Source organism: Leucobacter sp. NPDC058333 (genome assembly GCF_042726155.1).
Lineage (GTDB): Bacteria > Actinomycetota > Actinomycetes > Actinomycetales > Microbacteriaceae > Leucobacter.
Map to the genome: position 1 here is coordinate 172,638 of NZ_JBHXHV010000002.1, position 57,529 is coordinate 230,166.

Here is a 57,529-nt window from a genome sequence, read left to right on the forward strand (position 1 = left end):
GCGCGAACCGCCACCCAGTGGTGCTCAATCAGCCCCTCGCGGCGGTCCACGAGCGGAGCGAGGCTTTCAGGGATCTCAGCGGCGAGCGCTCCGAGACGCCTACGGTACAGAGCGCCGACGACTCCGAGCTCGGAGACGTTGGATCCTGGGATCCAGGTTGTGACCCGAATCCGAAACTCTCGGCCGTCGAGCGAGGTGAATGGAGCCTCAACGCCCTCGTCGACCCCGCGTTGTAACACCGGCGTCGCAACGGACAGCGGACTACGCTCCAGCTGTTCGAGCACCGCGTTCTGCCACGACAGCGACGCCTCGTCGAACGGCGCGGGCGACAGCCGCACGAAACGCACAGAGCGCGCGTCGCCAGCGCCAGTCACGGTTCCGCCCGTATGGCACCTAGCATCTCCGCCCGCCAGTATCGCTCGATAGTTGATGTCGAGCTCTCCGCCGAGGCGCCGCCACTGCACAACGTCTACGCCGAAGTGCACGCGAAGCGCCTCGGTGAGTCGCCGCTCATCTTCGTCGGTGAGGGGTTCGAGCACGTGCACGACTGAACTCCTACTCCAGAACGCCCGAGAGTTCGAGCCAGCGCAGTTCGAGCGCCACGATCTCATCTTCGATCGCGGTGATCTTCGTCATCTCCGCGTTCAGCTTCGTGTAGTCGTTCTGGTCCATCTCGGCGAGCCCGGCGCGTGAACGGACGATGTCCTTCTGCAACCGCTCCATCTTGCGCTCAACCGCTGACAACTCCTTCTCGGCGGTGCGTCGCTCAGACCCACTGAGCGACGGCGTCTTGGCGGCACGCTGTGCCGCAGACCCGTTAGAGGGTGACGCAGACGAACTCGACGCCGCCCCGCCCGACTCTTCAGCCGCGCGCAGCTCAAGATACTGGTCGACGCCGCCGGGCAAATGCCTCAGGTGTCGATCAAGGATCGCGTACTGCTGGTCGGTGACCCGCTCCAAGAAGTACCGGTCGTGCGACACGACGATGAGCGTGCCGGGCCAGGAATCGAGCAGATCTTCCATCGCGGCAAGCATGTCGGTGTCGAGGTCGTTTGTCGGCTCGTCGAGAATCAACACGTTCGGCTGGTTCAGCAGAATGAGGAGGAGCTGCAGCCGGCGTTTCTGGCCACCCGAGAGATCTTTCACTGGCGTTGAGAGTTGCGCGCTCGTGAACCCCATGCGCTCGAGCAGTTGCCCGGGCGTCAGATCCTGAGCCTTTGATCCGCTACCGACCGTGAAACTCGTGCGCAAGCCGGCGATCACCGTTCGCACCGGATCCTTCAGGTGCTCCTCAAGCTCGTCGAGACGCTGAGTGAGGGTCGCGACCTTCACGGTTTTGCCGCGCTTCACACGCCCGGCAGTGGGCTCTACGGTGCCCGAGATGAGTCCGAGCAGTGTCGATTTGCCGGCACCGTTCACGCCGAGAATGCCGGTGCGCTCCCCCGGTGCGAGCAGCCAGTCGACGTCCTCAATGATCACACGGCCGTCGTACGAGACACCGGCCTCCACGAGATTCACGACCTCTTTACCGAGGCGAGCAACGGCCATCGACTGAAGCGACACGCGATCCCGGATCTCGGGAACGTCTGCGATCAGCTCGTTTGCGGCGTCGATACGGAACTTCGGCTTCGCGGTGCGAGCGGGCGCGCCGCGCCGCAACCACGCGAGTTCTTTGCGCGCGAGGTTCTGTCGCTTCTGCTCGATCGTTGCTGCCTGACGGTCGCGTTCAACGCGCTGCAGAATGTACGCGGCGTACCCGCCTTCGAAGGGCTCGACGATGCGGTCGTGCACCTCCCAGGTCATGTTGCACACCTCGTCGAGGAACCACCGATCGTGGGTGACGACGAGCAGGGCGCCCTGGCCGCGCGGCCAGCGCCGCTTGAGGTGGTTCGCGAGCCAGGCGATACCCTCAACGTCGAGGTGGTTTGTCGGCTCGTCGAGGAAGACGATGTCGTACTCCTGCACGAGCAGGCGGGCGAGTGCCACGCGGCGGCGCTGGCCGCCCGAAAGTGAGTCGAGGGGGGCCTCCCAGTCAAGGTCGGAGACGAGGCCCGCGATCACGTCGCGCGCCTGGGGGTCGCCCGCCCACTCGTACTCGGGGCGGTCTCCGACGATCGTGTGACCAACGGTCGCACCGTCGTCGAACACGTCAGCCTGGTCGAGCACGCCCATGGTTGTGCCGCCCCGCATGGTGACCTTGCCACCGTCGGGCTGGCGGCGGCCCGCGAGCATCATCATCAGGCTGGATTTGCCGTCGCCGTTGCGGCCGACGATGCCGATCCGGTCCCCCTCGGCGACGCCGAGCGTCACTGAATCGAACACGGTCTTGGTCGGTACGTCGAGGTGCAGGGCCTCGGCCCCTAATAGATGCGCCATAAGGTCTTCAGTCTAGGTGGGGCGGCTGCGCGCCCACACCGGAACCCCCTGGCGGCGACAAAAACTCCGTCTCTCAGCTCGTTTTAGGCGGAGTTTCTGTCGCCTCCAGGTTCGCGCAGGCGAGCCAGAGCCAGAGCCAGAGCCAGAGCCAGGCCCGTCAGCGGGCGCTCTCCCGGAACAGCAGCCAGACGAGGTACGCGCCGCCCAGGCAGACGGTCACGGCACCGACCGGCAGCGTGGCGTGCGGCAGCGCGTGCTGAGCAATGAGGTCAGACACCGACAGCAGCAGCGCTCCAACAAGCGCCGCGCCAACGAACTCCGACGACCCGGTTCGCCCAGTGAGGCGTGTCGCAATCGGGGTCGCGGCGAGCGACACGAACGCGATCGGGCCGGCGACGGTCGTAGCGAGGGCCGTCAGCGCGACACCGACCGCGACGACGAAGACCTTGCTCGATTCAACGGGAACCCCGAGCGAGGCTGCCGTGTCGTCGCCGAGTTCGAGTTGCCGCAGACGCCAACTCGCGAGCGGGAGGAGCAACAACATCGGCACGAAGACGACGACGGCCGCGAGCATCACCGGCCACTCGATACCGCCGAGGCTTCCCGCACCCCACACCGCTGCCCGCGCGGCCGCATCCAGATCCGACTTCACGGAGAACCACGTGTTCACCGATGTCAGCATCGCCGACACCGCAATCCCGACGATGATGAGGCGAAACCCGCTCAGCCCCTTCCGAAATGCCAGCAGATAGATGATGGCGGTCGCGATGAGCCCGCCCAGCAACGCACCGGTCGCCTGCAGCGCGAAGCCCGTGCCGCCGAGCATCATCACCACGACGACGCCGGTGTACGCGCCCGTGTTGAGACCGACGATGTCGGGGCTGCCGAGCGGATTACGCGTGAGCGTCTGGAAAATCGCACCGCTCACACCCAAGCACGCCCCGAACAGCACGGCGGCGAGCGCCCGAGGTGCGCGCCACTCGACGACCACCATGCGATCGAGTTCGTCGGCGCCAGGCCCGAACGCGGCGAACACGCGTCCGATATCGAGTTCCCGAGAACCGAGCGCGAGTGCGGCGATCACGCACGCAATGGTGAGGACGGCCAGCACGATGCGCACGGTGAGCGCACGCGGCGACGGCCCCCGACGCAGCTGCGCCGGCCTCGCTGGCCTCGCTAGCCCCGCGGCGCGCGCGACGCCCACCCGGTTCACAGCGACCTCACCCGAGCGCGGCGCACCAACCAGATCAGCACGGGAGCCCCGATAAACACGGTCACGATGCCGACCTGCAGCTCCGCGGGCCACACGATCAGGCGACCGATGATGTCGGCGGACAGCACGAGTACCGGGCCGAGTATCAGAGCAAACGGCAGAATCCAACGCTGGTCCGGGCCGGTGACGAAGCGCACGGCGTGCGGGATCATCAGCCCGACGAATCCAATGGGACCCGCCGCCGCGGTCGCAGCCCCGCAGAGCAGGGTGACCGCGAGCAACCCCACGGTGCGTGTGACGCCGACGCGGGCACCCACCGCACGGGCGAGATCGTCGCCGAGCGCCAGGGCATTCATGCTCGGCGCGGTGGTGAACGCGAGCAAGAGGCCGATGACAATCGCTGGCAGGATCGCGACCACCGTGCCCTCGGGGCGGTCTGCGATCGTCCCGGCACCCCAAAAGCGCATCCGGTCGAATGTCGTGGCGCTCAGGAGCGCGAGGGTCTGTGACACGCCCATGAACACAGCCCCGAGCGCAATTCCGACGAGCGTGAGACGCACGGGCGAGGCGCCGTCCGGCCCTCGCGCGGCAATGCCGTATACGAGCGCAGTGCCTAGCAGGGCGCCGATGAACCCGAGCGGCAAATACTGGTCGATGCGGGTGATGCCGAACGCGGCAACTCCGATGGAGATCGCGAACGCCGCTCCGGCGTTGACCCCCAGGATCCCCGGATCGGCGAGCGGATTGCGCGTGAGTCCCTGAATGAGCGTTCCCGCTACCGCGAGCGCCGCGCCGACCAGCACGCCGAGCACGGTTCTCGGTACGCGCAGCGACACCACGGTCACCGTATCAATGCTGGTGGGGCCATTGACACCGTCGAGTGCGCCCGCGCCCCGTGTCGTGAGCGCCTCCCACACCGCTGCCGGTGGAAGCTGCGCGGAGCCGACGGCGAGGCTCGCGACGCAGACGACACCGAGCAGCAACACCGAAATCGCGAGCCACACAATGCGTAGCGTGCGGCGATGCTGGGTCGCTTGCGGCTGGTGTTGCTGCCGACGGTGGATCACGGCGTCTGCGGAGCGGGCGCCAGTTCTACGCTTTCGACTCCCCAACCCAGCCGGTGGCGCGCCCGCACCACCCACCCGGCCTGCGCTGCGAGTTCGAAAACGGACTCCGGCGAACGATGTGCGGTGCCAATGGTGGCATGGCTCACGAGCGCATCTGCGGCCGAGCGCGATTCGCCGAGCCCGTCGGGGGTGAACTGGTCGATCACCACCGCCCGCGATGCTGACGCCCGCATGGCGGCAAAGAGCTCGCGCACCTCCGTATCGGTGCGGTGTTCCAGATCACAGGCAGCGACGGCGAGATCGTGGCGACTCCACTCCGATGCGAATTCACACCGCGCTGCAGCATCGCTTGCTTCTCGCAGCACCGCGAGCGGCACTGGCTGCGCGACGATGGTGAGTGCCAGCGGTGTCGCGGCGAGTGCATCGCTCACGACGACGGCCCCGGGCCCGGTGATCGCCGCTGTGACGCCCTCGCTCCAAATTGATTGGCTCCGCAGCCCCGTGAGTACGTGCGCGGCCTGAGCGGTATCGTCGACGAGTTCCGCGTATTCGTCGCTATTGCTCACCAGATACTCAAGCAGCGTGCTGCGATGCGTCACCTCCCAGGCCGTTGGGAACCGTGACGCTGGGCGCGACGCTTGGCGCTGCCCGGCGCCGATGCGAAGGGCCGCCGGGAGCGCCGCGAGCGCGAGCATCTGCTCCGCAGCGAGGCCCGTGTATTGCTCTCGCACATGGTCATCGTCCACGAGCAACTCGCCGAGACTGCCGAGCCTGAGCGCATGAGCGCCTTCCTGAGTGTCTTCACCCGCGAACTCCCCCACCGCCGGCGCAATATTCACGAGCACATCGCTCTCAATCAGTACGCGCACGAGCGCGCTGAGCGCTTCAGGGTCGATATCACAGGCGGCCGCAAGCTCGCCTGGACTGATCGTCGCATGGCGCGACCGCGCCGTCGTTTCAGCCACGGAATCGAGCACGCCGGTGAGCAGCGCCGCGCGCACGGCGAACCAGTGCACCGGCTGCGCGGGTAGCGCGCGCACGTCACCGTCGGTGTGGCCTGCGGTGCCGTCGGCGCTGGCGTTGGCATGTGAGGGTTCACCGTCGTCGGGTGTGTGTCTACTGTCACCCAGCAGGACGGGGTCACCCACTACGGCGTTGGCCCCCACGCCACTCGCTGACCTACGATCCTGCGGGGCGTGCCAGTAGCCCGTGATGTTCGTGTGCGACTTCGGCACTCCGATTGCGCGCGCGAATCGACGCACCGCGAGCAGTGACCGGCTTTCGGCGGCCGCCCACACGAACGGTGCGCCGTCCGCAGAATCGGCGAACGCGGCACCGCACGCCTCCGCGACGGCCTCGGCGAGGGCGTCCGGATCACCGGGCTCCGCAATCACCCAGGTCACCTCATCGTCCTCGCGCAGCGCGAACCGCTGCTTCGCAGCGGGATCCGGAACTGCAATGACCGCGTGTACCGGCGCGTTGGACGGCCGCTCCTCGAAGAAGCGGGCGATAGCGGGGAGCGCCGTCTCGTCTCCCGCGAGCAACACCCGGCCGAGGTCTGCGGGAATCACCGTCGACGACTTTGGGCCAGCAAACCAGAGTTCGTCCCCCGGCTTCGCATGCTGCGCCCAAGCCGCTGCCGGCCCGTCGCCGTGCAGTACGAAGTCGAGGTCGAGCTCAAGGCGCTCCGAGTCAAACCGGCGGGGCGTGTAGTCCCTCCCCTGCCTCGTCAGCGACGGTCCCCACTCGATTCCGTGCGCAAGCTGCTTCGGCAGCACAGACCGGACGTCGCCGTCGGCGGCGAAAATCAGCTTCACATGATCATCGAACGCGGGTGTCGCGAACGCGGGCTGCTCGTGCCCAGGCTGCTCGTGGCCGGGCTGCTCGTGCCCAGATTGCTCGTGCCCACCGCTGGTGAAGGCCCCAAGTTGCGCACCGGTGAGCGTGATTCGGCGCATTCGCGGCGTGACGTCGACGACGCGCGCGACCCGCACGCAACGAACGACGAGCGGATGGATGACGAGAGCGTGATGTGCCATTCAGCGACTCCTGGTTCCTGGCTCCTGGATTCCGGCGTGTGGCTACGAGAACTGCTGCTCAATGTCGTCGAGCAGTGCGAGGGCCTCGTCGTAGTCACCGCGCACGCTCCAGTACGGCAGGTCGTAGGCCCGGTCGTCGGCGAAGGCTGGCAGCCCCGCCCACAGCGGGCTCTTACCGAGCGTAGCTACGTCGGTGGTGTCGGTGTTGAAGCCCGTGATGAATAGCGTCGGCACGTCCGCGAGCATCTGCCCCGCCTGCTCCGTCGAGAGTTCCGCCATGTCTCCGCCCGGAGCGTAGGGTTCGAGCTCGTACTTCTCGACGAGCTTCGCTGGTTCGAATCCGACCTCGGCGAGAGCGGTCGGCAGACCGCTGTCTTCGAACAGCAGATACGGGGTGTTGTCGGCGGTGATCGTGAGCACGGCGACGGGCGTTTCTGGCACGGTGATCGCGTCTCGGACTTCGGCGACGCGCGCATCGTAGGCATCGACGGCACTGTCGAAGTCGTCCTCGCGGCCGAGAACGTCGTCCGCGATGAACTCGAACTGCTGCTGCCAGGTGGTCAGCTGCTGGTCCACGACGACGGTGGGCGCGATCTTGGAGAGCTGCTCATAACTGTCGACGGCGAGACCATTCGGCAACCCGACGCCACCGGCGATAATTAGGTCGGGCTCGAGTTCAAGAATCCCCTCAAGGTCGAAGCCATCCATCCCCCAGGTCAAGAACTCTGTGCCGTCCTGGCTAGGCGCGTCACCCCAGAGTTCAGAGAAGGCAGCATCGTGGTCGAAGTCTTCGGAGGTGGTCGCCGCGACCGGCACATCCAGATCGTAGAGGTACCCGGCAAGGGCGTAGTTGAGTACGACGACGCGCTGCGGGTCAGCGGGCACGGTCACGTCGCCCTGCGCGGTCTCAACGACTCGGCTGGAGGAGCCGTTCGACTCCTCGGCCTGCGCGGGTGTATCGGCGTTGGCAGCGCAGCCTGCAAGCAGCAGCGTCGCACCAATCAGGGCTGTTCCGACGAGCACGTTGCCGAGCTTGGGGGCAAATCGGCGGGACCGCAGTTGCATGGTCACTCCTTGTTCCGGTGGTGGGGCAGCCGCGCACTGTCCTGCGACGCGAGGAGTGCGCTACCATCTCACTCGAGGCAGTCTTGTTAGGTAGTACTAACTTTAATCAGACTAAGTCGGTTCCGGATCGTGCCAGGCGCACTAGGGCGACATCGGTTCCGCACTCACACGACATTCGATGAACGGAGACGGGCGTGCTGCGATCCGCGATGCTTGAGGCCGTACCCGAGAACGCGGTCCGCTTCCTCGGGCACGACACGCACGAGCACGATGCGCCGCACCTGATCCACGTCGTCAGCGGAACGGCCGAGGTCAGCGTGGATGGGACGCTGGTTCAACTCGGCCCGCGCGAGAATCTGTGGCTCGCCGCCGGTGTGCCACACGCAGCGCGCTACAGCGCGGACGGGGTGGTGCTCGGGCCACTGCTCGACGCGAAGTGCGCTCCCCCCGAAAGGTTTCGATCACTCGGCGTCGTGCCGCGGCTCTCCGAGATCGCGAGCATCATTCTCGGAGCGTCGCCGCGCACCGATGACCAGATAGCGGTGTTTCGCGGGGCGCTCAGTGAGGTACTACGCGCGCTGAACTCCGACTACTTCGCGCTGCGATTCCCCGCACACCCGATCGCACGCCGTGTCGCGCAGGACGCACGCACGAGCGAACGCACGCTCGAGCAGCTGGCCGTCACTTACGACACGAGCGTGCGTCATCTGCAGCGCCTCTTCCGCGACGAGACGGGCCTGCCCTTTACGCGCTGGCGTGCGCGTGCCCGGCTCAACCTCGCCGTGCGCAGTCTGCACGGAGGCGACGGACTCGCCGCAGCCGCGCACCGAGCCGGATACGCCTCGCGCGCGGGCCTCATCAAGGCGCTCAGCCGAGAAACCGGAGCGTCGCCCCGCGCCCTGGCAACAACCCCGCTGCAAGCCCTCCAACAACCTCGCTAACGCTGGCCCGCCCGGCGAGACCAACCCCGCCGCCGCCGGCCAGCCCGGCGAGGCCAAACCCGGCGGCGACAAAAACTCCGCTTCTCAGCCCGTTTTAGGCGGAGTTTCTGTCGCCTCCAGGGGGCGCGCCGGGGGCGCCGGGGGCGCCAGGGGCCAGCGCGCCGCCTGCGTCCGCTAGACCGCGCAGCAGGATCCGCCGCAGCAGGATCCGGCGTCCGCGTCACCCAGGAGGTTCAAGATCTCGCGAGACTCTGCGTCGGCAAACGATGCAGCGCCCTGCAGCCCAGCGTCGGTGCCGTACGCGGAATCATCCGCCGTCGGCGCAGCCGCCGCCACTGTCGTGCTCTTCTGATCATTCATGTGTGCCTCCGAAAGAACGAATACTGCTGGAATCAACAGCTCAATAACTCAATAACTCACTGCGCGGTCACCGGCGCTTCGCCGCGCTGGAACCCGAGCACCTGCTCAAACACGTTCGCAAACGCGTCCGCTGACTGCGCTCCCGAGACACCGTACTTCTCATCGAGCAAGAAGAACGGTACCCCGTTCACGCCGAGCTGTCGCGCACGCGCAATATCTCGCTGCACCGCTTCGCCGTACATTTCATCGTTCAAAGCGGCGCGCACCTCGTCGGGGTCGAGCCCCGCTTCGGCACCGAGTCGGGCGAGCGCGTCGGCGTCCGACATGTCTTCCCCCTCAGCGAAGTACGCGCGGAACAAGCGCTCCTGCACGGGCGCCTGCAGGCCGCGATCCTTCGCGAGGTGCAGCACCCGGTGCGCGCGCTGCGTGTTCGCGTGCTTCACATCGTGGAATCCGAATTCGAGGCCCTCTGACGCGCCGAGCTCCGTCATCTGGCCGAGCATCTGCTCGACCTGCGGCGCTGGCATGCCCTTGTGGCGCACAAGAAAGTCGACCTCGCTACCGGCGAAGTCGATGGGAGTGTCAGGCGCGAGCTCGAAACTGTGGCTCTCAACCTCGACGGCAACGTCGGGGTGCTCCTCCACGAAGGCCGCGACCGCAGCGTCGAACCGGTGCTTTCCGATGTAGCACCACGGGCAGGCAATGTCAGACCAAATGTCGACGCGAATTGTTTCACTCACACAGAGTGCAGCGCCGAGCGGCCCCGCAGTATTCCCGGTCCGGATCAGCGCGTCGCGCGTGCCGCAGCAGCCGTCACACGACCCGAGCGCCTGGCACGGGGCCCGAGACGGTGAGCGCGCGGAAGCCGCGCCGCCCGAGCACGGCGCGCAGCTCAGCAGCCTCCTGCGGTGTGCCGACCAGAAAGGCAATCGTGGGGCCAGATCCAGAAACGATCCCAGCGAGCGCTCCCCGCGACTCCCCCAGCTCCAGAATTTCAGTGAGCTCTGGTGCGAGCTTTAGCGCCGCAACCTGCAGGTCGTTGTGCATCGCGTCAGCGAGCGAGTCGGCGTCGCCCGTGCGCACCGCCTGCAGCACTGCGGTCTCGACCTTGACGAGGTCGGGCTGACGGCCGAGCGCACTGACGTGCGTATCGCGGTGCGCGTCGAGCGTGCGGTAGACGACGGGCGTACTGAGACCCGCGTCCGAGAGCGCAAGCACCCAGTGGAAATCACCGGTTGCGAGCGCCGGGCTCAGCTCGTCCCCGCGGCCGGTACCAACGGCGGTGCCGCCCTCGAGCGCGAACGGCACGTCGGCTCCGAGTTCGGCGGCGAGCGGCAGCAAGCCCGAACGCCCGAGCCCGGTTCCCCACAGTTCATCGCAGGCAACGAGCGTCGCCGCAGCGTCCGCGGAGCCGCCGCCCATACCGCCAGCAATCGGGACGCGCTTCAGCACCGTCAGCGCGACTCCCCCGACATAACCCGTGCGCTTCGCGAGCAGTTTCGCGGCGGCGAGCGCAAGATTCGAGTCATCTCGGGGTAACCCCGCCGAGTCGACGGGGCCGACGAACTGGATGGAAAAATCATCGGCTGCCGTCGCGGTGACCTCTTCGAACAGGGAGACAGCTTGGTAGAGGGAGGCCACGTCATGGTAGCCGTCATCTTGGAGCGCGCCGACGCGAAAGAATACGTTGATCTTGCCCGGTGCACGCACCGTAACCGGGCCCCCTCGGCTCCTACCCATAGTCCTACGCTAGCGCACCGCGCATTCCCCACAGGCAGTCACCGCAACAGGAGTTCGTTAGTTGACATCCATCAACTAAGTGATATGGTTGATCCTCGTCAACAGTTGATCTAGATCAACCGTCGCCGTGCCCCCACGGCGCGACCCGCAGCACACAGAAATAGGAATTCATGTCTCACCCCGCATCCGCGCACACGGAGCCAGCGAAGATGACGCACCGTCAGGTACTCGAGGCGCTCTCGGGCCTCCTCCTCGGTATGTTCGTCTCGATGCTGGCCTCGACCGTTGTGTCGAGCTCGCTCCCCGTCATCATCCACGACCTCGAAGGCGACCAGGCTGCGTACACCTGGGTCGTCACCGCGACGCTGCTCACCACGGCGATCTCGACCCCCATCTGGGGCAAGCTCTCTGACCTCTTCAACCGCAAGGTACTGTTCCAGCTCGCGATCGGCATCTTCGTGCTCGCCACCGCAGCCGCGGGATTCTCGCAGGACCCCGGCACGATGATCGCGTTCCGCGCAGTACAGGGTATCGGGGCCGGCGGTCTCGCGGCCCTCAGTCAGGTCATCATGGCCGACATCATCAGCCCGCGCGAGCGCGGCCGGTACATGGGTCTCTTCGGTGCCGTCATGGCACTGTCGACCGTCGGCGGCCCGCTGCTCGGCGGCGTTATCACCGACTCGATCAACTGGCGCTGGAACTTCTTCATCGCGCTCCCGTTCGCCGTCGTGGCGCTCTTCATTGTGCAGAAGACGCTGCACCTACCGAAGCGGCCCGCGAAGCGCTCGAGCATCGACTACTTCGGGATCGTGCTGCTCTCGGTCGCCGTCTCGCTGCTGCTCATCTGGGTCACCAACGCTGGCCGTGATTACGACTGGTGGAGCCTCACCACGATTCTGATGGTGGGCGGCGCGATTGTCGCGGCGATCCTCTTCGTCATCGTCGAGCTGCGCTCCAAAGAGCCGCTCATTCCACTCACGCTGTTCCGCAGCCGCACCTTCACCCTCGCAGTCGTCGCATCCATCGCGACCGGTATCGCGATGTTTGGCTCCTCCGTATTCTTGAGCCAGTACATGCAGCTCTCGCGGGGCGCAACGCCGACGCAGGCCGGCATCATGACCATTCCGATGATCGCGGGTCTGCTACTCGCGTCGATCGGCGTGGGCGGGCTCATCACGAAGTACGGCAAGTGGAAGCCCTTCCTCATCGTTGGCGGCGTCCTGCTGATCGCCGGCTCGACCCTGCTGTCGACGATTCACTACGACACAAACTTCGCGCTGGTGTCGCTCTACATGTTCCTGCTCGGCGCGGGCGTCGGTATGACGATGCAGAACCTCGTGCTCGTCGTGCAGAACACGGCTGACCCGTCGCAGATCGGCGTCACGAGCTCGGGAGTGACGTTCTTCCGTAGCCTGGGCGGCACGATCGGCGTCTCGGTCATGGGTGCCGCACTCGCCAACAAGGTGAGCGACCTCATGGGATCAGATTCGGTGATCGCTGATATGGGCGCCGCGATTCAGTCCCTCGGCAAAGAGGGCGCAGCGGTTGCCGCGCAGTTGAAGACGGGCGCACTGCCCGAGGTGTCATCGATGCCGGAGGCGATCCGCGTGATCATCGAGGACGTGTACGCCCAGGGCATCTCGCACTCGTTCCTGATCGCCGTTCCGTTCGCGGTGCTCAGCCTCATCGCGATCATCTTCCTGCCGAACACGCCGCTCACCAGCATGACGAACACCGAGCGTGCGCACGCCTCGGAGGCCGACCTGGCGACGGTGTCGACCGCAGAAGGTATGGCCGTGCTGACCGCCACCGGGAGCATCCCGGTGGTGGGCGGCGACGCACCGCGCCGGTCGAGCGAAAAGTAACCGAGATGACATCCCACACGGCGTCGTCCCCCGTTGCCCCCCGCGGCAACGGGGGCGGCGCCCGCTCGCTCGCGTTCGAGGACCTCGAGCACGAGTTCGAAACGCTGTTCAATGAGTTCCGCCGCTCGGCGCTGGCGAATGCCGCGCAGGTCAGCGAGGGCATGCTCCCCGGCGCCTACAAGGTGCTGACCACCATCGCACGGCTGTCGAGCGCGACCCTCTCCGAGCTCACCGAGTTGATGATGATCGACAAGGGTCAGATGAGCCGCACCATTCGCGAGCTGGAGGAGCGCGGCCTCATAGACCGCACGCCAGATCCGCAAGACGGTCGCTCCGTGCGAATCTCCCTGAGCACATTCGGCGCCGAACGACTCGCCGCCACACGTGGCGAAAAAGAGCACGAGCTACGAGACGCAATGGCGAGCTGGTCGGTCAGCGACATCGTGAAGTTCACCGAGCTACTGCACGCCCTCTCTCGGGGACTCACGCCGTAGCTTTACGATGTGCGCGCTACTCCGGGTACTGAACGGACGCGCGCGCAATCGCGAGAAACTCGTCGATCGACAACTGTTCGGCGCGCGCTTCTGGGTGTGCCCCCGCCGCGGTCACGATCGCCACTGTCCGGTCGAATCCGCCGAGCACCGGTTGTAGCGCCTGCCGCAGCATCTTGCGCCGCTGGGCAAACGCGGCGTTCACGAGATCGAACGTGAGCCGCCGCTCATCCTCAGAACCGATAGCTTCTGCGCGCCGCTCGTACCCGACGAGCACCGAGTCCACTCCGGGAACCGGCCAGAAGATCTTGCGGCTCACCGTGCCCGCAATGCGCCAGGGCCCGTACCAGGCAGCCTTGGCGCTGGGCGATCCGTACTCTTTCGATCCGGGCTGCGCGGCAATCCGGTGCCCCACTTCCGACTGCACCATCACGAGTCCGCCTCGCAGTGACGGCAGCAGTTCAAGCAGGTGCATCAGGATCGGCACCGACACGTTGTATGGCAGATTCGCCACGAGCAGGGCGGGGTCGCCGCCGGTGACGAAGTCTGCGGCGCTCACCTCAAGCGCGTCGCTGCGCACGACGCCGAGACGCGGGTGCTCGGCATCGGCGAACACGTCTGGCTGCATAGCTCGGACCGTTGCAGGCAACTCGGCCGCGAGCCGGTGATCGATCTCGACCGCGGTCACGGCGGCACCCGCCTCGGTGAGTCCGAGTGTGAGGGATCCCAGTCCGGGGCCGACCTCGACGACTCGGTCGTCGCGTTGCACGCCAGCGAGGCGCACTATCTTGCGCACGGTGTTCGGGTCGATCACGAAGTTCTGGCCGAGCTTTTTTGTCGGCGAAACGCCCAGGCGCTCGGCGAGCTCCCGGACCTGGGCGGGCCCCAGCAGGGCCGCAGCCTCGCGAATTTCGTCACTCACGCGGCATCCTCGGTGAGTTCTTCATCCCACGAGCCGTACACACGCTCGGTGTTTGCGGCGAGCTGTGCACACACCTCGTCGAGCGGGCGACCAAGCGTCTCGGCCAGCCTGCGCACCGTGTAAGGCATCAGGTAGGGCGCGTTCGGGCGACCGCGGAACGGTTCGGGCGTCAAGAACGGCGCGTCCGTCTCAATGAGCAGCAGCTCTGGCTTCGTGGCGACGATCGCCTCGCGCAGTGTTGGGGCATTCTTGAATGTCGACGGACCGGCAACCGAAACGTACCAGCCGTGCTCGTTGCAGAGGCGAGCAAGGCGCGCGTCTCCCGAGAAGCAGTGGAACACGGTGCGCTCGGGGGCACCGACGCGCAGCAGCGTCGCGACGACTTCATCGTGCGCGTCCCGATCGTGAATCTGCAGGGCGATGCCGTTCGACTTCGCAATCTCGATGTGCGCTTCGAACGACTCGATCTGGGCCTCGCGACCGTCTTCGCCGGTGCGGAAGAAGTCGAGGCCGGTCTCACCGATCGCGCGCACGCGGGGCTCCGCCGCGAGACGGGAAATCTCTGACAGCTGCTCGCAGAGCAGGCCTTGCTCCGCGACGCGCGGCGCCTCGTTCGGGTGCAGCGCGACCGCCGCGAGCACACGCGGGTCACTCGCTGCGAGCTGGGCACTCCAACGACTCGTCTCCAAGTCAGTGCCGACCTGCACCACTCCGCGCACACCGACGCGCTCGGCGCGATCCAGCGATTCGAGCGGATCGAGCTGGTCGACGCCGTCTTCGAACTCGAGGTGCGTGTGATTGTCGTAAACGGGCACCGAGAGCGGCTCGGGCGGTTCTGGGCGGGTCAGATCACGCCCGCCAGCGCTCGTGCGCGTGCGGAGCCCACCGGGCGGAACGGCCGCTGCAGCGTCACTCACTTGCTCGACTCGTCCGTTTCGATCCGCGGGAAGAGCACGGCGAGCGCGTGCTGTTCGGCACCCGGCGCAAGCTTGCCCCACACGGCGGCTTCACGGATCGGCTGATCGTCGAGTGCGCCGATAGTCGCCTCGGCGCCAAGTGCCGCCCACAGCTTCGTCGTGGCGATCGGCACCACCGGCGCAAGCAGCTCTGCAAGTACGCGCAGGCCCTCGGTCGCGGTGTAGAGCACGGTACCGAGGCGCGACCGCTGGTCAGCGCTCTTGGCAAGCACCCACGGTTCCTGCTCCGTGATGTACCCGTTCAGCGCGTCGACGAGTTCCCAAACGGCAGCGATCGCCTCGTGAATCGCGAATGCGTCAATCCGCTCATCCGCACGACTCGCCACAGACTCGGCGAGCTCGCGGATGGCGGCGTCGGCGGGGAGCTCTTCGCCCGCCTCGGGCACGCGTGACTCAAAGTATTTCGCGTTCATTGCGAGCACCCGACTGGCCAGGTTGCCAAAGCCATTCGCGAGCTCCGCCTGGTACCGGGCAGCGAGATCTTCCCAGCTGAACGAGCCATCGTGACCGAACGAGATCGCACGCATGAAGTAGTAGCGGAACGCGTCGGACCCAAACGTGTCCGTGATTTCGTTCGGCGCGATGCCCGTGAGCTTCGACTTCGACATCTTCTCGCCGCCAACGAGCAGCCAGCCGTGAGCGAAGACGTGATTCGGCACCTCAAGTCCGGCCGCCATCAGCATGGCGGGCCAGATCACGGCGTGGAAGCGCAAGATGTCTTTGCCGACGAGGTGATTGGCTGGCCAGCGGCGAGCGAACTCCTCATCGTCTTGCCCGTACCCAATCGCCGTGACGTAGTTCAGCAGCGCGTCAAACCAGACGTAGGTGACGTGTGATGAGTCCCACGGAATCGGGATGCCCCAGTCGAACGAGGTGCGCGAGATCGACAGGTCTTCAAGCCCCTGCTGCACGAACGCGATGACTTCGTTGCGTGCGCTTGCGGGCTGCACGAAGTCGGGGCGCTCCTCGTAAAGTGCGAGCAGGCGATCCTGGAACGCGCTCATCTTGAAGAAGTAGTTCTTCTCCTGAAGCAGCTCGAGCGGCTTTGAGTGGATCGCGCAGACCTTCTGGCCCTCGAACTCACCCGTGCCGTCGACGATCTCGCTCTTCGGCTTGAACTCCTCGCACCCGACGCAGTACAGCGCCTCGAATTCACCGGCGTAGACGTGGCCGTCGTCGTGCAACTTCTGCAGAAACTTCGCTACGCCCTCCTCGTGGCGCGCATCGGTCGTGCGAATGAAGTCATCGTTTGAGATGTCGATGAGGTCGAGCAGCGGCTTCCAGGCCGACTCAACGAGGCGGTCAGCCCACTCCTTGGGGGCGACGCCGTTCGCGGTCGCGGTGCGCAAAATTTTCTGGCCGTGCTCGTCCGTCCCCGTCAAGAACCAGGTGTCGTCACCGGCCTGACGGTGCCAGCGAGCGAGCACATCGGCGGCTACTTCGGTGTAGGCGTGTCCGATATGCGGGGCGTCGTTGACGTAAAAGATGGGAGTCGTCAAGAAAAACGAGGAGGGGTTGGCCATGGACTCCATTCTATTGGGAACCCGGCGTCGAACTGGCCGTGTGACGGCCCCGCTGCTACTCCCCCGATGCGACGACGACCTCCGGCTCGTGGCGCACCGGAAAGTTGACCGAATTCGCGATAAAGCAGGCCTCGTACGCGTCCGCATGCGCGGCACGCGCCGCCTCGACCATCGACTCGTCGGCAACGGTGACCCGCGGCCGCAGCACGACCTCTTCAAAGGCGCCGCCGATCCCGCGCTGCCGCATCACGCCCGTGGCCGCGTCGGTGTAGGCCGTGACGACGACCCCCGCGCGCACAGCCATGTGCAGGTACGACAGCATGTGGCACTGGGCGAGCGCCGAAACGAGCAGCTCCTCGGGGTTCCAGCGGTCCCGATCCCCGTGGAACGTCGGATCTGCCGACCCCTCAAGCGCCGGCTTGCCATCGGCGTGGATCAACAGCTGGCGGCCGTACTCGCGATATCCGCTCGTTCCGGTGCCGCGGTTGCCTGCCCACTCGATGCCGATGCGGTACTCGTGCAGATCCTTCATGCGTCCACCCTAGACCGGGAGGCGACAGTGCGCGGTGCGCATGGCTGGGACGTGCCCCAGGGGCGTGCGGCAGGAGCATCGCGAGGCGAGAGTAGGATCGAGACCATGAGTTCAGCGACCAGCACCGTAGCAGTCAGCACCGAATCTTCCGTTCCGCAGGAGCGACTCGTCCGCACCGCGATTCCCGGCCCGCGCTCGCGCGAGATCCATGCACGACGTCAGGCCGTCGTACCCCCCGGCGTGCACAGTGTGCTGCCCGTGTACATCGAGCGTGCGCACGACTCGATTCTCGTCGATGTCGACGGGAACCAGATCATTGACGTCTGCGGTGGCATCGGCGTCACCACGATCGGCCATACCGACGACCGCGTCGTGGCCGCCGCCACCGCGCAGTTGCAGAGCGTGACCCACACACTGTTCACGATGACGCCGTACGAGCCCTACGTGCAGGTCGCCGAGCACCTCGCGAAGCACGTACCCGGTTCGACAGAGGCGGCGCCCTACAAGACGCTGCTCATGAACTCGGGCGCCGAGGCCGTTGAAAACGGTGTCAAGATCGCGCGCAAGTTCACGGGACGCCCGGGCGTCGCGGTGCTTGAGCACGCCTACCACGGCCGCACCCTGCTCACGAGCAGCATGAACCACAAGGCTGCGCCGTACGCGCTCGGCTACGGTCCGCGTGCTGGCGACATCTACAAGGCGCCAAACTCCTACCCGCTGCACGATGGTTTGACCGGCACCGAAGCCGCGGCCCGCACCATTGCCTACCTTGAGAAGCAGGCAGGGGCGTCAGACCTCGCGTGCCTCGTCGTCGAACCCATCCAGGGCGAGGGCGGCTTCATTGTTCCGGCCGACGGCTTCCTTCCGGCGCTCGCCGAGTGGTGCCGTGACAACGGCGTCGTGTTCATCGCCGATGAGGTGCAGGCGGGCATGGCGCGCACCGGCACCGTGTTCTCGATTGAGCAGTTTGGCGTGATTCCCGACATCGTGCTCTCGGCCAAGGGCATCGCGGGCGGCCTGCCGCTCGCTGGCATTACCGGCCGCGCCGACATCATGGACGTGTCGCAGCCCGGTGGGCTCGGCGGAACCTTCGGCGGCAACCCCGTCTCGTGCGCCGCGGCCGTTGCCGTGTTCGAGCAGATCGAGGCGCTCGATCTGCTCGCCGAAGCGCGCCGCATCGAGTCGACGTTTGGTGGCGGCCTGCGCGAACTGCAGCAGCAGTTCCCGGCGATCGCCGAGGTGCGCGGTGTGGGGGCGATGCTCGCAATCGAGCTGACGCGCCCCGGCACGCTCGAGCCCGACGTTGACCTCGTCGCGCGCGTGATCGCCGAGGCGGCTGAGCGCGGCGTGCTGCTCTTGAGCAGCGGCGTACACAACCAGGCGATCCGCTTCCTGCCGTCACTCAAGATGACCGACGCGATCATCGCCGACGTGTTGACGGTGCTGCAGGAGTCATTCGCCGCCGCCACGGTGTAGCACGGCCGCTCGCGCGGTCGTCGCCCCGCCGCTCGCGAGGCGGCTCGCTCGCTGACCGCCCCTGCCCTCGTCGAACCCCTTCTCCGTCACCGAACCCCTTCGCCGAACACGCAATTGGCGTAGGGGTTCGGCGGCAACGGAGGGACTCGGCGACACCCGAGGGGCTCTGCGACGACAGAGCCCTCGTCGGCACCGGCAAAGCGTGCGCTAGGCCTGCTCTGACTTCGGTGGTGCCCCCGGAAGGATTACCGGCTCGATGTCGGCGTCCTCGTCGCAGGGAACCTGGTCCGAGTCCGGTTGATCCGGCGCCGTGTGTTCGGTCTTGACGCTCTCGGGTGCGTTCGCAGTCGTCGCATCGGCGGAAGCATCAAGCGACTGGGCCGGAGTGTCGCTCGGCGACGCATCACTGGCACCGGTCGGCACCGGAGACGGCGCCGTGTCGGTGATTTCGATGCCGGACCCGGCCAGGCTGCCCGTATCGATCACATCGCCGACCGCGTGCACGTCAATGACGACCACGGTGACGTTATCGCGCCCGGCGTTTTCGAGCGCGTGGCTCACCAGGGCCCGCGCTGCGCCCTCGGCCGTAGGCTCTGTCGCGAGGAAGTGCTGGATACCGATATCGGTCAGCTCTTTGGTCAGTCCGTCCGAGCAGATCAGGATGCGCTGCCCGGGAATCAACGCGAGTGACGTGTAGTCGGGAATAGGCGCCTCGTTGAAACCCACCGCGCGCGTGATGACGTTCGCGTGAGGGTGAACCTCGGCCTCTTCTTCAGTGATTGCGCCGGTGTCAATGAGGTGCTGCACCACTGAGTGATCGACGGTGATCTGGCTCAGTGCACCCTTGAAATACTGGTAGACCCTGGAGTCGCCAATGTTAAACACGCGCCAGGTGGGCTCAGCGTCGGTGCCGAGCACCACACCGGTCACCGTGGTTCCGGCACCCAGCTCCGTATCGCCCGCGTCAAGTTCAATATCGTCGACGGCATCGCCGAGCGTTTCGTCAATGTCTTCTTGGGTGACGAGTGCTTTGCCACCGAGTTCGGCAAGCCGTCGCACGACCGCTGCCGAAGCGATCTCGCCGGCGGAGTGCCCGCCCATGCCATCGGCGATGGCGAACACCGGGGGCGCCGTGACATAGCTGTCCTGGTTTTTTTCACGTCGCCGACCCACATCGGTCAGCGCGTACCACGAGAGTTCAAGCTCGAGATCGCCTCCGGCGCGGTAGTTCAGCCGACGCCGAACACCGTTCTCTCCGCGAGCCGTCACAGCTTCCCTCTCTTCGACACCGTAGCCATATTACCCTGCATCCGTTTGTAGCGAGGACCCCGGGGCCGGCGCACCGTGATCGGTCACGAGCGTAACCACGCGGCGCTCCGGATCCGCCTGCATATCAAGGCCTTCCTGACCGGCCCACGCCAATAGCGCGTCGATCCCGGCGATGTTGGCCTGAGAATTCGCGAGCCGCCGCACGAGGTCGCCCTTGGCGGACTTGTTGAAGTGGTTGAGAGCGCGCACCTCGCCGTCCGGCCCGCGCTGCACCACGTGCAGAAACCAGCCAACGCCCTCGGGCAGCGGAGCGAGCGCGCCGTAGTCTTGGGACCGCAGGTCGAGCACGAATTCAGCGGCTTCAGCCCAGGGAATCTCAGCGTGTGCCGCGCTCCAGATGCGTTTGAGCGGCGTCTTCAGCTCAGGCAGCCGCGCGCTCGCCGAAAGCCGGTAGGCGGGAATCTTGTCGCCAGCGCCAATAATGCCGAAGAGCGCCGACTGCACGGCGACATGGGTGTCGAGCCAGGCACGCGATTCAGGGTCGAGTGAGGCCACGTCGAGGGCGTCATAGAGCACGCCCGTATACCGCTCGATCGCGGGCAGAACACCGCTCTCCCCCAGCCGCAAATTGTGGGCGAGCTCGCCGCGGTTCTTCACCCCGAGTTTGAGCGTTTTCGCCGCGGCTGCTTCGTCTTCGCTGAGCGTTTCGAGCGCTTCACGCACACGACTCCGAAGACCGGTGAGTTCCGCCGCATAGCGCAGCCGAGTCGGATCAAAGGCTCCGGTGCCACCAGAGCGCTTCGTCTCAGACGGGGGCAGGAGGAGAAGCATGCAACGCTTTCTGTGTGGAGTAAGACAAGAGGCCGACCATCGCTCCCACAGGGAGGATGATCGGCCTCTTCGTCGATGCCGGGGACTACGCTACGGTAGCGCGACCCGCGACGATGGTGATGTTGTCGTGGTCAACCGAGAGGAAACCGCCCTCAGCTTCGACCGCGACCTTGTCGCCGCCAGCGGTGGTCACGCGAACCTCGCCCTTCGCCAGCAGCGCGAGCAGCGGCTCGTGACCGCTGAGGATGCCGATCTCGCCCTCGACCGTCTTTGCGATGACCTGGGAGGCTTCGCCCGACCAGACCTGTCGCTCAGCCGAGACGACACTCACGTTCAGTGCCATCGCTTACGCCAGATCCTTCTGCATGCGAGCCCAGTTCTCTTCGACATCGTTGATGCCACCGACGTTGAAGAACGCCTGCTCTGCAACGTGGTCGAACTCGCCCTTGGCGATAGCGTCGAACGACTCGATGGTCTCCTTGAGCGGAACCGTCGAACCCTCGACACCGGTGAACTTCTTCGCCATGTAGGTGTTCTGCGAGAGGAACTGCTGAATGCGGCGCGCACGCGACACGGTGATCTTGTCTTCTTCAGAGAGCTCGTCAACACCGAGGATCGCGATGATCTCCTGAAGTTCCTTGTTCTTCTGCAGAATCGCCTTGACCGTGGTCGCCACGCGGTAGTGATCTTCGCCCAAGTAACGGGGGTCAAGAATACGCGAGGTCGAGGTCAGCGGGTCGATCGCCGGGTACAGACCCTTCGACGCGATTTCGCGCGAAAGCTCGGTGGTGGCGTCGAGGTGCGCGAACGTCGTGGCGGGAGCCGGATCGGTGTAATCGTCGGCGGGCACGTAGATCGCCTGCAGCGAGGTGATCGAGTGGCCACGCGTCGAGGTGATGCGCTCCTGGAGCACACCCATCTCGTCCGCAAGGTTGGGCTGGTAGCCCACTGCCGAGGGCATACGGCCGAGCAGCGTCGAGACCTCGGAACCTGCCTGCGTGAAGCGGAAAATGTTGTCAATGAAGAGCAGCACGTCCTGCTTCTGCACATCGCGGAAGTACTCCGCCATGGTCAGCGCCGACAGAGCGACGCGCAGACGCGTTCCCGGCGGCTCATCCATCTGGCCGAATACGAGGGCGGTCTTGTCGAAGACGCCAGCTTCTTCCATCTCGTGGATGAGGTCGTTGCCCTCACGGGTACGCTCGCCGACGCCGGCGAACACCGAGACGCCGCCGTGATCCTGCGCCACGCGCTGAATCATTTCCTGGATGAGCACGGTCTTGCCCACGCCCGCGCCGCCGAACAGGCCGATCTTGCCGCCCTGCACGTAGGGGGTCAGCAGGTCGATCGACTTGATGCCGGTCTCGAAGAGCTCAGTCTTCGACTCGAGCTGGTCGAAGGCCGGCGGGGTGCGGTGGATGCCCCAGCGCTCGGTGACCTCGATGGTCTCACCGTCGGGCAGGTTGAGCACGTTGCCAGCAACGTCGAACACCTTGCCCTTGGTGATGTCACCGACGGGCACGCTGATGGGGCCGGCGGTGTCGAAGACTTCCTGGCCACGCACGAGGCCGTCAGTCGGCTTCAGAGCGATTGCGCGGACGAGGTTGTCGCCCAGGTGCTGTGCGACCTCGAGCACGAGCTGCGACGACTCGGTGCCATCGCCGAAGTCGACGGTGGTCTCAAGCGCGTTGTAGACGGCGGGAATCGCATCGTGGGGGAACTCGATGTCGACGACGGGCCCGGTAACTCGAGCGATCCGCCCGACAACCTTGGTGGCCTCAGACGCCACTGCGGCGGTTTCGGTCATGATTCTCTCTCTTCGTGCTGGTTTAACCGGACAGCGCGTCAGCGCCGCCCACGATCTCGGAAATCTGCTGGGTGATTTCCGCCTGGCGCGCGTTGTTCGCGAGGCGGGTGTAATCCCGGATCAGCGAGTCGGCGTTATCACTTGCGGACTTCATTGCCTTCTGCGTCGCAGCGTGCTTCGCCGCGGCCGACTCGAGCATCGCGTTGTACACGCGCGACTCGATGTAGGCGGGGAGAAGACGATCGAGCACGGCGTCTGCATCCGGCTCGAATTCGTACAGGGCTCCCGGTTCGTCGGTTGCCTCGGCAACACCCTCAACGATCTGCAGAGGCAGCAGTCGGTGCACCTGCGGCACCTGGCTGACCATGCTGATGAGGCGGTTGTATACGAGGTGAATCTCTTGCGCGCCGCCCTCAGAAGCAGGGCGCCCGAAGACCTGGAGCAGAGCTTCTGCAACCTCGGTGCCGGTCTCAAACGTCGGGTTCTCGGTGTCTCCCGTCCAGACGCGCTCGGAGGCGCGACGGCGGAACGAGAAGTACCCCTGGGCCTTACGACCGATCAGGAAGTACACGACATCTTTGCCCTCGGAGCGAAGCAACTCGCTGAGCTGTTCTGCCTCACGCAGAACCTGCGAGTTGAAAGCGCCCGCGAGGCCGCGATCAGAGGTGAAGATGACGACCGCTGCGCGCTCGACGTGTTCGGCCTCAGTGAGCAGCGGGTGGTCATTGTTCGAGTGCGTGGCGACGGCCGAAACCGCGCGGGTGATCGCAGTCGCGTAGGGCGTCGAAGCTTCGACGCGTGCCTTCGCCTTCTGAATGCGAGATGCCGCGATCAGCTCCATCGCACGGGTGATCTTCTTGGTCGTCTGGGCAGAACGAATTTTCTGCCGGTAGACCCGAAGTTGCGCTCCCATGTCTCTCCTGTAGTCGTTGGGGCTGGCTGGTAGTCAAGGTTCGGGGTGAGGTGGGGGCCGAAGCCCCCGCCTCAGCAGCCCTACTTCTTGTTGACGACCAACTGCTCCTGCTTGATCTCGGCTTCGTCGATCGCATCGAACTGCTCGGCCAGGCTCTGACCGCTCGACGTGCGGAACTCGCTCGTGAACTTACCGATCTGGCTCTCGAGCTCGGCGACTGTGTCGTCATCGAGCACGTTGGTTGCACGGAGCGTGTTCAGCGCCTCCGAGTTGCGGCCCAGGTAGTCGAGGAACTCGCGCTCGAAGCGGAGGATGTCCTCCACCGGCACGTCGTCCAGGAAGCCCTTGGTACCGGCCCAGATCGAGACGGTCTGCTCCTCAACCGGGTACGGCGTGTACTGCGGCTGCTTCAGGAGCTCGGTGAGGCGTGCGCCACGCTCGAGCTGCTTGCGGCTGGTCGGGTCAAGGTCGGATGCGAACATCGCGAAGGCCTCGAGTGCGCGGTACTGCGCGAGCTCCAGCTTCAACGTGCCCGAAACCTTCTTGATCGACTTCACCTGAGCGTCGCCACCCACGCGCGACACCGAGATGCCCACGTCGACCGCCGGGCGCTGGTTCGCGTTGAACAGGTCCGACTGGAGGAAGATCTGGCCGTCGGTGATCGAGATCACGTTCGTCGGGATGTATGCCGAGACGTCGTTCGCCTTGGTCTCGATGATCGGGAGACCGGTCATCGAACCAGCACCGAGCTCGTCAGAGAGCTTTGCACACCGCTCCAGCAGACGCGAGTGCAGGTAGAAGACGTCACCCGGGTAAGCCTCGCGCCCCGGCGGGCGACGCAGCAGCAGCGATACGGCGCGGTACGCCTCTGCCTGCTTCGACAGATCGTCAAAGATCACTAGTACGTGCTTGCCCGCGTACATCCAGTGCTGACCAATGGCCGAACCGGTGTAGGGAGCGAGGTACTTGAAGCCTGCGGGATCAGAAGCCGGCGAAGCGACGATGGTGGTGTACTCCATCGCGCCAGCGTCCTCGAGCGCGCCCTTCACCGAAGCGATGGTCGAGCCCTTCTGGCCGATTGCGACGTAGATGCAACGCACCTGCTTCGTCGTGTCGCCCGACTCCCAGTTCGACTTCTGATTGATGATCGTGTCGATCGCAATCGCGGTCTTGCCGGTCTGACGGTCGCCGATGATGAGCTGGCGCTGGCCACGGCCGACGGGGATCATGGCGTCGATCGCCTTGATGCCGGTCTGCAGGGGCTCGTGCACCGACTTGCGCTGCATCACGCCGGGCGCCTGGAGCTCGAGGGCACGACGGCCCTCGATACCGGTGATCTCGCCGAGACCATCGATGGGCTTACCGAGCGGATCGACGACGCGACCGAGGTAGCCCTCGCCCACGGGAACCGACAGCACCTCGCCGGTGCGGGTGACCTGCTGGCCCTCCTCGATGCCGGTGAACTCACCGAGCACCACGACGCCGATTTCGTTTTCTTCCAGGTTCTGCGCGAGGCCAAGCGTGCCGTCCGCGAAGCGGATCAGTTCGTTTGCCATCACACCCGGGAGGCCGTCAACGTGGGCGATGCCGTCTGCGGCGTCGACTACGGTGCCAACCTCGATCTTGCCAGCATCGGTGGGCTCGTACGACGCTGCGAAGTCCTTCAGCGCGTTACGGATCTCGTCCGGGCTGATTGAGAGTTCTGCCATTTCGTTTCCTCTGTCTGTTCCGGAAGCGCAGCCCCCGGGGGTGAAAAGTTGTCGCTATGCAGCGAGCTGCTGTCGGAGATCTTCCAGGCGAGCGCGAACGCTGCCGTCGATCACGTCGTCGGCGATCTGCACGCGAATGCCGCCGACGAGGCGCGGGTCTACCACGGTCGTGATGCGCACGGGGCGTCCCACCGACTGCTCAAGTGCGCGCGCGAGCCGCTGCTGCTGATCTCCGGAGAGCGGAGTCGCGACGGTGACCGCTGCGAGTTCGCTGCCGATCTCGTCAGCTGCGAGGCGTGCTGCCTGACGCAGTGTGACGTCGAGACGTCGACCGCGCGGGCTTGCAACCAGATGCGAGACGACCTGCATGGCCGCGACCGAGGTCTTCCCATCAAAGAGACGCTGCACGAGGGCGAGCTTGCCAGCAGGATCTGCCAGCTTGCTTCCGAGGCTGAGCTGCAGCTCGTGGCTGCGGTCGACAACGTCGACCACCGCGAGCAGATCATCGGAGAGCGACGGATGTGCGAGGCCCACGGCACGAATACCGAGTTCTTCGACTCCCGACACAAACTCGGCGACATTTGACCACCGGGCGTGAACAGCTGCAGTGAGCACGGAGCGCGCGCCAGCGGAGAGACCGCTGAAGAGCCGCTCGACCACCTGCGATTTGGCAGCAGCCGGAGCCGAGCCGTCGCTGAGCGCCGAAGCGAGCGCGGGGCTCTCGGCGATCTGGCTCGCCGCCTGCAGCAGCTCGCCACCGGTGTTCGTGTCGAGTCCCGACCCGAGCGCGGTGCGCGCCTGGGCCAGTGCTTCGCGTGACGCGCTTCCCATTACTGAGCCGCCTTCTCGGATGCTTCGAGGTCGGCCAGGAAGCGGTCGACGAGCGCCGAAGCCTTCTGGTCGTCAGTGAGCGTTTCGCCGACGACGCTCGAAGCGAGGTCGATAGCGAGCGAGCCCACGTCCTTACGGAGCGAAACGACCGCGCTCTGGCGCTCTGCTTCGATCTGCACCTGTGCGGCGTGGGTGATGCGAGCCTGCTCAGTCGTCGCGTCGTCCTTGGCCTTGGCCACGATCTTGTTCGCGTCGAGGCGTGCCGACTCGCGAATCTCGCCGGCCTCCTGACGCGCACTTGCGAGCTGAGCGGTGTATTCCTGGAGTGCGGCCTCGGCCTTCGCCTGAGCCTCGTCGGCCTTGGCGATGTTGCCCTCGATCGCCTCTGCACGCGCATCAAGCATCGTCTGCATCTTGGGAAGGAAGACCTTCCAGAATGCGACGAGGATGATGGCGAAGACGACGAGCGACCACACGATGTCGTACGTTGCGGGGAGCAGCGGGTTATGGTTCGCGCCCTCTTCCGCAGCAGCGAAGACTACGTTATTCATCGAGCCTCCCTTTCGAGACTAGGGAAAGGTTAGAGAGGTCTAGAAGATGAACGGCGTTGCGATCGCGATGAACGCGAGCGCCTCGGTGAACGCGATGCCGATCCACATCAGGACCTGGAGGCGGCCGGCGAGCTCGGGCTGGCGGGCGACACCCTCGATGGTCTTGCCGACGACGATACCCACGCCGATGGCGGGGCCGATGGCAGCGAGGCCGTAACCGACGGTTGCAATGTTGCCCGAGATTTCAGCGAGAACAGACACGGTATGTGTTTCCTTCCGTATGTGAGTGCGGCGAGTGCCGAACCCGATTGGTTAGTGCTCTTCAGCCAGCGCGAGCTGGATGTAGACAGCGGTGAGAAGTGCGAAGACGTAGGCCTGCAGTACAGCAACGAGCAGCTCGAAGAGCGTGAACGCCGCGCCGAACGCGAATGTTCCGACGCCGAAGAGCTTGAAGAAGCCCTCGCCGGAGAACAGGAAGAACTGCGTTGCAGCGAACAGCAGCACCAGCAGAAGGTGCCCGACCATCATGTTCATGAGGAGTCGGAGCGTCAGGGTGACCGGGCGGATGACGAAGGTCGAGACGAACTCGATCGGCGTCACGATGATGTAAATGCCCTTGGGCACACCCGACGGGAAGAGCGCGTTCTTGAAGAAGTTGCCCGGGCTCTTCTTGACACCCGCATAAATGAAGGTGATGTATGAGATCGCGGCCAGTGTCAGCGGCAAGCCAATCACCGCGCTAGACGCGATGTTCAACCCGGGAACGATGCCCGTGATGTTGAAGGCAAGGACCGTGAAGAACATGGCCGTGAGGATGGGAAGGAATCGGCGCCCGTCTTTTTTGCCGAGCAGGTCTTCCGCGATGTTGACGCGCACGAAATCGAGCGCCATCTCGGTTAGGGACTGCCCGCGGGTCGGGATGACACGCATCCGACGAGTACCGAGCCAGAAAAGGACCAGCAGCACAACGGTCATGAGGACACGGATCAACATGATCCGGTTCATCGCGAACGGCGTACCTTCGAACAGCACGATGTCGGGGAAGAACTCGGCCATCGTCGGCGCGTGGAATTCACCCTCTTCGGCCGCGAAAAGTACGGGGGCCACGAGGTGCATAGCGTTAGCGAACAGCGCCATTCTCCTGACTTCGGTGCGGCATCAGCCAGCACGGTGTCGAACGGTGGTCGTGCACCCCGGGGCTGCGTAGGCACAGCTCAATCAGCCCGCCAGGGAACATATTTGATTGTATCAATATTTTCACCCCAGGAGAAACCCAGATGGAGGTTTCTGCCGTGATTATGGGCGAGTTCGCTCCGAGATGATCGGGATGCGAGACGTTGAGATCACAATCACGTCGAGCGCGAGCGATGCAATGACACTCGCGATCACGCCGAAGAACATCACGCGGGTGTCGAGCCACGCCGCATCTCGCAGCAGCACGACGGCGACGATAAAGACGATGAATTTAAATACCCAGCTCCCCAGCACAATGCCAAAGAACGCCGTGATGTAGAAGTCGCGCTCGATGAATCGGTTCGCAAATGCAATGCTGCCGACCGTCATCATGAGGAACAGACCGCCGAGTACCGTGCCGATCACGCCGCCCCAGAGGCCCCGCTGCTCCGAGACAAGAAATCCGATCACGGCGAAGATGACGATGAGAGCCGCGGTGACGATGAGCCCCCAGCGCAGCGCGCGCAAGAGCACGGGCTGCGACGACGGCATGGGCCGAGGTCCGGTCTCGTCTGGCTGCGCGAGATCACTCACTCTGGGTCCTTTCGGCGGCGTCTTCGGTGCGAGCAGGATCGACGCCGGCGGCGCCGGCTCGTGTGCGCCGTCCCGTCAACGGTACCAAGCCGCGCTCGGCAGCGGCTGCACGAAGGCGCTTCGCCGGATACATCAGCAGAGCGAAGGTCGCGAGCCCTCCAACGCTGAGCACAATCGCTGGCAATAGGAAGCTCTGCGTCGTGAACACGAGCAGCACCGCAACCGACAGCACCGTAGTCCCCGCGTAGAAGATACAGACGGCCTGCAGCGGCGAATGGCCCATGTCGAGCAGTCGGTGGTGCAGGTGAAGCCGATCGGCGGTAAACGGGCTCTTGCCAGCCCGCAGCCGACGCACTACCGCCAGCGTAAAGTCGGCGAGCGGTAGAGCGAGCACGGCAATCGGCAAAATGATCGGAATGTAACTCGCGAGCACCAGTTTTTGATCCAGCGCAGCCGGATTGAGCTGCCCTGTCACAGACACCGTCGAGGTTGCCATGAGCAGCCCGACCAGCAGCGCCCCGGTATCCCCCATGAACATCCGTGCGCGATGCCAGTTGAAGGGGAGAAAGCCGACGCAGATCCCGACGATCACGAGCGCGATAAGACTGGCAAGAATCACCGAGTCGACGCGGCCGATTTGGTCATTGAGCAGTCGGGTATAGATAAAGAAGAGCGAATTCGCGATGATCGCGACGCCGGCGACGAGGCCGTCAAGGCCGTCTAAGAAGTTCACCGCGTTCATCACGAGCGTCATGAGGAAGACCGTGATGACGAAATTCACGACGGGCGAGCCAATAATTAGGGTGTCTCCAAAGGGCAGCGAGACGATCTGTATACCGCTCCACGCAAGCAGCCCCGAGGCGACGAGCTGCGCAGCGAGCTTGATCATCCAGTCGAGGTCGAGCAGGTCATCGAGCACCCCGACGACGGCGATGATCGCGCACGATCCGAGCAGGGCCCACATTTGATTGGACTGCTCGAACAAGGACGCGAACTCCTGCTGCGTTCCCGCAACGAGAAACGCGGCGATGATGCCCAGGAACATCGCAATTCCGCCGAGCCGCGGCGTCGGCGCCGTGTGCACGTCGCGGGCGCGCACCTCCGGCGCCAAGCGGAATCGTCGGCTGAGTCGGAGTACTCCCCAAGAGGCCGCCGCGGTGACCAGTGCCGCGACCGCGACCACCGTCACGTAGGCGAGCATGCTACTCCCCGAAGGTCACCTGCGGCAGGAGCTCCGCGATTGCGGTTCGGGAGACACCACCCTCACGCAGGATTCGAATTTCGCCGCCGTCTTCCGTGAGCCCCGTTGCATCGACGATCGTTGACGCTACGCCGTTGCCCGCTGCCTCACCCGCTTCGAGATAGACAGCGACGGAATCGCCCAGCATCTCGCGTGCCTCTGCTGCCGTGCGTGCCGCCGGCTGACCCGTCAGGTTCGCCGACGAGACGGCGAGTGGGCCGGTTTCGCGGAGTAGTTCGAGCGCGAGCGGCTGCTGCGGGATGCGCAGCGCGACGGTGCCACCGGTCTCCCCCAGATCCCAGCTGAGCAGCGGGTTCGCCCGCGTAATGATCGTCAGCGCACCCGGCCAGAACGCATCCGCGAGCGCACGAACGGGGGCGGTCACCTCGGCAGCAAGCGCTGCGAGTGTGTCGGTGTTCGGAATCAATACCGGAGGCGGCGATTGACGGCCTCGCCCCTTTGCGTCAAGCAGGCGCTGCACGGCAGCGGGACTGAACGCGTCGGCCGCGACGCCGTAGACGGTGTCGGTCGGCATCACGATCAGTTCACCGCGTCCAATCGCCTGCCGCGCGGTGCGCGTTCCTGCGAGCAGTTGGGAACTCTCAGTGCAATCGAAGACCTCGGCCATAACTGCCTACTCTACTCCTGCCGCAGCTGCCAATACTGGCTGCCGCTGCGCATTCTGATTGCTGCGCGCCGAGCCCGCTCAGCGCACCGCTGTCGTCGCGCGGTCTCGACCGGTGAGGTCGGGGTGCGTCGCCGCTGCGCGCCAGCCGTCGGCGGTGAGGAGTTCGCGAATCGCGCGGCCCTGCGTTTCGGCGTGCTCGAGCACGAGGGATCCGCCTGGCACCACGAACGCGCGCGCCGATCGGCTGATGTTGCGCACAATATCGAGACCGTCGAGGCCGCCATACAGCGCGAGCTCGGGATCGTGATCGCGCACCTCGGGATCACGCGGCACCATGTTGCTCGGTACGTAGGGCGGGTTCGAGACCAGCACGTGCACTCGGCCAACGAGCGGCGCAAGCGCCGTGATCGCCGCGAGCTCAGTGACGTCTCCCTGAACGAGGGATACCCGGTCGTCGCCCCACTCTGCGACGTTTCGTTCGGCCCAGGCGTGCGCCTCGCGGCTCTTCTCTACCGCCCACACGCGTGCGCGAGGCACCTCGTGCGCGAGCGCGAGAGCGAGGGCGCCGCTGCCCGTGCAGAGATCGACGGCAATGGGCTCCGGATCGGGCACCAGCTGCAGCGCGTCGATCGCGAACTGCGCAACGATCTCGGTCTCCGGTCGCGGCACGAAGACCCCCGGTCCGACGGCGAGCTCGATCGATCGGAATGGCGCCCGGCCGGTGAGGTGCTGCAGTGGCACACGACGTGCTCGCTCCTCCGTCAACTCGACAGCCGCGGCGGCCGCGGTTGAACTGATCTCTTCACGCATAATCGCGAGGGCCTGTACGCGGCCGCGCGACTCCCCCAGCACGTGACCGAGAATCAGCTCGGCATCAGCCGCGGGGTGCTCAATCCCGCCGGCGAGCATGCGCTCGCACATCGCGGCGAGCAGCACATCGATCCGGGCACTAGCCTCTGCCACCGCACCCTGTTCGTCTTGCATGTAACCACCCTCCCACATGGTGCGCTCTTCTCGTGCGCCGCGTGAGGTCCGATCCCGAAGCGGCGTCCGACACGTCGCGATCAGGGCCGTCACACGGCGACTTCCTGCATAACTTCTGCGAACGCGACCGATAACTCATCGCTATAGTTTGAAGAGGCATCGATGGCCCCCGCGGCCACCCCAGCATTCGACTTCAGGAGGACGCAGCACCATGGCACGGACCTACGAAAACATCACCCAGGCATTCGGCAACACCCCGCTCGTGCGCCTGAACCGCGTGACCGATGGCGCGGCTGCGGAGGTGTTCGCGAAGCTCGAGTTCTACAACCCCGCGGGCTCGGTGAAGGATCGTATCGGCATCGCCATCATCGACGCAGCCGAGCAGTCGGGTGAGCTGCAGCCGGGCGGCACCATCGTTGAGGGCACGAGCGGTAACACCGGTATCGCGCTCGCCTTCGTCGGGGCCGCGCGCGGGTACCGCGTGATCCTGACCATGCCCGAGACCATGAGCATCGAGCGCCGCAAGCTGCTCCTCGCCTACGGTGCGGAGATCGTACTCACCGAGGGACCCCTCGGTATGAAGGGCGCGGTCGCGAAGGCCGAAGAGATCGCCGCGAACACGGCGGGTGCCGTGCTCGCAAAGCAGTTCGCGAACCCCGCGAACCCCGCCATTCACCGCGCGACGACCGGCCCCGAGGTCTGGAACGACACAGACGGCACCGTCGACATCTTCGTCGCGGGCATCGGCACGGGCGGCACGATCACCGGCGCGGGCGGCTACCTCAAGGAGCAGAACCCCGGCGTGCAGGTCATCGCGGTCGAGCCGATTGATTCCCCGTTGCTGACCGAGGGCACCGCTGGCCCGCACAAGATTCAGGGTCTCGGCGCGAACTTCGTGCCGCCGATCCTCGACCGCGAGGTTTACGACGAGGTCATCGACGTGACACTCGCCGATTCCATTGCGCAGGCGCGTGCGCTCGCGACCGACGAGGGCATCCTCGCCGGCATCTCAGGCGGTTCGGCCGTCTGGGCCGCGACGCAGGTGGCGAAGCGGCCCGAGAACGCGGGCAAGAAGATCGTGGTGGTGGTTCCTGACTTTGGCGAGCGCTACTTCTCGACCGTGCTGTTCGAGGACCTCAACGCCTGAAAACGCCTCACGTGAGTCTGTTCTCCCGCATTCGCGAAGACATCTCCGCCGCACGCGCGCATGATCCTGCAGCGCGCAGTGCCGCGGAGGTGTTCTTCGTGTATTCGGGGCTGCACTCGGTGTGGTGGCACCGGGTCTCGCATGCGCTCTGGAAGCGCGGGCTGCGGTTTCTGCCGCGCGCGATCTCGCAGGTGTCGCGTTTCTGCTCCGGCATCGAAATCCACCCCGGCGCCACGATCGGTCGCCGATTCTTCATCGACCACGGCATGGGTGTCGTGATTGGCGAAACGGCGGTCATCGGCGACGACGTGCTGCTGTATCACGGGGTCACCCTGGGCGGCACCGGCCACGACCGCGGCAAACGGCATCCAACGGTCGGCGACCGCGTCGTCATCGGTGCGGGTGCGAAGTTGCTCGGCAATATTGAAATTGGCCACGACAGCGCGGTCGGTTCAAACGCCGTCGTGGTGCGTTCGGCGCCGCCGTGGACCACGCTGACCGGCATCCCGGCTCAGGGTCGCCCGCGGTGCGGTGCTCCGATCGAACAGCCCGACATGGCAGACTTCTACGTGATCTAACGCGCACTGCGCGCTGATATCGTTCAGTGCAGCTCGCAGCTCGCAGCTCGCGCGAAAGAGGGTCAGCTCAGCGCAGCTTGCGGCCGTTGTCGTCCATCCAACGCTTGGTGCGCCGCTGCTCGACAATGATCATGACGATGCCGAGCAGCCAGAATGGGATCTGCACGGCGAACGCCACCTGGAACGCGTGGAGCGAATAATCCTCCGGTGATCCGGCTCCCTGCAGGTCGAGCACGAACCCGATCAGCAGAATCACGAGCAGCGATGCCGTGAACCCGCCCGTGTTGACGAGCCCGGTGCCGAAGCCGGCGTAACTGCGCGGGGTGTGCGAGCGCGCGACCTCGAACGCGATCATCGACGCCGGGCCACCGAGCGGCAGAATCACGAGCAGCACGAGTACGAGCGCGAGCGGCGGTGTGCCGGGCCACACGATGACCGCTGTCCACACGAGCGCGATCGCAACAGTGATGCCGAGCGTGAACCAGACCCGACGTTCGATGAACCGCGAACTGAGCGGCCCGAGCACGACGCTCGCCACCATCGACGAGACGACCGTGAGGCTCAGCAGACCGCGCGCCGCGGCGGGGTCGAGCCCCAGGCCGCCCACCAGAAACGGCGTGCCCCAGAGCAGCAGAAACACGTTGGCCGCGAACGGTGACGCGAAGTGCACCCAGTACGCGAGCCTGACGCCCGGCAGGCGCAACAGCTTGCGCGCCCGGTTCCAGAATCCGAGCCCGGGCACCCGTACCTCAGAAATCACCGGGATCATCTCGGTCGCCGGGGGCTGCACGGCGGCGAGGGCGGCGGTGCGCGAATCGGCGAACGATCGCGCGTTCTCGGTGGTGCGACCGCGTCGCCCGGTGATGCGTTCGATCACTGTTGAGTCCCCGGGCGAATCGCGCAGCACGACCACTCCCAGAATCACGACGAGCACCCCCAAGGCGGCGAGGCCGAGGAAGCCCCCCATCCACCCGGTTGCGCCCACGAGCAGCGCGAGCGGCACGACCGAGACAAGCTGGCCCGATTGCCCGATGAGGCCCGTCACCTGGCTGATTGTCGGCAGCTGTCGCAGCGAGAACCACTCGGGCAGCATGCGCATCACACTGATGAAGGTGCACGCGTCGCCGGCGCCGACGAGCACGCGCGCGATGATCGCGAGCGACACCTCGGGTACGGTCGCCATTGCGGCCTGACCCACGATCATCAGCACGCCGCCGATGAGGATCATGGCGCGGGCGCCGATACGGTCGAGCAGCACGCCAACCGGGATCTGGAGGGCCGCGTAGACCAGTAGCTGAATGACGGGAAATGTCGCGAGTGTGGTCGCGTCAATGCCGAAGTGATCCTGCGCCGCGGGGCCGAGGGCCGACAGCGACGAGCGGTTGATGACGGCTACGGCGTACGAGAGTGCCGCGGTTCCCCAGACGACCCGGGGCAGGATCGGTCGAGCGGAACGCATAGTGCCATGCTACCGCCGCAGCCGGTCAGCCCGCGGTCAGCCGCGCGGCGGCAGCGGCGGTCCGCCCGGAAAATCGGACCGGGTCAGGTCAAGGAAGACTGCGTCTTCGAGGGCACCGCCCGGGCGCACCTGGTAGTCACGCAGCACACCGATGCGCTTGAATCCGAGCCGTTCGTAGCTGCGAATGACGCCCTCATTGTTGATGTTCGGGTCAAGCGTGACGCGCGAGATTCCGTCTGCAAATTCGGCGCGAATCGCGAGCGCGAGCGCTTCTTCGCCGATGCGGCGGCCGCGGAAGCGTGTACCGATGAAGATGTGCATCACCGTCGTCGGGTATTCAGGGTCATCGCCGCGCAGCACGAACATCGCGCCCGCGGTCTGGCCCTCGACCTCGATGATGCGGGTCACGTCTGGCGCATCGATGAACTCGGACTGCACGCGCTCGGGTGTGTAGCCGACCCACCAGAGCGACACCTCGGGCTCGTCGAGTATTGCGACGAGCGGCTCGCGGTCTGATTGGCGCGGAGCGCGAAGAGTAACGAGGGGGCCAACGAGGGGCAGCACGGCATCGGACATCGCATCAGCATATCGGGTGCTGGAGCTAGTCGGAGCGGGTGGGAGGGGGCGCGGCGGCTGGGTTCGCTCGGTGGAGCGTGTGCTCTCGGTGAGCGCTTCGGCTTCGGCTCGTCGGCTTCGGTGAGACATTCGGCTTCCGTGAGCTCGTAAGCACGGAATACGTCTCACCGAAGCCAAATGTCTCACCGAAGGCCACACCGCAGCCGAAGGCGCCCGCCCAAACCGAAGGCCGCCCCTCACCGAAGTCAACCTCTCACGCAAGGTGTAGCCCCTGTGCAATGCACTCCATGAGGCGGAGTTGCACGGCGTGCCAATCGTTCATGATCTGGCGGTACCCGATCCGCACGACTGTGTAACCCCTCGTCACGAGGAACGCGTCGAAGGCAATGTCCTCATCGCGCTGCTTGCCGGTGTGCGTCGCGCCGTCGATTTGCAGCACGAGGCGCTCGCCGATCAACAGATCGACGCGATGACCGTACAGGTGCGCCTGCGGCAGCAGCCGAAGTCGCGTCCAGCGGAGTCTTGACGCTGCGAGCGTCTCGAGCCCGGAGTCGAAGTACGGCTGAGCCTCATCACGGAGTCGCATCGCAGCACCGGTGAAGCCGCAGCGCCGGAGCGCTTGCACGTCGGTGAGCCCGAGGTTCAGCGCCGAATTCCACACGACCAGGGCGTCTTCGTGGGGCCTGCACGCGGCAACGTACTGCAGCACATTCAGCAGCGGATCTTCAAGCTTGCCCGGCGCTCGCGGCTCAACGGGTCTCCCCCAGTGCACGACGCAATTGCCTGGCGTCGGTCTCGCAGCGCTCGAAGCGGCAACGTGCCGTTTTCCTGGATCACGCGTCCAGAGACCCAGGCGGCGGGCCTGCGTCATGCACGTGAGCACCACCCCATCACGCGCGGCCGCGACGAGTGCTGGGTCTGCGTCGGGAAACGCTACCCAGCCGCGTCTCGGGCGAACGAGGCGGCCAGCGCGCACGGCCTTGGCCAGACGGTCTTGCGAGACGCCGCGATCGCGCAGCTGACGTGACGGCGCGACTCCTCCGAGCGAGGTGAGTAATGCGTGTGCCGACATGCATCCAGCATCGAGCACCGACTCACGCCGCGGGGCGCGCAGCTGACTTCTGTGGAGAACTCAGCAAAGTGTCATGCAGCGACAAGCTTTGGACGGCGTAGCGCCCCCCGTTTCGGTGAGACATTCGGCTTGGGTGAGACCTCTTCAAGGTAGAACGTCTCACCGAAGCCGAATGTCTCACCGAACGCAGCCACCGGACGCAGTCACCGACCGCACCCGCCGACTACTGCCCCAGGTCAGCGAGCCGCGCCTCTTCGTCCGCGCGAATGCACGACTCGATGACCGCGTCGAGGGCGCCGTTCATGACGTGATCGAGGTTGTACGCCTTGTACCCGGTGCGGTGGTCGGCGATGCGATTCTCGGGGAAGTTGTACGTGCGAATGCGTTCGGAGCGATCCATCGTGCGAATCTGGCTCGAGCGGTGCGCGCTCGCCTCTGCCGCCGCCTCTTCTTGCTGGCGCGCGAGCAGTCGGGCGCGCAGCACGCGCATGCCTGCCTCGCGGTTCTGCAGCTGGCTTTTCTCGTTCTGCATCGCGACGACGATGCCCGTCGGGAGGTGGGTGATGCGCACCGCTGAGTCGGTGGTGTTCACCGACTGGCCGCCGGGGCCCGACGACCGGTAGACATCGATCTTCAGATCGTTCTGGTTGATCGCGAGTTCTTCTGGCTCGTCAACCTCGGGGTACACAAGCACACCGGTCGTCGAGGTGTGAATGCGGCCCTGCGACTCTGTCACGGGTACGCGCTGCACGCGGTGCACGCCGCCCTCGTACTTCAGGTGCGCCCAGGCACCCTGCGAGGGATCAGACGGGTTGGCCTTGATCGCGACCTGCACGTTCTTGTACCCGCCGAGATCGCTCTCGTCGGCCTCAAGAATTTCGGTCTTCCAGCCCTTCGCCTCGGCGTAGTGCATGTACATGCGCAGTAGATCGGCGCCGAACAGTGCCGATTCCGCGCCGCCCTCGCCGCCCTTGATCTCGAGAATCACGTCACGCGCGTCATCGGGGTCGCGCGGGATCAGCAGCCGCCGCACTCGCTCCTGCGCTTCAGCGAGCGAGGTCTCGAGCTCGGGAATCTCTTCGGCGAACGCTTCGTCTTCTTTCGCGAGCTCGCGGGCAGCTTCGAGGTCGTCGCCGATCTGCTGCCAGTGCTCGTGCGCCGATTTGATCTTGCTCAGCTCGGCGTAGCGGCGGTTCACTTTCTTCGCTCGCGATGCGTCCGCGTGCAACGCGGGATCGGCGAGTTCGTTTTGCAACCGCGCGTGTTCTGCGATCAGCCCTGCGACCTGTTCGAACATGATTCTTCCCTTACGTCTCGCGACGGCGACGCTGTCGCCGCCCCAATCTTTCGTTGCCGCTAGCGACAACTGAGCCCGCCCCGGATCACCGGGGCGGGCTCGTGCGTGCTAGGACAGGCCGCCGGAGCGCTGCACCTCTGCGAGGAGGGCGGCGTTCGAGGCGGTGGCGCTCAGGCGCTCGCGCAGTCGATCCTGCGCATCATCGGAGCTGAGCTCCGCACGCAGGCGACCGAGTACAGCCGCCTCGTCGGCGCCGAGCATCGACTCAGCGTTGCGGGTGCGTGACGCTGCGAGATCGACGACTGGCGCGAACCCTGGTGCCGTCTTCGCGAAGCGCACCTCGCTGTTGACGATCGCGCGCACCTCGCGCAGCAGCAGCTTGTCAGCGGCAAGCCCCGTTTTGGTCTGCACGGTAGCGATCACCGTCAGTGAGCCGCCGTTCTCGACGTTACGCGCCGACGCGAGCAAACGCTTGATCTGACCGAGCGCGAGCTCGTCGATCTCGTCGAGTGCCGGGCGCGACTGCGCGTGCTGCGCCTGAGCGTAGGCACGGGCGAAGCGGTTCAGCGAATCGACGAGCACGACTACGTCGTGACCGAGCTCAACCAGGCGCTTAGCGCGGTCGATTGCCAGCTCCGCGATGATCGCCTGGTCCTCAGCAATGCGGTCGAAGCTTGCCGCGACGACCTCACCGCGGACGGAGCGCTGCAGACGCGTGATTTCTTCTGGCTGCGCGTTGGCGAGCAGCATCACGAGGTGCGCGTCGGGGCGGTTCGCACTGATCGCGTCGGCAAGCTCGCTGAGAATAGCGGTGCCGTCGACGTGAGCGGGCAGCACGAGTGCTGCGCGCTGGCCGAGGCCGGCAGGTGCCACGAGATCGATCGCACGGCCGATTACACCCTGCTGGGTGGTCTCGAACCGCAGCCGCTCCTCGGGGTAGATCGCCGTGAGGTCGGCGATATCGGTGCGCTCCTCTGGCTGCTCATCGACCGGGCGACCGTTGACGGTGTCGACCTTGACGATGGCGTTGTACTTCTGGCGGCTCGAGCCGTCGGTGTCGCGCGGCTGGCGAATGGCGCCGACCACGGCGTCACCGCGACGCAGGCCATACTTCTTGACCTGGCCGAGCGACACGTACACGTCGCTCGTGCCGGGCAGGTAGCCGCTGGTGCGCACGAAGGCGTAGTTGTCAAGCACGTCGAGGATGCCGGCTATGGGCAGCAGTACGTCGTCTTCGTTGATCTCGGGCTCGAGCTCATCGCCCTGGCCGCGACGCTTGCGGTCGCGCTGGCGGGTGCGGCTGGACCGATTCGAGCTGTCGCCATTCTTGGCTTCGGCGTTCTTCGGCCCGTTCTGGCCGCCGTTGCCGCCGTTCTGGCCCTGGGCGCGCGACTTGCCGTCGTCGTCCGACGACGCGGCGTCCGCCTGCTCGTTCGACTCGGCGGTGTCGTTCTTCTGGCCACGGCCACGGCCGCGGCGGTTGCGGTCACGACCCGGGCGCTCGCCCTCGCCGTTTTCTGACCGATCAGCGGCGTCAGCCTGCTGGCCGCTGTTCTGGCCGCTGTTCTGGTTCGACGACTGCTCGGCGTCGGACTGCACCGGCTGCTCGTTCGAGACTGCCTGTGCAGTGTCGCTTGCGCCGGCGTCTACGGCATCAGCCTGGGGCGCGGCGGTAGCTGCCGATGCGCGGCGGCTGCGGGTGCGCTTTGCGGGTGCGGCCTGTGCTGCCTCCGCGGCGGGCGCCTGTGCCTGAGCTGCATCGGCAGCGGCCTCACCGGCGGCCGGGGCGGCCGGGGCTGCCGCGGCCTCAGCTGCGCTGTCGGCGGGCGCCTCAACCTTCTTGCGGCTGCGCGAGGCGCGCTTCTTCGGTGCCTCTGCGACCGGAGCGTCGGCTGCGTCTGCGGGAGCCGCATCAGCGGCGGGAGCCTCGGCAGCATCGGCGGCCGGAGCGTCGACCTTCTTGCGGCTGCGCGTTGCACGCTTCTTCGGAGCCTCGGCTGCCGCCTCGGCGGCCTCCGGTGCGGCCGCGGGGGCAGCGGAGGCCGCGGGGGCAGCGGCCGCGGGGGCCTCAGTCGCGGCCGGAGCAGCAGCGGCCTCGGCCGCCTGCGCGACCTCGGGGGCCGCGGCCCCGGCTGCTGCGCTCACGCGACGTGACGCACGGCGACGCGGCGGAGCGGCTTCTGCAGCTACGGGAGTGGTGTTGTCTTCTACGTTGGATTCCACGATCTTTTTCCTTTCGGAACGCCGCCTGGTCTGCGCGCGCATATCGGCACGCATTCCCGCGGTGATGCACGAGTGTGCTTGGGATCACCGTGCGATGTGTTCACGGTGTGAGAACGACCCACCGTTTCGCATGAACGAACATCGACGAGTGCGGCTAGAGCGCCGAACCCGCGGGGGTCGTTTCCACTGTAGCACCCTTACTATCGACCGCCAGCGTCAGCACGCGCCAGTCAGGGTGCTGCGCCGCGACGAAATCTGCCGCCTGCAGTCGATCGAGCGGGCCGTTCGAGAGTACGAGCACTGAGGGTCCTGCGCCCGAAACCACGGCCGCATGGCCGGCGGATCGCAGTTCGCCGATCAGGTCGCGCGTTTCGGGCATCGCGGCGCCGCGGTAATTCTGGTGCAGGCGATCTTCAGTCGCTTCGAGCAGCAGCTCGGGGCTCTGCGTCAGCGCCGCAATGAGTAACGCGGAGCGCGAGACATTGAACACTGCGTCCTCGTGCGGCACCTGCTTCGGCTGCAGGCTGCGCGCCAGCTCCGTCGACATCGTGAAACTCGGCACGAGCACGAGCGGTGCGACACCCCGGTGCACCATGAGCCGCTTGAAGCGGGGGCCGCGCTCGGTGGTCCACGCAATGGTGAGGCCACCGAACAGCGCGGGCGCGACGTTGTCGGGGTGCCCCTCGAGCTCGGTGGCGTAGGCCAACAGTTGCTCTTCAGTGAGCTCGACCGGTGACTCAGGGTCGCTCTGCAGCAGCCCAGCGGCGATCATGACGCCCGCGACGATTGCTGACCCCGACGAGCCCATGCCCCGGCCGTGCGGAATGCGGTTCGTGGCCGCAACTTTAAGCCCGGGCATGCTCCGCCCCAGCTGGCTAAACACGTGCGCGGCCGAGCGCACGACGAGGTTCGTCTCGTCGGTCGCCACCTCGCCCTCGCCGACACCCGAGACCGTGACCGTCGCGCCGGGCGCGTCACGCACGACCGCGGTGACCTCGTCACCGTAGGCGAGCGCGATGCCCAGCGTGTCAAAGCCCGGGCCGAGGTTCGCGCTCGTCGCTGGAACGCGCACCCTCACCGAACGACCGATGCCGCTCGCCGCGGCGCTCACGCCTGACCCTCGAGACGCAGCACGCTCGTGACCGCCGTGACAACCGGCGCCGCACGCAGTGCCTCAACGGTCGCCGCGAGATCTGCCTCACGTGCGCGGTGCGTACCGATGACGAGCGCAGCGCTCGGCTCGGCTCCCTCTGCGCCGCGGGCGACCGTCTGCTCGACACTCGCGGCAGACACGCCGTGCTCGGCGAGAATGCCGGCAATGCTGGCGAGCACGCCCGGCTGATCCCGCACCTCAAGCATGATCTGATAGGCCGTCACGACCTCGCCCACGGGCAGGATCGGCAGCTCTGCGTGCAGTGATCCCGGGATGCCTGGGCCACCCACGACGTGCCTGCGCGCCGCCGAAACGACGTCGCCGAGCACGGCCGAGGCCGTCTCTGAACCACCGGCGCCCGCACCATAGAACATCAGCTCGCCAGCGGCCTCAGCCTCGACAAAAACAGCGTTCTTGCCCTCGTACACTGCTGCCAGCGGATGATCGCGACGGATCAGAGCCGGGTAGACCCGGGCAGAGACGCCGTCGGTGCCGTCAGCAGCCTGCAGGCGCTCGGCGATTGCGAGCAACTTGATGACGTAGCCGGAGCTCTTCGCCGCCTCGATCTGCTCCGCGGTGATGCCTGTGATGCCCTCGCGGTGCACGGCGTCAACCGGCACCTCGGTGTGAAACGCGATGCTCGCGAGAATCGTCGCCTTCTGCGCGGCGTCGTACCCCTCGACGTCGAGCGTCGGGTCGGCCTCCAAAAAGCCGAGCTCACTCGCAACCCGGGAGGCGTCTTCTGCGCTGTCGCCGAAGCGGTCCATGCGGTCAAGAATGTAGTTGGTGGAACCGTTCACGATACCGAGCACGCGAGTGATGTGATCGCCCGCGAGACTCTCTCGAAGCGGCCGCAAGATCGGGATAGCGGCAGCTACAGCTGCCTCGTAGGAGAGCTGCGCACCGACCTGCTCGGCTGCCTCTGAGAGCTCGGGGCCGTGCGCCGCGATGAGCGCCTTGTTTGCCGTAACCACGTCGGCACCACCCTGCAGCGCCTGCGAGATGAGGGTGCGGGCGGGCTCAATGCCGCCCATCAGCTCGATCACGATGTCTGCGCCCTGTACGAGCCGCTCGGCGTCCGTGGTGAAGAGTTCACGCGGCAGCTCGACATCGCGCTTGCCGTCGACGTCGCGCACGGCGATGCCCGCCAGTGTCAGACGCGCACCGATGCGCGCGGCCAGCTCGTCCCCGTGCTCGAGGATCAGCCGGGCCACCTGCGCACCGACCGAGCCGCACCCGAGCAGCGCGACGCGGAGGTCACGGTATCCATTCATGTTGTCTCCTTGATTCAAGTGTCGTGTTCAGTTCGCAGCCGGCGCCGGAATAACCGACTTCGCGACCAGTTCGTCTTCGGTCTCGCCCCGCACAATGACACGGGAGGTGCCGTCTGCGACGGCCACCACCGGCGGGCGAGGCAGATAGTTGTAGTTGCTTGAGAGCGACCAGCAGTAGGCGCCCGTCGCGGCCACCGCGAGGGTGTCGCCCGGGCGCACGTCGCCGGGCAAGACGTCGCGCCGCACGACGATGTCGCCGGCCTCGCAGTGCTTGCCGACAACGCGCACGAGTGCCGGCGCCGCATCGCTTTCGCGATTCGCGATGCGCACCTGGTAATCGGCGCCGTAGAGCGCTGGCCGCGCATTGTCGCTCATGCCACCGTCGACGCTCACGTAGAGGCGCTCGGCGAAACCGAGGTCAGCGGGGTCTGCCGAGGCGTTCGAACCCGCGAGCTGCACCGGTTTGATCGTGCCCACCGTGTACAGCGTGACACCGGCCTGGCCGATAATGGCGCGACCTGGCTCACAGGCGAGCTTCGGGATCCCGATCCCGATCTCGGCCGCCGTGTCAGCGATGATGTCTGCGAGTTCGCGCGCAATCGACGCAATTTCGGGGACAGCGTCGGCTTCGCTCGACGTGTACGCGATGCCGAAGCCGCCGCCGAGATTCAGCTCAGCGATCGGCCCGCCGGTGATCTCCGCGAGCTTGGAGTAGGCGCCGAGCAACCTGCGTGCCGATTCGCGGAAGCCGTCGGTCGCGAAGATCTGCGAACCGATGTGGCAGTGCAGCCCGACAAAATCAAGGCTCTCGTGGGCGACGATCGCGGCGACCAATCGCTCCGCATCCGCGAGCGGTTGGCCAAACTTCTGATCCTCGTGCGAGGTCGCGAGAAAATCATGGGTCGAGGCGTGAACGCCGCTGTTCACGCGCAGGCGCACACGCTGGCGGCGACCGGCGCGAGTGGCTGCCGCGGCGACGCGCTCGGTCTCGATCTCGCTGTCGATCACAATCGTGCCGACGCCGACCTCGACCGCACGCGCAATTTCGCGCGCTGACTTGTTGTTGCCGTGATACCCGATGATGGCCGGATCGACCCCGGCGGCGAGCGCGACCGCGAGCTCTCCCCCGCTGGCGACGTCGATCGCGAGGCCTTCGCTCACCATCCACTGGGCGACCTCGACGCACAGGAACGCCTTGCCCGCGTAGTAGACGGTCGCGCTCGTGCCGATGCGCTCGGCCTCCGACTGCAGCGCTTCGCGTACCTCGCGAGCGCGAGCGCGAGCCGCGGACTCGTCGATGACGTAGAGGGGCGAACCGTATTGCTCAACGAGCTCAGTCGCGCGGATACCGCCGAGCTTCAGTTGATGGCACTCAGTGCCGCGGCGCGCCGCCGGCGGAAAGACACGGGGGTCGATCTCGTTGGGATCGTCGGCGGGGTTCGCCTGTGCCATCGTCACTCCTGGGTACTGATCGGGTACTCGATCTGCCTGGTGTCCGTCGCTCGCGGGGCTGCGCTGGGGCAGCCGATGGCGAGCGGACCCGGATTGGCCCCTGAAGCCGTGCGCACAGAGAACTTGCCTCAGAACGAACCCGTCCAGCTTACCGGGTCGGCCGAGACCGACCCGGTATGTGACGAAGCTGACTCCCGTCGGAGCTAGCTCCACACGAAACTGACTACCCGACGCCCTCGAGTATGTCGGTCTCGGTGTGGCCGATCTTCACGAGCACCTCTGGCCGCGCACGGCGCAGGTAGAGGAACCAGCCGAGCGCCACGATCATCGACGCGAGGAAGAGGTACGGGATCAGGTTCAGCGGGTAGACCGGCACCGGCACGACGTTCGCGAAGAACACGTAGACCATGGCGACGACCGCGATCACGGCGCAGAGCGTCACGAGCGCGCTCTTCATTTTCTCGCGGCGCACCCAGGCGACGCAGGCGATCGCGACGAGCGCATACGCGACCATGTAGCCGTAGGTGCCGTAGGTGTCGACCCACACGACGATGTCCATCGGGTGCGTACCGCCGATCAGCAGCACGACGTCGAGCAGAATCGCGAGCGGCCCTGCAACGAGCAGCACGCGGTGCGGGGTGAGGTGCTTCTCGTGAGTGCGTCCGAAGCGCTCAGCGACGACGCCCTCCTTGCCCATGACGTAGACGATACGGCCCACGACGTTGAGTGGTGCGACGACCACGGCGAAGAACGACGCGGCGACGCCGAACGTCAGAATCGGGGTGAACCAGACCGGCATGCCGATTCGCTCGGAAATCGACTGGAGCGGGCTTGCGACCTCGCCGAGGTCGTCGCCCAACACCGCGATCTGCGTGTAGGCCGCGAAGACGTACAGCACGCCGACGACGACGGCGCTCCACATGATCGCCCGCGGAATAGCGGTGTACGGGTTCTTCGCCTCGCGCCCGAGCGCGTCGGCCGATGAGAAGCCGACGAAGCCGAGGATGCCGAGCACCATGCCAGACGCAACTCCCTGGAAGGGCACGCCCTCGAACGAGAACTGCTGCGGATCCCAGGCGTCAGGGCCAATCGCGATGAGAGCCGTGACGAGCAGGATCATGATGATCGCAACCGACGCGAGCTCGAGCACGAGCGATACGCGGGCCGAGATGCGGATGCCGCGGATCGTGAAGAACGTCGCGAGGCCACCGATGAGGATCGCGAGGATCACGAGCCAGACCTGGCCCGTCGCGGGCACGCCGAGCATAACTAGTAGATCGGACATGTATGAGACGGCGCCGCCGAGTGATCCGGCCGCGATGCCCCAGCAGCCGATGATGAGCGCGACCCCGGCGATGTAGGCACCGGTCGGGCCGAGCCCCTTGGCGACGTAGGTGTAGAGCGAGCCCGCCGAGGCGTTCTTCTTCGCGAACACGGCGACGCAGTAGCCGACGCACACAATTACGATCGTCGCGAGCAAGAACGACAGCATGGTGCCGTTGCCCGCTCCGAGGAAGATGGACGCGGCGGTGAACGCGATGACGGCGCTCGGTGCGATGTTGGCGATGGCCTGAGCGGCAAGCTCAGGCCCCGACATCACGCCGCGGCGCAGCCCGGCGTCAACCGGCGCCTGCTGGGTTGAGGTGGTCATGAGGGGGTCTCTCCTTCGAGTACGTGCACTAAGTAAGGGGTGATCACGGGATCAGCAGCGTGCGCAGCACGCCACCGGCCTCAAGATCGTCGAGGGCCTCTGCGGCCTCGGCGAGCGGGCGGCGACCCGAGATCAGCGGATCGAGCTTGAGCTGCCCATCCATGTACCGGTCGACGAGCGCCGGGATATCGATGGAGGGACGCACGGAACCGTAGTTCGAGCCGAGAATGCGCTGGTCGGCTTCCGCAAGCACGAGCGGTTCAAAGCTCGCCTTCGCGCCCGTCGGTGGCAGCCCAACGATGACCGCTGCGCCGCCGAGGCCGAGCATGCGAATGGACTGCTCGGTGGTGATGGTGCGGCCGATTGCGTCGAAGGCGTAGTCGACGCCGTCTGGAATGAGCGCGAAGAGCTGCTCCACGGGGTCCCCAGCCGACGCGTCAATGCGGTCAGTGGCTCCGAACTGCAGCGCCATCGCGGTCTTCTCCGGCACGATATCGACGGCGATGATGCGTTCGGCACCCGCGAGCTTCGCGCCCTGCACAACGTTCAGCCCGACGCCACCGCAGCCGATGACCGCGACGGTCGCTCCGGGCTCCACTCCTGCAGTATTGAGCACCGCGCCGACCCCCGTGGCGACCGCGCAACCGACTACCGCGATGACGTCGAGTGGCGCGTCGTCGCGCACCTTGATGGCGCCCGAGACGGGCACCACGACCTCCTCTGCGAACGAGGACACGCTGAGGTAGTGGTGCAGCGCCTCGCCAGTGTCGGCGCGGCTGAGGCGCGAGGTGCCGTCGAACAGCGACCCTTGCGCGTTGTTGACCTCGACGACTTTCTGGCAGCGGGCTTCGTGCCCCTGCAGGCAGTAGCGGCACTCGCCGCACGGCGGCACCCAGCTGAGCACTACGTGGTCACCGACGGCGAGCGAAGTCACGCCCTCACCGAGCTCGACGACGACGCCGGATCCCTCGTGGCCCATGACCATCGGAGACGGTGCGTCCCATTCGCCACGCTTGACGTGCAGATCTGAGTGGCAGACGCCCGCCGCGGCAATCTTCACGCGCACCTCGCCCGCTTTCGGGGCGGCCAACACCACATCGGTGACCTCTGCGCGGGTATCGGGGTCTCGGAACACGACAGCCTGCATGCTGCACTCCTTCGTTCGCTTGTTCGCTTCGTTCGTTGGATCGCCAGTGACCGCGGATCGAACGTCCACGTTGGCGACGTATGGATGCTACGAAGGAAAGCGTCCGACTGTCACTGCGCCACATGGTGGTCTTACTCAAGGAAGATCGACACTTGGTACACTCCCGAGGTGGCCCTTGATCTCTCAGCTGTCGCTCGCGCGGTCGGCGGGCGCGTGTTTGCCGCTCGCCTTCCCGATCGCACCCCCATTGACGGCGTCACCGAACTCGACTCGTACGTCGTTATCGGCAACCCCGACTACGCGACGCTCGTCACTGGGTCGACCGGCGACCTTGTGCGCGCGCTCTCGCAGGCTGACGCACGATCGGAAGCCCTGCTCGGAGCGGTCTTCGTCACGCCGGATGACGACCCCCAGCTGCGGTCGTCGCTTGCGGGGTATGGCATGACCGCGGTCCTCGGCACTCGGTCGCGGGATGAAGCGCTGCACGCCTCCCTCCGCGCCCTCATCGCTGACGACCTCGCTGCCGCCGATCGACTGGTCACGGCTGGCATGAACGTGCTCACGCAGGTAGCCCGCCGCGGTGGCGTCACCGCTGTCATCGCTGAGCTCGCGCGGCGCATCGACGGCTGGGCCGTGCTGCTCGACGCACACGGCCAGATGATCGCGAGCGCTGGCGCGGGGCGACTCCACGTCGCCGATGCCGCGGCGGTCGCGCTCGGCCGCCCCGTGCGCGTGCGGCACGCCGGCCTGCAGCTGCACCGCGTGGGTTCCGAGCAGGATCTCGCGGGTTCGCTCGTCATCGCCACCCGGTCGAGTCGCACCAGCCACGCGCGCGACCTCTCGTCGCTCGCCGCAGCGCTGTTCGATCTGCTGCTGCGCAGCCATGACCCTTCGCGCACCGAGCACCTCGGTCGCGGTGCGCTGCTCGATATTCTCATCGGCGGGGGCGATTCCGCCCGTGCACTGATGCACCGCTGGGGAGTGCACGAACAGACGCTGACCGCATTCGAAATTGGCGCAAAAACCCGCACCATCGATGTCGAACGGCTGCTGCGGCGCTGGCTTGACGAGCTCGGCGCCGAGCACGTGTTTGCGGCAGACCACGGCCACATCCGGGGGTTCATTCGCGACGACGCGGCGCCCGAACTCATCGAGCGCGTACGATTATTCTCCCCCGTCGCCGGGCTCCGCGTGCACATCGGAGTCGGCGACTCCGCCCCGGTCACCGCCCTCGCCCGCGGTGCAACCCAGGCACACCAGGCACTCGATGCGGCGCTCGATGAGGATCGACCCGCCGCACGCTACGCCGACCTGCCCACCGTCGGGCTCGTGCTCTCGGCGGTCGGCGTCTCGACTCAGACGCAACTCGCCGCCCTGCTCGATCCACTGCGCACCCAATCGGGCGCGCACGGCGATCTGACGCGCACGCTGCGCGTCTATCTCTCCGAGCACGGCGCGCACCGCGCGAGCGCGGCTCGACTCGGCATTCACCGGCAGACGCTCGTGTCGCGGATTCGCCGCGTCGAGGAGCTCACGGGTCTCGCCCTCGACCACGCCGACGATCGCGCCGCCGCGTGGCTCGCGCTGCGGGCGGTGGGGTTGTAGAACGCTACTTGCAGGTACCCATCGCGCGCTGCTTCTCATCGGAGAGCACGCCCGGTGCCAGATCGGCGCGCAGCGTGACAACCCCCGTGCTCGAGAGCGCAATGTCGGTGAGCTTCACCCCGGCAGGCAATTGGTCAGCGATACAGACCGTCTGCGGCTTCAGAACAGGGTCGAGCAGCGTGCCGGTCGCCTGCGCGAGCTGATCAGCCGAGAGGTCGAAGCCGGCGGCACTCAGCCCGAGCGGTTCGATCTTGACGGCCCCGTCGACGGCTTGCACACCGAGGCGAGCTGAGAACTTGACCTGCTGACCGAAGGCCTCGAGCGACCGCCCGACGACGAGCTCGCCGTTCTTCACCTCGCCAGACTGCGCCACGCCCTGCGTGAGCGTCTCAATCACCGGGCCGAGCTGCTTCTTGTCGAGCCGCAGCTCGACAGTGCCGTCGGAGATCTCACCGGAGGTCGGGTTGAATGGCACGAGATCCGCGTGCAGAGAGGCGTCAGCCTGAATCCCCTCGACCAGCGGCGCGTCGGGAACATCGACCGTCACATCGCCGACACCGCCGCGGAACGCACTCAGCAGCGCGGATCCGCCAAGATCGACGGCGACCGGATGGTCATCCGTGAGATGCAATTGCGTGCGCACCGCCCCGGCAATCACACCGGGAATCAAGAGTCGGAGCGCCAATTCAGCGGCGCCTCCCAACAAGCCGATGACCACCACCACGATGATCAGCTTGGCCCACCACGGCGACCCGTTTCGTTCGCGACTCACGATGCCCAGCCCCTCGCGGTTATAGACGCTCGGGCGCTGAGACGCCGATGAGATCGAGCCCGTTGCGCAGCACCTGACCAGCGGCGTCGTTCAACCACAGGCGGGTGCGGTGCAGATCGGTGACCGGCTCCTCCCCCAGCGGGATCACACGGCAGTTGTCGTACCACCGGTGATAGGCGGCCGCGAGTTCTTCGAGGTACCGTGCGATGCGGTGCGGCTCGCGCAGCTCGGCCGCGCCCGCGACGATGCCGGGGTACTGCTGCAGCTTGCCCAGCAGATCCGCCTCGGTCGCGTGCGTCAGCAGCTCGGGGGCGAACGCACTGCGGTCGATCCCCGCCGCGGCCGCGTTCCGATCAACCGCGCAGGTGCGCGCGTGCGCGTACTGCACGTAGAAGACCGGGTTGTCATTCGTGCGGCTGCGCACCTTCTCGCCGTCGAGCGCGAGGGGTGAGTCTGCCGGGTAGCGCGCCAGCCAGTAGCGCAGCGCGTCGGCACCGAGCCACTCGAGCAGATCGTCGAGCTCGATGATGTTGCCGGCACGCTTCGAGAGGCGCGCCCCGTCGAGGTTCACGAGCTGGCCAATGAGCACCGAGATGTCGGTCTCGATGTTGTCGCCGGCCGCGCCCGCGATCGCGGTGAGGCGGCCGATGTACCCGTGGTGGTCGGCGCCGAGCAGGTAGATCTTCTCGGTGAAGCCGCGGTCCATCTTGGACAGGTAGTACGCCGCGTCGGCGGCGAAGTAGGTGAAGATGCCGTTGCCGCGAGTGAATACGCGGTCTTTGTCGTCACCGAACGCGGTCGTGCGCACCCAGATAGCGTCGTCCTCTTCGAAGACGTAACCCTGCTCACGCAGGCGGTCGACGGCCGAAGCGATGGGACTCGCTGAGCCGTCCTCGCCAGGGGCGTGCAGCGAGCGCTCCGAGAAATAGACGTCGAAGTGCACATTGAAGCGCTCGAGCGAGTCTTTGATCTCGGCGAGCTGGATCTGGTACGCGGCCTCTTGCACCTCTTCGAGCGCTGCATCGCGGTCGCCCGCGGCGAGCTCCGCGATCTGCGGCAACTGCTCGCGCACCTTGCGCCCGAGCTCCTGAATGTAGGCGCCCGGGTACGCGTCTTCGGGTGCGTCTTCGCCGAGCACAGCCGCGAGCACCGATCGGCCGAACTTGTTCATCTGCGACCCGGCATCGTTGATGTAGTACTCGCTCGTAACCTCGGCACCGGCGGCCCGAAGCACGCGCGCCGTCGAATCGCCGAGGGCTGCCCAGCGTGTGTGCCCCATGTGCAGCGGGCCGGTGGGGTTTGCCGAGACAAACTCGAGGTTGATGCGCTGACCGGCGAGCGTGTCGCTGCGGCCGTAGTTTGCGCCCTGCTCGACAACGCGGCGGGCGGTCTCCCCCGCGCTCGCGGCGTCCAGGGTGATGTTGATGAAGCCGGGGCCTGCAACCTCTGCCTTGGCGACACCGTCGATCTCGACCGCGCGCGTCACGATCTCTTCGGCGAGTTCGCGCGGGTTCACGCCGATGCGCTTGGCGAACTTCATTGCAGCGTTCGAGGCCCAATCGCCATGATCACGATTCTTGGGTCGCTCCACCTGCGTGTCTTGCTCAGAGACGACAGCGTCGGATCCGCGAGCGGCGACAATGTCGGAGAGGATGGCAGCGAGAGCGGTAGCGAGTTCTTGTGGCGTCACAAGCAACGATTCTACTCGGCGCTCCACGTACCTCGCCGCGCGCGCGTGCCACACAGAAAAAGGCTCCCACCGCCGAAGCGATGGAAGCCTGTGTCGCAGTGCCCCCGGAGGGAATCGAACCCCCGACCTACGGTACCGGAAACCGGCGCTCTATCCCCTGAGCTACGGAGGCGAGCATGTGCAACCAGACCAGCCTAGCGCAAGTCGGAGGCTGCCCTCGCACACGCGGGGTGAGGGGCTGGGCACGTGGGCTCGGGCCGGGCCGCGCGGGCTCGCGGCGGGCCGCGCGTTGCGCAAGTGATCCGCGTTCGGCAAGCCAGAAGTCGTATGACTGAGCTTGCCGAACGCGGATCGCTTGCCGAACGAGCGGCGACCGCGTACTGCGCTACGCCCGGCGGCGAGCTCGGATCATCGCACCCGCGCCGAGGGTGAGCGCCGCCACGCCAGCGATCGTCCACGGCAGTACGCCGCCCGCACCGGTCAGGGCGAGCGTCGCTTCGGCAGCTGCGGGAACCGCTGGCGACGACTCAGTGCTGCTCATCGGGGGTGCCACCACCGGCGGCACAACGACGGACGGCTCGACCGGCGGATCGACGGGCGGATCAACAACGACCACTGCGTCCTTAGTCCAACCTGCGGTAAAGGTCACCGGTTCAGTGATCTCGTCGGTGGGTTCAACCCCGGCGACCGACGAGGTCCACCCGGTGAAGGTGTAGCCGGCGCGAACCGGATTCGCCGGAACAATCGGCGTGTGACCGTACTCGACGCTCTGCGATGCTGCGGCATCGCCATTCGCTGAGTCGAACACGACGGGGTAGCTGTCGATGATCCACTCGGCCGTGAAGGTCACGGGCACAGTCACGATGCTCGCCGGAGTTGCGCCGGTGACAGACGAGGTCCACCCGGCAAAGGTGTACCCGGTGCGATCCGGCACGGCGGGCTCAACCGCGGTCTTTCCCCAGTCGACGACCTGAGTCGACGTCGACGTGACACCGTCGGCGAAGTCGAATATGACGTTGTAGTGGAACGCAAGCTCCAGCGTTCCCTGATCTGGGTCGCCGCTCGTCGCGCTGCCGGTCACGAGGACGCCCGTTGTCGGGTTCGTGTATGACACGGGCGACGGTTCAGTGTCGGGTCCGCTGATCCCGGCCGTTACGGGCAGGCCAGTCACATCTTCAGGACCGTCAACCGTCACTGACCCCGCGAACATTGCGCCGTGCACGAGGTTGCCCGCGCCGACCGAGGAGGCGCCCATACCGCCGTGAGCGGTCAGCGAGCCACCCTGCATGATGAGTTCAGCGCCCCCTTTAAAGCGGGAGCCGCCGATGCCGGCCGCGTACATGCCGCCACGTGCGGTTACTGATCCGCCCAGGATCGTGATTTTGCCGGCGCGATTGTCGCTGGTGTCTGTGCCGATACCGGGCGAGTACGGAGAGACGCCAGTGCCATTTGAACTGCCGGTGGCGTCGAGCTGTCCGGTTCCGACCGAATCATTGACGGTCAGCGAGCTCGTTTGGCCAACGTGCAGGCCGGGACCGTCCACGGGGGCAAGGGTCAGCGTGTGGCCGTTCAAATCGAGCGTCACGCCAACTCCCACCGGCACCGACAGGTAGCTCGCGCTTCCCGTGGAGTCGATGTCGGCGCCGAGCATGATGATGTCGCCGTCTGCGGCGGTGCTGAAGGCCGTCTCGAGTGCCGTCCAATCGGAGGCCGTACTTGTCGCCGCCTGCGCTGCAGTCGCAGTGAACGCGAATGCGATCCCGAGCGTCGCCGCGAGTGCAAGCAGCAAAACGTCTCGGGATCTGGTCATGAGTGTCTTCACGTTGTGGCCTCCTCAGCCGGTGGGGTGGTTGCTTCTGAATCGTCGCCATCAGTGATCCGCTTCGGCCGAACGAGCAGGTACATCACGACTGGCACGCCAACGAGGCTGAGCATCCACCACGGGAACGGGGGCGCGGTCGAACTATCGGCGATGACGGTCTCGCCGGCCTTCGTCTCGGCTGGAGCGTCGACACGCTTCGCCCGCACGAGTAGTCGGTGCGTGTTCACACCCGTCGGGGTGCACGTGACAAGGCTCAGATAGTCCTTGCCCTCGACCTGGCGCAGCGCGTCGGTCTCATTGGGCAACACCGTCTGGATCTTGTCGACCTCGTAGTAGAGATCCTCCCCCAGCACGGAAATGACGATGGTGTCGGTGAGTTTGAGGGAATCAATGTGGTCGAAGAGCGTCGCCTTCACGAAGCCGGAGTGCCCCGTGAGAACCGAGTGCGTCCCCACGCCGCCGACAGGCAGTGAACTGCCATACAGGTGCCCGATGCCCCGCGCGAGCGTCGCTTCACTCGTGCCGTGATAGACCGGCAGATCGACGTCGATGGCGGGGATTCTAATCCGCGCCATGGTGTCTGATCCGGGAGGGGACAGCGTCTTGAAATACAGATCGCTCCCGCCGTCGACCGCGGTCTGTTGCCCGTTCTCGCCGAGCGCGTAAGGGTCGCGGAGAGGCCCCGCCGGAAGTTCACGGTTGTATTCGCGGGCAGCGGCGAGCAACTTTTTGCTCTCGGCCGTGGGCAGACTGTCGACCGAGTCGACGTAGCCATCGACCTCTGTATTGTGCTTCACGTTCGAAATCCAGGCCGCTGCCGTCGGGTAAATGAAAATAGCGATTCCGAGGATTGCAACCAGCATGGCCACCGATTGGCGCCATCCCCACTTTTCGCGCGCTGCCTTCTGCCGCGGCCGCGCGCGGTGACGCGGCGCCGAAGCGACGGGGCGTACGTCGTGGGGTGATTCGATGACCATCGGTGTGTCGACTTTCAGATATTGCGAGGACTCGGTGAAAACTCCAAAAGGTTGTGGGCGGACCGGGAGTTCCCGATCCGCCCACAACCCTTTCAGCGCTTAGGCTGCGGAGCGGTTCTTCCGGCGGCTCTGCACAGCGAAGTACGCTGCGCCCGCGAGGAGGAGCGCGCCAGCACCAACGAAGATCGCGGTGCCGGTGCCACCGGTGAGGGGCAGCTCGAAGCCGGCGTTGCTCGGCACGTTGACAACCTCGAGGTCGACGCCGACCGCGGTGGTTGCCTGCGTAATCGAGAACTCGATCGGGTCGGCAAGCAGCTCGAAGCCGTCAGGGGCGACGATCTCGGAGAGCCAGTAGTTCTGGTAATCAGCCTCCGAGGCAATCTGCGCCCCGTCTTCCCAGTCCGAGTACCGCAGACCCGAGATGGTCACGGTGCCGTCTGCGGCAACCTTGAACTCGGTAGCTCCGCCGAGTGAGATCGGGTTGGTGCCAGCCTTGGCGTCAGCCTCGGTCAGGTACACGGAGAAGACTGCACCGGTCAGCGCTGCGCCCGACTTGTCGACCTTTGCGACGGTGAGGTCGCCCCACTTGGTAACTACCTCGGGGGTCACAACCGGGCCGCCGGGCTCACCGGGGTTGTGTGACACCGAACCGGCGTTCGGGTAGAGCAGCGCCGTGTTGGCGATCTCGCCGACGGTGTTGACCTTGGTTGTGACCGTGGCAACGACCTCGGTGTCAGTGTGAGCGGCGAGAACGAGCAGGCCGGCAGCGGTGAAATTCACGGAAACCGTGTTGGTTGCTGCGTCGTAGGTCACGACGTAGTCGCTGGCTGCCAACGCAGTGCCGTCGGCCAGGGTCACAGCGGTCGACACGTAGTCGAGCTTCGAGTCGAGCTTGTCGACGATCTTGTAGCCATCGATGATCGCCACGTTCGGGATATCGCCGGTGATGGTGAAGTCCACCGCGTCGCCGAGCTTCACGTCGTCAGAATCCTCGACGGTCTTGGTGACGTTCGTGAGCGCGTTCTTGGGGTACACGTGCACGTCGTAGAGCCATGAGTCGTCGCTGTTCGGGTTCGTCAGCGGGACGGTGACGAGGAACGGCGCGACACCGGTCGATCCGGGCAGCGGGCTGGTCTCAACGACGTAGTAGAGACCGAGATCGAGATCAGAGGTGACGATCTCGCCGTTGGCATCGGTGAACTGCTCGCCACCGACAGCGGTGACGGTGTAGCCCGCGTTGGTGATCGAGGCGGTCGTGCCGTCGAACTTGTCGGAAAGATCCGAGGCGGCGGTCCAGCCCGCGTTCTCGGTCAGGTCAATCGTGTCGACCTTGTAAACGGTAAAACCGACGCCCGCGAGCGGGGGCAGGTCGACCGACTGCTCGGTGCCGTCGTTCGGCAGTCCGGTCGGGGTGACCGGAGCCTCGTGCTTGTGGATCGTGATCGATCCCGTCTGTGATGGATCGATGAGGTTGGGGCTCACTGCGCTTGCAGATGATGCCAGCGTCAGCGTGCTGATCGCCGCGGCCAACACAATGGCGGCGACGCGCATACCGCGCGACTTGTGGTGCGTACTCATGGTTCTACTTTCTTGAGGGTGTAACTGAAAAGGACAAACTTTGGGGCGAGGGGTGCTCGCGGACGCATGACGGTCGGGGGCTACATGGAACTCCCCGGCGTCCTGTTCTTCGGACGGCGTCGAATGAGCCACACGAGTCCTCCGGCGACGATGAGGAGACCGAGTCCGCCGACCACGTACGGGATCGTTCCGGTTCCGCCGGCCTCCGGCATCACCAAGGCAGGCACGTCACGCACGGTGATGAGCTGCCCCGTCGCCGTCACCGCGTCGCCGCCGCCGCTGACGATGGTCACGGTGCGGTCGGAATTGATGGTGAACTTCACCGGATCGGCGAGCAGGTTGAAACCGTCGGGCGCGGTGAGCTCAGTCAGCCAGTACGTTCCGGCCTCAATGCTGTCGATTTGGAAGAGGCCAGTTCCGGCCCTGGTGATCTTGGCTCCCACGGATGCTCCTGGCGCACCGTTCGTATCCTTCAGGATCTCGAACGTCGAGCCGTCCATCCGCACCCAGCTGTTGCTGCTCGATTCGCCGATCTTTTCGATCTGCAGCGGAATGCGGAACAGCGAAATCGGGGTCTGCGTGCTGTCGTCGTTCGACTTCACCGGCCCGCCCGCCGGGTCGGTGCCCGTCGAATACGCCGTGTTGACAACAAGCTTCGCGTCGACGTCGGCCTGAGTGATGATGTACGGCGAGTTCGCTGTACAGTGCGCGACCTGTTTTGGTGCGAGGGTGGTCGGAGTGCAGGTGACACCGATGTTCAGTTTGGTCAACCGGTCGTCAATGACCTTCACGTTCGCCACCGTCACGTTGCCGGTGTTCGTGACATCGAAAGCGTACTTGATCTGGTCACCCAGCCCCGTAACCCCGTCCTTGTCGACATCAACCACAGCTGCGGTCTTATCAATGAGCAGCTTCGGCGACCAGACCGACGGAATCACTTCGTCGTCGGTGTCCGTCACGTTCGGACCGACTGTTGGCGTACCGGTGGTGCGACCAACATTCGTGAGGTTTTTCGCGTCAAGATCTTTCTGCTGCACGACGTACTTCGCCGTACAGGTCAGCTTCGCGCCACTCGCGAGCGTCACCGGAGCCGGCTTGTCACAGGTGATCGTGCCCATGGGCCCAACTCCCGTAAAGCTGTCTTCGGTGATGACCACGTTGCTCAGGCTCGTGTTCGCGACGGTGTTCGTCGCAGCCTTCGGAGTGGTGTTCGTCGCCACGAACGTGTAGGTCGCGGTGTCGCCCACCGCCGTGTAGCTCGTGATGTTCGAGGTCTTCACGAGGTCGATCGACGGCTGGATGACCTCGAGGGTCGCGTTCGACGGCGGGTTGAGATTCGTCGTGATGTTGGCCGGGCCGTTCACGTACGTACCATTCACGCTCGATGTGACGTCGACGGTGATGGTGCACGAGGCCTGACCCAGCGCGAGGTCGCCGCCCTTCACCGCAACGCTTGTGCCGCCGGCGGGTGCCGTGACGCTGTAGGCCACACCGGCCTTCTGCACACAGGTGCCGCCGACGTTCGGCGTAGCCGCAATCTTGAGGTTCGCAGGCAGGGCGTCGGTGATGAACCAGTCGGTTTTCGCCATCAGGTCAGAGGTGTTCGTCACGGTCAGCGTCATTTTCGATGTCGCACCGTTGAGGATCAGGTTCGGGGTGAAGGCTTTATCGAGCTGCGGCGTGACATCCACGATCTGTGGCAGGTCGAAAGCCGCATCGTTGCCGGATCCACTGGCGGTCGCGTTGTACAGCGACAGGCCGAGGCTCGCGGTGGTGCCGACCGGAATCTGGTACGCGGCAGACTGCAACTTTGCGACCTGCGGGGCCCAGACCGTGTTGTTCGTGCAGGGGTTCAACCCCGAACTCAATACGATCGGCGAACCGTTGACGATGAGGGAGAACGTCTCCTTTGGCTGGTTCGCACCACCCGCGGCCGGGCAGCTCACCGCCGCGAAATACGCCGACACGGCGTAGTAGTGACCGGCGGTTGCGGGAATGGTGCTGGTCGTGCGGAACTGGGTACCAGCGGCGATGACTCCAGAGATGGCGTTCGTGTACGCCGAGAGCACCTGGTTCGTGGCCGCTTGGGCGGGGGTTTGGCCCTGCGCCGTGCCGAGGGCAATCGCCATGTTGCGAATGTCTTGCCAACCGGCAGGCTGATTGTTGACGCAACCAAGGTCCGTGAGGGGCAGCGGAGTGGTCGAGTGGAGAATCCAGCCGTTGCACTGCTGGCCGAGTGGGGTGTACTGCGCGTCAGCGGTGTACGTACTGTTTGCGGCTGCTGCTCCACCGACGTAGGTGTTGATGGGGATCGCGCCGAGAGTGGCACTCATGTTCGAGAAGTTCTCGGTGTACACCGGCGTCCCCGCCTGTGGCGTACCCGGGGTACCCGGCACGGTTGCGAATGCCGTCTCGACACCCTGCCCGAAGCCGCCGCCGATGAGCACCGCTGCGAACAGCGCAGCGGCGGTTCCCCAGCGCAACACGCGACGTGTTGAGCGTTTTGGGGCGGTTTTCGGCGGTTTTTGGGCGCGTGAGTACCGTGTACGGGATCGCAAGCGCATGCGGTTCCTAACTGGTGAAGGGGGTGTCTGTACGCGCGCAGGCGGTCCGTATTGCTGACGGCTGCGTCGCTGAGCGTTAGCTGATGAGAGCCAAAACTTCAACCGAATTTCATCGGCACACACATCACACGCACTTTGGGGGTATTCATGACGCTCAGGTTTCAGGTTTTTTTTCGTGTTGTACGGAACCGGAAAGATGCACGTGCATCTATGGTGTTCTTTGGGAGAGATCCCACAAAACCTCTGAAGCCAGTGTGATCGGCGCGGCGGGTGCACCCAAGGCAAGTGATCCGCGTTTGGCAAGCTCGAGTTCTCGACCATGAGCTTGCCAAACGCGGATCACTTGCAGAACGCAGACGTCAGAGTGGGCGCAGA

At 65.8% G+C, this 57,529-nt stretch carries 50 protein-coding genes and 1 tRNA gene (1 of these 51 running past the window's edge); 7 read left to right on the top strand and 44 right to left on the bottom strand.

Going from position 1 to position 57,529, the window contains the following annotated elements:
* The 6 genes from ACFWHR_RS08675 to ACFWHR_RS08700 all read right to left on the bottom strand — a co-directional run.
* A protein-coding gene (locus ACFWHR_RS08675) for a phosphotransferase (protein ID WP_382447901.1) crosses the window boundary here: on the bottom strand, nt 1-545 show its 5' end (the start). The gene continues 547 nt to the left of window position 1, outside the view; only the first 545 of its 1,092 coding nucleotides appear in the window; it begins with the start codon at nt 543-545; its stop codon lies beyond the left edge, outside the window.
* 10 nt (nt 546-555) lie between these two features.
* Nucleotides 556-2,376, bottom strand: coding sequence for an ABC-F family ATP-binding cassette domain-containing protein (locus ACFWHR_RS08680; protein ID WP_382447902.1), 1,821 nt, complete (start codon nt 2,374-2,376; stop codon nt 556-558).
* 157 nt (nt 2,377-2,533) lie between these two features.
* The gene (locus ACFWHR_RS08685; protein ID WP_382447903.1) at nt 2,534-3,589 is read right to left on the bottom strand and encodes a FecCD family ABC transporter permease; all 1,056 of its coding nucleotides are present in this window, start codon (nt 3,587-3,589) and stop codon (nt 2,534-2,536) included.
* On the bottom strand, nt 3,586-4,656 hold the full coding sequence (locus tag ACFWHR_RS08690; RefSeq protein WP_382447904.1) for a FecCD family ABC transporter permease: 1,071 nt from the start codon (nt 4,654-4,656) through the stop codon (nt 3,586-3,588). Before ACFWHR_RS08690 ends, ACFWHR_RS08685 begins: the two co-directional genes overlap by 4 nt.
* Complete coding sequence (locus ACFWHR_RS08695; RefSeq protein ID WP_382447905.1) at nt 4,653-6,695, bottom strand: siderophore-interacting protein; 2,043 nt, start codon at nt 6,693-6,695, stop codon at nt 4,653-4,655. The genes ACFWHR_RS08690 and ACFWHR_RS08695 overlap by 4 nt, the downstream gene beginning before the upstream one ends.
* Nucleotides 6,696-6,737: 42 nt before the next feature.
* Nucleotides 6,738-7,760, bottom strand: coding sequence for an ABC transporter substrate-binding protein (locus ACFWHR_RS08700; protein WP_382447906.1), 1,023 nt, complete (start codon nt 7,758-7,760; stop codon nt 6,738-6,740).
* Between the two features lie 194 nt (nt 7,761-7,954).
* Here ACFWHR_RS08700 and ACFWHR_RS08705 point away from each other — a divergent pair, with 194 nt between their 5' ends.
* On the top strand, nt 7,955-8,701 hold the full coding sequence (locus tag ACFWHR_RS08705) for a helix-turn-helix domain-containing protein (RefSeq protein ID WP_382447907.1): 747 nt from the start codon (nt 7,955-7,957) through the stop codon (nt 8,699-8,701).
* 174 nt (nt 8,702-8,875) lie between these two features.
* Here the strand turns inward: ACFWHR_RS08705 and ACFWHR_RS08710 are convergent, their stop codons facing one another.
* From ACFWHR_RS08710 to ACFWHR_RS08720, 3 genes are all read right to left on the bottom strand, one after another.
* A complete protein-coding gene (locus tag ACFWHR_RS08710) occupies nt 8,876-9,061 on the bottom strand; it encodes a hypothetical protein (protein ID WP_382447908.1) in 186 nt (61 codons plus the stop codon).
* Nucleotides 9,062-9,117: 56 nt separating this feature from the next.
* The gene (locus ACFWHR_RS08715) at nt 9,118-9,801 is read right to left on the bottom strand and encodes a DsbA family oxidoreductase (protein WP_382447909.1); all 684 of its coding nucleotides are present in this window, start codon (nt 9,799-9,801) and stop codon (nt 9,118-9,120) included.
* Between the two features lie 73 nt (nt 9,802-9,874).
* Nucleotides 9,875-10,801, bottom strand: a complete 927-nt coding sequence (locus tag ACFWHR_RS08720; protein WP_382447910.1) for a 4-(cytidine 5'-diphospho)-2-C-methyl-D-erythritol kinase — start codon at nt 10,799-10,801, stop codon at nt 9,875-9,877.
* 170 nt (nt 10,802-10,971) lie between these two features.
* Here ACFWHR_RS08720 and ACFWHR_RS08725 point away from each other — a divergent pair, with 170 nt between their 5' ends.
* On the top strand, nt 10,972-12,666 hold the full coding sequence (locus tag ACFWHR_RS08725) for an MDR family MFS transporter (RefSeq protein WP_382447911.1): 1,695 nt from the start codon (nt 10,972-10,974) through the stop codon (nt 12,664-12,666).
* A gap of 5 nt (nt 12,667-12,671) precedes the next feature.
* Entirely contained in the window at nt 12,672-13,160 is a 489-nt protein-coding gene (locus tag ACFWHR_RS08730; RefSeq protein ID WP_382447912.1) for a MarR family winged helix-turn-helix transcriptional regulator, read from the top strand.
* A gap of 16 nt (nt 13,161-13,176) precedes the next feature.
* Here ACFWHR_RS08730 and rsmA read toward each other — a convergent pair whose 3' ends face one another.
* From rsmA to ACFWHR_RS08750, 4 genes are read right to left on the bottom strand one after another with little or no spacing between them, the layout of a single operon-like run.
* Nucleotides 13,177-14,079 (bottom strand): 16S rRNA (adenine(1518)-N(6)/adenine(1519)-N(6))-dimethyltransferase RsmA, encoded by a 903-nt coding sequence (gene rsmA, locus ACFWHR_RS08735; protein WP_382447913.1) that lies wholly within the window; start codon nt 14,077-14,079, stop codon nt 13,177-13,179.
* Nucleotides 14,076-14,996, bottom strand: a complete 921-nt coding sequence (locus ACFWHR_RS08740; RefSeq protein WP_382447914.1) for a TatD family hydrolase — start codon at nt 14,994-14,996, stop codon at nt 14,076-14,078. The genes rsmA and ACFWHR_RS08740 overlap by 4 nt, the downstream gene beginning before the upstream one ends.
* Complete coding sequence (gene metG, locus ACFWHR_RS08745) at nt 14,993-16,579, bottom strand: methionine--tRNA ligase (protein WP_382447915.1); 1,587 nt, start codon at nt 16,577-16,579, stop codon at nt 14,993-14,995. Before metG ends, ACFWHR_RS08740 begins: the two co-directional genes overlap by 4 nt.
* Nucleotides 16,580-16,634: 55 nt before the next feature.
* On the bottom strand, nt 16,635-17,111 hold the full coding sequence (locus ACFWHR_RS08750) for an OsmC family protein (RefSeq protein ID WP_382447916.1): 477 nt from the start codon (nt 17,109-17,111) through the stop codon (nt 16,635-16,637).
* 105 nt (nt 17,112-17,216) lie between these two features.
* Here ACFWHR_RS08750 and ACFWHR_RS08755 point away from each other — a divergent pair, with 105 nt between their 5' ends.
* Nucleotides 17,217-18,587: an aminotransferase class III-fold pyridoxal phosphate-dependent enzyme gene (locus ACFWHR_RS08755; protein ID WP_382447917.1), complete on the top strand. Its 1,371-nt coding sequence runs from the start codon at nt 17,217-17,219 to the stop codon at nt 18,585-18,587.
* 207 nt (nt 18,588-18,794) lie between these two features.
* Here ACFWHR_RS08755 and ACFWHR_RS08760 read toward each other — a convergent pair whose 3' ends face one another.
* The 14 genes from ACFWHR_RS08760 to prmC all read right to left on the bottom strand — a co-directional run bounded on the left by ACFWHR_RS08760 (nt 18,795) and on the right by prmC (nt 31,117).
* A complete protein-coding gene (locus tag ACFWHR_RS08760) occupies nt 18,795-19,856 on the bottom strand; it encodes a PP2C family protein-serine/threonine phosphatase (RefSeq protein WP_382447918.1) in 1,062 nt (353 codons plus the stop codon).
* A gap of 30 nt (nt 19,857-19,886) precedes the next feature.
* The gene (locus ACFWHR_RS08765) at nt 19,887-20,687 is read right to left on the bottom strand and encodes a YaaA family protein (protein ID WP_382447919.1); all 801 of its coding nucleotides are present in this window, start codon (nt 20,685-20,687) and stop codon (nt 19,887-19,889) included.
* A gap of 85 nt (nt 20,688-20,772) precedes the next feature.
* A complete protein-coding gene (locus ACFWHR_RS08770) occupies nt 20,773-21,030 on the bottom strand; it encodes a F0F1 ATP synthase subunit epsilon (RefSeq protein WP_382447920.1) in 258 nt (85 codons plus the stop codon).
* Between the two features lie 3 nt (nt 21,031-21,033).
* Nucleotides 21,034-22,494 (bottom strand): F0F1 ATP synthase subunit beta, encoded by a 1,461-nt coding sequence (gene atpD, locus ACFWHR_RS08775; RefSeq protein WP_382447921.1) that lies wholly within the window; start codon nt 22,492-22,494, stop codon nt 21,034-21,036.
* Between the two features lie 22 nt (nt 22,495-22,516).
* Entirely contained in the window at nt 22,517-23,407 is an 891-nt protein-coding gene (locus tag ACFWHR_RS08780) for a F0F1 ATP synthase subunit gamma (protein WP_382447922.1), read from the bottom strand.
* 80 nt (nt 23,408-23,487) lie between these two features.
* Nucleotides 23,488-25,116, bottom strand: coding sequence for a F0F1 ATP synthase subunit alpha (atpA, locus tag ACFWHR_RS08785; protein ID WP_382447923.1), 1,629 nt, complete (start codon nt 25,114-25,116; stop codon nt 23,488-23,490).
* 54 nt (nt 25,117-25,170) lie between these two features.
* A complete protein-coding gene (locus ACFWHR_RS08790; RefSeq protein WP_382447924.1) occupies nt 25,171-25,947 on the bottom strand; it encodes a F0F1 ATP synthase subunit delta in 777 nt (258 codons plus the stop codon).
* A complete protein-coding gene (locus ACFWHR_RS08795; protein WP_382447925.1) occupies nt 25,947-26,498 on the bottom strand; it encodes a F0F1 ATP synthase subunit B in 552 nt (183 codons plus the stop codon). Before ACFWHR_RS08795 ends, ACFWHR_RS08790 begins: the two co-directional genes overlap by 1 nt.
* Before the next feature lie 39 nt (nt 26,499-26,537).
* Entirely contained in the window at nt 26,538-26,759 is a 222-nt protein-coding gene (atpE, locus tag ACFWHR_RS08800; RefSeq protein WP_166325026.1) for an ATP synthase F0 subunit C, read from the bottom strand.
* Between the two features lie 51 nt (nt 26,760-26,810).
* Entirely contained in the window at nt 26,811-27,635 is an 825-nt protein-coding gene (gene atpB / locus ACFWHR_RS08805; RefSeq protein WP_382447926.1) for a F0F1 ATP synthase subunit A, read from the bottom strand.
* 159 nt (nt 27,636-27,794) lie between these two features.
* Nucleotides 27,795-28,265 (bottom strand): 3-oxoacyl-ACP reductase, encoded by a 471-nt coding sequence (locus tag ACFWHR_RS08810; RefSeq protein WP_382447927.1) that lies wholly within the window; start codon nt 28,263-28,265, stop codon nt 27,795-27,797.
* Complete coding sequence (locus ACFWHR_RS08815; RefSeq protein ID WP_382447928.1) at nt 28,258-29,466, bottom strand: MraY family glycosyltransferase; 1,209 nt, start codon at nt 29,464-29,466, stop codon at nt 28,258-28,260. Before ACFWHR_RS08815 ends, ACFWHR_RS08810 begins: the two co-directional genes overlap by 8 nt.
* Nucleotide 29,467: 1 nt before the next feature.
* The gene (locus ACFWHR_RS08820) at nt 29,468-30,133 is read right to left on the bottom strand and encodes an L-threonylcarbamoyladenylate synthase (RefSeq protein WP_382447929.1); all 666 of its coding nucleotides are present in this window, start codon (nt 30,131-30,133) and stop codon (nt 29,468-29,470) included.
* A gap of 78 nt (nt 30,134-30,211) precedes the next feature.
* Nucleotides 30,212-31,117, bottom strand: a complete 906-nt coding sequence (gene prmC / locus ACFWHR_RS08825) for a peptide chain release factor N(5)-glutamine methyltransferase (protein WP_382447930.1) — start codon at nt 31,115-31,117, stop codon at nt 30,212-30,214.
* A 211-nt stretch (nt 31,118-31,328) separates the two neighbouring features.
* Here prmC and cysK point away from each other — a divergent pair, with 211 nt between their 5' ends.
* Together cysK and cysE are read left to right on the top strand one after the other, a co-directional pair.
* Entirely contained in the window at nt 31,329-32,264 is a 936-nt protein-coding gene (gene cysK, locus ACFWHR_RS08830) for a cysteine synthase A (protein ID WP_382447931.1), read from the top strand.
* A gap of 11 nt (nt 32,265-32,275) precedes the next feature.
* On the top strand, nt 32,276-32,842 hold the full coding sequence (cysE, locus tag ACFWHR_RS08835) for a serine O-acetyltransferase (protein WP_382447932.1): 567 nt from the start codon (nt 32,276-32,278) through the stop codon (nt 32,840-32,842).
* 67 nt (nt 32,843-32,909) lie between these two features.
* Here the strand turns inward: cysE and ACFWHR_RS08840 are convergent, their stop codons facing one another.
* The 10 genes from ACFWHR_RS08840 to ACFWHR_RS08885 form a co-directional block, all read right to left on the bottom strand.
* Nucleotides 32,910-34,301 carry a nitrate/nitrite transporter gene (locus tag ACFWHR_RS08840; protein ID WP_382447933.1) on the bottom strand — a complete coding sequence of 464 codons (1,392 nt, stop codon included), beginning with the start codon at nt 34,299-34,301 and terminating at the stop codon, nt 32,910-32,912.
* A gap of 36 nt (nt 34,302-34,337) precedes the next feature.
* On the bottom strand, nt 34,338-34,877 hold the full coding sequence (locus ACFWHR_RS08845) for a GNAT family N-acetyltransferase (RefSeq protein WP_382447934.1): 540 nt from the start codon (nt 34,875-34,877) through the stop codon (nt 34,338-34,340).
* Nucleotides 34,878-35,130: 253 nt separating this feature from the next.
* Nucleotides 35,131-35,949 (bottom strand): DUF559 domain-containing protein, encoded by an 819-nt coding sequence (locus tag ACFWHR_RS08850; RefSeq protein ID WP_382447935.1) that lies wholly within the window; start codon nt 35,947-35,949, stop codon nt 35,131-35,133.
* A 223-nt stretch (nt 35,950-36,172) separates the two neighbouring features.
* Nucleotides 36,173-37,246 (bottom strand): peptide chain release factor 1, encoded by a 1,074-nt coding sequence (gene prfA, locus ACFWHR_RS08855; protein WP_382447936.1) that lies wholly within the window; start codon nt 37,244-37,246, stop codon nt 36,173-36,175.
* Between the two features lie 108 nt (nt 37,247-37,354).
* Entirely contained in the window at nt 37,355-39,469 is a 2,115-nt protein-coding gene (locus ACFWHR_RS08860) for a hypothetical protein (protein ID WP_382447937.1), read from the bottom strand.
* Nucleotides 39,470-39,623: 154 nt separating this feature from the next.
* Nucleotides 39,624-40,580 carry a homoserine kinase gene (gene thrB / locus ACFWHR_RS08865; protein WP_382447938.1) on the bottom strand — a complete coding sequence of 319 codons (957 nt, stop codon included), beginning with the start codon at nt 40,578-40,580 and terminating at the stop codon, nt 39,624-39,626.
* On the bottom strand, nt 40,577-41,896 hold the full coding sequence (locus ACFWHR_RS08870; RefSeq protein ID WP_382447939.1) for a homoserine dehydrogenase: 1,320 nt from the start codon (nt 41,894-41,896) through the stop codon (nt 40,577-40,579). Before ACFWHR_RS08870 ends, thrB begins: the two co-directional genes overlap by 4 nt.
* 27 nt (nt 41,897-41,923) lie before the next feature.
* The gene (gene lysA / locus ACFWHR_RS08875; protein WP_382447940.1) at nt 41,924-43,348 is read right to left on the bottom strand and encodes a diaminopimelate decarboxylase; all 1,425 of its coding nucleotides are present in this window, start codon (nt 43,346-43,348) and stop codon (nt 41,924-41,926) included.
* A gap of 223 nt (nt 43,349-43,571) precedes the next feature.
* Entirely contained in the window at nt 43,572-44,999 is a 1,428-nt protein-coding gene (locus ACFWHR_RS08880) for an APC family permease (protein ID WP_382447941.1), read from the bottom strand.
* A 43-nt stretch (nt 45,000-45,042) separates the two neighbouring features.
* Nucleotides 45,043-46,146: an alcohol dehydrogenase catalytic domain-containing protein gene (locus ACFWHR_RS08885; RefSeq protein ID WP_382447942.1), complete on the bottom strand. Its 1,104-nt coding sequence runs from the start codon at nt 46,144-46,146 to the stop codon at nt 45,043-45,045.
* 168 nt (nt 46,147-46,314) lie between these two features.
* Between ACFWHR_RS08885 and ACFWHR_RS08890 the strand changes: the two genes are divergently transcribed.
* A complete protein-coding gene (locus tag ACFWHR_RS08890; RefSeq protein ID WP_382447943.1) occupies nt 46,315-47,751 on the top strand; it encodes a PucR family transcriptional regulator in 1,437 nt (478 codons plus the stop codon).
* A 4-nt stretch (nt 47,752-47,755) separates the two neighbouring features.
* Here ACFWHR_RS08890 and ACFWHR_RS08895 read toward each other — a convergent pair whose 3' ends face one another.
* The 7 genes from ACFWHR_RS08895 to ACFWHR_RS08925 all read right to left on the bottom strand — a co-directional run bounded on the left by ACFWHR_RS08895 (nt 47,756) and on the right by ACFWHR_RS08925 (nt 57,076).
* The gene (locus ACFWHR_RS08895; RefSeq protein WP_382447944.1) at nt 47,756-48,523 is read right to left on the bottom strand and encodes an LmeA family phospholipid-binding protein; all 768 of its coding nucleotides are present in this window, start codon (nt 48,521-48,523) and stop codon (nt 47,756-47,758) included.
* A 19-nt stretch (nt 48,524-48,542) separates the two neighbouring features.
* Nucleotides 48,543-50,213, bottom strand: coding sequence for an arginine--tRNA ligase (gene argS, locus ACFWHR_RS08900; RefSeq protein WP_382447945.1), 1,671 nt, complete (start codon nt 50,211-50,213; stop codon nt 48,543-48,545).
* A gap of 99 nt (nt 50,214-50,312) precedes the next feature.
* A tRNA-Arg gene (locus tag ACFWHR_RS08905) sits at nt 50,313-50,385 on the bottom strand.
* A gap of 213 nt (nt 50,386-50,598) precedes the next feature.
* The gene (locus ACFWHR_RS08910; RefSeq protein ID WP_382447946.1) at nt 50,599-52,023 is read right to left on the bottom strand and encodes an InlB B-repeat-containing protein; all 1,425 of its coding nucleotides are present in this window, start codon (nt 52,021-52,023) and stop codon (nt 50,599-50,601) included.
* An 8-nt stretch (nt 52,024-52,031) separates the two neighbouring features.
* On the bottom strand, nt 52,032-52,898 hold the full coding sequence (locus ACFWHR_RS08915) for a class C sortase (RefSeq protein WP_382447947.1): 867 nt from the start codon (nt 52,896-52,898) through the stop codon (nt 52,032-52,034).
* A 213-nt stretch (nt 52,899-53,111) separates the two neighbouring features.
* A complete protein-coding gene (locus ACFWHR_RS08920; protein ID WP_382447948.1) occupies nt 53,112-54,590 on the bottom strand; it encodes a SpaH/EbpB family LPXTG-anchored major pilin in 1,479 nt (492 codons plus the stop codon).
* An 80-nt stretch (nt 54,591-54,670) separates the two neighbouring features.
* The gene (locus ACFWHR_RS08925; RefSeq protein ID WP_382447949.1) at nt 54,671-57,076 is read right to left on the bottom strand and encodes a SpaA isopeptide-forming pilin-related protein; all 2,406 of its coding nucleotides are present in this window, start codon (nt 57,074-57,076) and stop codon (nt 54,671-54,673) included.
* Nucleotides 57,077-57,529: the final 453 nt, after the last annotated feature.

What these genes read in the sequence shown, in the direction of transcription:
- prfA (WP_382447936.1), bottom strand. Translation starts at nt 37,246, where the DNA reads ATGTTCGAACAGGTCGCAGGGCTGATCGCAGAACACGCGCGGTTGCAA.
- ACFWHR_RS08765 (WP_382447919.1), bottom strand. Translation starts at nt 20,687, where the DNA reads ATGCTTCTCCTCCTGCCCCCGTCTGAGACGAAGCGCTCTGGTGGCACC.
- atpA (WP_382447923.1), bottom strand. Translation starts at nt 25,116, where the DNA reads ATGGCAGAACTCTCAATCAGCCCGGACGAGATCCGTAACGCGCTGAAG.
- cysK (WP_382447931.1), top strand. Translation starts at nt 31,329, where the DNA reads ATGGCACGGACCTACGAAAACATCACCCAGGCATTCGGCAACACCCCG.
- ACFWHR_RS08845 (WP_382447934.1), bottom strand. Translation starts at nt 34,877, where the DNA reads ATGTCCGATGCCGTGCTGCCCCTCGTTGGCCCCCTCGTTACTCTTCGC.
- ACFWHR_RS08910 (WP_382447946.1), bottom strand. Translation starts at nt 52,023, where the DNA reads ATGACCAGATCCCGAGACGTTTTGCTGCTTGCACTCGCGGCGACGCTC.
- ACFWHR_RS08870 (WP_382447939.1), bottom strand. Translation starts at nt 41,896, where the DNA reads ATGAATGGATACCGTGACCTCCGCGTCGCGCTGCTCGGGTGCGGCTCG.
- lysA (WP_382447940.1), bottom strand. Translation starts at nt 43,348, where the DNA reads ATGGCACAGGCGAACCCCGCCGACGATCCCAACGAGATCGACCCCCGT.
- ACFWHR_RS08820 (WP_382447929.1), bottom strand. Translation starts at nt 30,133, where the DNA reads ATGGCCGAGGTCTTCGATTGCACTGAGAGTTCCCAACTGCTCGCAGGA.
- ACFWHR_RS08750 (WP_382447916.1), bottom strand. Translation starts at nt 17,111, where the DNA reads ATGAAGGATCTGCACGAGTACCGCATCGGCATCGAGTGGGCAGGCAAC.
- ACFWHR_RS08885 (WP_382447942.1), bottom strand. Translation starts at nt 46,146, where the DNA reads ATGCAGGCTGTCGTGTTCCGAGACCCCGATACCCGCGCAGAGGTCACC.
- ACFWHR_RS08770 (WP_382447920.1), bottom strand. Translation starts at nt 21,030, where the DNA reads ATGGCACTGAACGTGAGTGTCGTCTCGGCTGAGCGACAGGTCTGGTCG.
- ACFWHR_RS08880 (WP_382447941.1), bottom strand. Translation starts at nt 44,999, where the DNA reads ATGACCACCTCAACCCAGCAGGCGCCGGTTGACGCCGGGCTGCGCCGC.
- ACFWHR_RS08850 (WP_382447935.1), bottom strand. Translation starts at nt 35,949, where the DNA reads ATGTCGGCACACGCATTACTCACCTCGCTCGGAGGAGTCGCGCCGTCA.
- ACFWHR_RS08795 (WP_382447925.1), bottom strand. Translation starts at nt 26,498, where the DNA reads ATGAATAACGTAGTCTTCGCTGCTGCGGAAGAGGGCGCGAACCATAAC.
- ACFWHR_RS08815 (WP_382447928.1), bottom strand. Translation starts at nt 29,466, where the DNA reads ATGCTCGCCTACGTGACGGTGGTCGCGGTCGCGGCACTGGTCACCGCG.
- ACFWHR_RS08695 (WP_382447905.1), bottom strand. Translation starts at nt 6,695, where the DNA reads ATGGCACATCACGCTCTCGTCATCCATCCGCTCGTCGTTCGTTGCGTG.
- ACFWHR_RS08700 (WP_382447906.1), bottom strand. Translation starts at nt 7,760, where the DNA reads ATGCAACTGCGGTCCCGCCGATTTGCCCCCAAGCTCGGCAACGTGCTC.
- metG (WP_382447915.1), bottom strand. Translation starts at nt 16,579, where the DNA reads ATGGCCAACCCCTCCTCGTTTTTCTTGACGACTCCCATCTTTTACGTC.
- ACFWHR_RS08725 (WP_382447911.1), top strand. Translation starts at nt 10,972, where the DNA reads ATGTCTCACCCCGCATCCGCGCACACGGAGCCAGCGAAGATGACGCAC.
- atpB (WP_382447926.1), bottom strand. Translation starts at nt 27,635, where the DNA reads ATGGCGCTGTTCGCTAACGCTATGCACCTCGTGGCCCCCGTACTTTTC.
- atpD (WP_382447921.1), bottom strand. Translation starts at nt 22,494, where the DNA reads ATGACCGAAACCGCCGCAGTGGCGTCTGAGGCCACCAAGGTTGTCGGG.
- ACFWHR_RS08710 (WP_382447908.1), bottom strand. Translation starts at nt 9,061, where the DNA reads ATGAATGATCAGAAGAGCACGACAGTGGCGGCGGCTGCGCCGACGGCG.
- ACFWHR_RS08755 (WP_382447917.1), top strand. Translation starts at nt 17,217, where the DNA reads ATGAGTTCAGCGACCAGCACCGTAGCAGTCAGCACCGAATCTTCCGTT.
- ACFWHR_RS08780 (WP_382447922.1), bottom strand. Translation starts at nt 23,407, where the DNA reads ATGGGAGCGCAACTTCGGGTCTACCGGCAGAAAATTCGTTCTGCCCAG.
- ACFWHR_RS08720 (WP_382447910.1), bottom strand. Translation starts at nt 10,801, where the DNA reads ATGGGTAGGAGCCGAGGGGGCCCGGTTACGGTGCGTGCACCGGGCAAG.
- ACFWHR_RS08920 (WP_382447948.1), bottom strand. Translation starts at nt 54,590, where the DNA reads ATGAGTACGCACCACAAGTCGCGCGGTATGCGCGTCGCCGCCATTGTG.
- prmC (WP_382447930.1), bottom strand. Translation starts at nt 31,117, where the DNA reads ATGCAAGACGAACAGGGTGCGGTGGCAGAGGCTAGTGCCCGGATCGAT.
- ACFWHR_RS08790 (WP_382447924.1), bottom strand. Translation starts at nt 25,947, where the DNA reads ATGGGAAGCGCGTCACGCGAAGCACTGGCCCAGGCGCGCACCGCGCTC.
- ACFWHR_RS08730 (WP_382447912.1), top strand. Translation starts at nt 12,672, where the DNA reads ATGACATCCCACACGGCGTCGTCCCCCGTTGCCCCCCGCGGCAACGGG.
- ACFWHR_RS08840 (WP_382447933.1), bottom strand. Translation starts at nt 34,301, where the DNA reads ATGCGTTCCGCTCGACCGATCCTGCCCCGGGTCGTCTGGGGAACCGCG.
- ACFWHR_RS08680 (WP_382447902.1), bottom strand. Translation starts at nt 2,376, where the DNA reads ATGGCGCATCTATTAGGGGCCGAGGCCCTGCACCTCGACGTACCGACC.
- ACFWHR_RS08915 (WP_382447947.1), bottom strand. Translation starts at nt 52,898, where the DNA reads ATGCTGGTTGCAATCCTCGGAATCGCTATTTTCATTTACCCGACGGCA.